We start from the raw sequence: 57,671 nt of genomic DNA, 5'->3' as shown, positions 1-57,671 counted from the left end.
AAGATGAAGAAAAGTGGTCTCTTAATGGAGGTCACTTTTTTCTTCTTACAAGCCCCATCCTACTTCTAAACACGTCCACATCCCCATATACATGAAAAAAGAAGCAAGGGGGAAGGGGGGATGTCGTAGTGCAAATTTTGTTTCAAAACGATTCAGAGGCATTGAAATTACTGAATTTCGTTTCTGTCCATCCACTGGGGGCAGAATTTCAAGCATATATTCGATTTATTCCTCAACAAGGCATGCATGTGGATATGACGGAATCTTCAGGTGATGAATGGCTAATTCTGCTTCGTGATGCATTCCATTCTTTTTTATTGGAAGAAAAGACGCTTCCTGTTCTGGAGCAAATAATAGTCGGTAAATTTTTTTATAGGGAACGGGAAGAAATTGAAGCCATCATTGAAATTGCATCATCCATCATCGAGGCGGAAAGAGCCAGGAATCAAGATGAAGCATTCAGTGCGGAGAAACGATTGATTGAGGAAGGACTTCAAAGCATTTTGGCTGGAAAGGTATCTTTTTCATTCGATTCTTTTACGACCTTCCGTTTAAAATCGTTTCAGCACACTTTGGAAAAGTATGTCGTCAAGGCGATTGATGAATATAAGCTGGAACAGGACTATCAAAATTTCATTGCTACGCTCCGGGATTGCCTTCAAGGGCAGGAGTCGAAATTAAGAAAGCTTCACCTGGTCAACCGGGATGGTTTTCACTTCTATGATCAGAAATTCAGCAAACTCGACCGTCCAAAAATCAATAGTATGATCGACAGGAGGCTTCTTGCCAAAAGCTCTCTTTTTCTCGATACGGTGATACTTGCCCCGCTTTTATCGATTGCTCCTGAAAACTTGTGCATCTATACCGATGACAAGGAAGAGGGGCTCATCCAGACCATTTCAAGGATTTTCGAAGAACGGGCGACTATCTTGCCACTTTCGTCATTTTCTATGCAGTTGAATGAACTTTCGTGGAAAAAAGAAAATTAACCTTGATTTTCACCGTATAACAAATTATAATTTCCTACATACTATTAAAAAACTAAAAGTTATGATGAGGATAAGGGTATTCTAGTCGCCGATTATCAGAGAGGGAAGCCAACAGGCTGTAAGCTTCCTATTCGCATGGAACACTTACCACCTTTAAACTTCGGCTCGGAAAGCAGTCATTCTGCGAATATGAGCTGACGGGAAGCTGCCGTTACCAAGTTACAAGTGCCATTTTGCCGTGAAAAGCAAGCTGGAACGAGGGTGGAACCGCGGGTTAATGATATTTATTACTAAGCTCGTCCCTGTTTTATACAGGGGCGGGCTTTTTTGTGTTGTAATGGAATCAAAAACCTGTAATTTGTTCGAACAAATAAGAAGGAGTGAAACTGAATGTCAGAACTACTGAAAATATCTTTTCCTGACGGAGCGGTCAAGGAGTTTGCTAAAGGCACAACAACTGAAGACATCGCTGCATCCATCAGTCCTGGTTTAAGGAAAAAATCCATTGCCGGAAAATTCAATGGTGAATTATATGATTTAAAACGTCCGATTGAACAAGATGGTACAATCGAAATCGTCACACAGGACGCAGCGGATGCTCTTGAAGTATTGCGGCACAGTACAGCGCACTTGATGGCACAAGCGATCAAACGTTTGTACAAAAACGCTAAATTCGGCGTAGGGCCAGTCATTGAGGGCGGCTTTTACTATGATATGGATCTGGAGGAATCATTGACTCCCGAAGACCTTCCATTGATTGAAAAAGAAATGAAGAAAATCGTCAACGAAAACTTGGCAATCTCCCGCATCGAAGTGAGTCGTGATGAAGCGATTTCCCGTTTTAAAGAAATCGGCGACGAGTATAAATTGGAGTTGATCGATGCGATTCCTGCCGATCAGCAGGTAACACTTTATGAGCAAGGGGAATTCTTTGACCTTTGTCGTGGAATTCATGTTCCATCAACTGGGAAAATCAAAGAATTCAAGCTATTGAGCATCGCTGGAGCATACTGGAGAGGCGATAGCAAAAACAAAATGCTTCAACGCATTTACGGTACGGCTTTCTATAAAAAAGAAGATTTGGCCGAACACCTGCGTCTCCTTGAGGAAGCCAAGGAACGTGACCATCGTAAAATCGGCAAAGAATTGAACTTGTTCATGAGCTCACAGAAAGTGGGGCAAGGGCTGCCGATGTGGTTGCCAAAAGGCGCGACAATTCGCCGTACAATCGAAAGATATATCGTCGATAAGGAAGAACGTTTAGGCTATGACCATGTCTACACACCTGTAATGGGAAGCGTGGACCTTTATAAAACATCCGGACACTGGGATCATTACCAGGACGGCATGTTCCCGGTCATGGAGATGGAAAACGAACAGCTTGTACTGCGTCCGATGAACTGTCCGCATCACATGATGGTCTATAAAAACAGCATCCACAGCTACCGCGAACTGCCAATCCGGATAGCCGAGCTGGGCTTGATGCACCGCTATGAAATGTCAGGTGCCCTTTCAGGCCTTCAGCGTGTACGTGGGATGACATTGAATGATGCGCACATATTCGTCCGCCCCGACCAAATCAAAGAAGAGTTCAAGCGCGTTGTGAACCTTGTTCTGGAAGTATATAAAGATTTCGATATCAAGGATTATTCATTCCGTCTGTCTTATCGCGATCCTCAGGATACAGAAAAATACTTCGATGATGATGACATGTGGGAAAAAGCGCAAAGCATGTTAAAAGGCGCCATGGATGAGCTTGGTCTTGATTACTTTGAAGCGGAAGGTGAAGCGGCATTCTACGGTCCTAAGCTTGATGTTCAGGTGCGTACTGCCTTAGGGAAGGATGAAACGCTTTCCACTGTTCAGCTTGATTTCTTGCTTCCTGAACGTTTTGACCTTAATTATGTCGGTGAGGACGGCAAGCAGCACCGTCCGGTTGTTATCCACCGCGGCGTCGTTTCCACAATGGAACGTTTTGTCGCTTACTTGATTGAAGAATACAAGGGGGCATTCCCGACTTGGCTTGCACCTATCCAAGCACAAGTGATCCCGGTCTCACCTGAAGTGCACTTGGATTATGCGAAAGAAGTACAGGAAAAACTTAAAGCGCAAGGCATTCGTGTCGACCTGGATACACGTGACGAGAAAATCGGTTACAAAATCCGTGAAGCGCAAATGCAAAAAATCCCGTATATGCTGGTCGTTGGAGATAATGAAGCCAAAGAAGGCAGCGTGAATGTACGTAAATACGGTGAACAAAAATCCGAAACGATCGCTTTTGAAGATTTCGTTTCAGCGATTAAGGCAGAAGTGAGCCGTTAACAGCAAAAAGAGGGGCACATATAGTTGTGTCCCTCTTTTTAATTATGGCATGATGAAAACATCATGTGAAAATATGTACAGCAATGAAAAGGAGGGGCAGCATGAAAAAGAAATTTACTTATCTATTCGGACCGACATTCCTTGTCATCATCATCTTATTGTTATTGGATGGTTATCGACAATATGCCATCGTCCCGGTCCTGTTTTTTTGGATAGCGCTATTTTCTTGGGACGCCATTGAGAAAAAGAAAAAGGCGAAAGAAGACTCTTAACTTTGGATGGCTTTGGCCAGTATGGACTGTAACTAAAGGGGGAATGGGGATAAATGGAGATTAGAAAGGCTTCAAGGAAAGACGCGGGTAACTTGGCTGCTCTGATCAATCATGTAGAAGATTCCGGGTATATGCTGTTTAACCCTGGGGAAAGAAAAGCTACGGCGAAACAAATGGAAAAGCAATTGGAGCAAATAGAAAAAAATCCCCCTTCCATTGTCCTCGTTTCTGCTAGCGGCAATGAGTTGAATGGTTACCTAATCTTATTGGGCAATCAAATGGGCCGAACGAGGCATTCCGCCAAAATCGTCATCGGCATCCATGAACAGGATAGAGGAAAAGGCATCGGTCCGAAGCTATTTCAGAAAATGGAGGAGCATGCACGGACAAACGAAATACGGCGCCTGGAATTGTCCGTGATTGCAAACAACGCCCCTGCGCTTTCCTTATATCGAAAGATGGGGTTCGAAAAGGAAGGAATAAAGCGGGAATCACTGTTTTTTGATGGAAAGTATCATGATGAATATTTTTTGTCCAAATTACTTTAAAAAAACGTATTGTCAAATAACTGAATGTCTGCTAATATTAATTTTGTTGTGAAAAACGAATAAATTAGCATTTGACAAGTCATCAGTGTTTATGATATATTTCTAAAGTGAATTGAATACGTGTTTGAGGAAAAGAAGAAGCACCCGCTTCTCACCTGGTTGACGCAAACAATGCAGTTAACAGGTCATGATTTGATTATTTGGATCTTTCTGAATGAGTCTATCAGTGTGGGTGCAACATGCATCCACACTTTTTTATTATGATTATATCCTGTAAGCGAGTTGTGAGCGTGACCGAATTTATTCAAATATTCGTATTCGCCAATATCTTTGGAGGTGGCTAACTATTAGTAAAGACGCGATGGTAAACGAGGGCATCCGAGCCCGTGAAGTTCGTCTTATTGACCAAAACGGAGAACAACTTGGAATTAAAACGAAATTCGAAGCATTGGAAATTGCCGCTCGTGTAAATCTTGATCTAGTTTTAGTTGCTGCAAATGCAAAGCCTCCGGTAGCCCGGATCATGGACTACGGAAAACACCGCTTCGAGCAGCAAAAGAAAGACAAGGAAGCACGTAAAAATCAAAAAGTCATCAGTCTGAAAGAGGTTCGTTTGAGCCCGACGATTGAAGAGCATGATTTCAATACGAAGCTTCGCAACGGTATTAAATTCCTTGAAAAAGGCGATAAAGTAAAAGCTTCTATCCGATTCAAAGGACGTGCCATTACGCATAAGGAAATTGGTCAACGTGTACTCGTTCGTTTTTCTGAAGCATGTAAAGAAGTGGCTACAATCGAGCAACACCCAAAAATGGACGGGCGCAGCATGTTCATTATCTTAGCACCGAAAAACGAAAAGTAATTGTAAAGTAATTTGTAATGAGGAGGAATACCTTATGCCTAAAATGAAAACTCACCGCGGATCTGCTAAACGTTTCAAAAAGACTGGATCCGGCAAACTTAAGCGTTCTAACGCTTACACAAGCCATTTATTTGCTAACAAATCTACTAAGCAAAAGCGTAAGCTTCGCAAAGCTAGCCTTGTAAGCAAAGGTGACTTCAAACGTATTCGTCATATGCTAGACAACATTAAATAAGTTCGATTTATCGAGTTAAATAGGAGGGAAATAACATGCCACGTGTAAAAGGCGGTACTGTTACTCGCAAACGTCGTAAAAAGGTAATAAAATTAGCTAAAGGTTACTATGGCGCGAAACATATTCTTTTCAAAGTAGCTAACCAACAAGTAATGAAGTCAGGAAACTATGCTTTCCGTGACCGTCGTCAAAAGAAACGTGATTTCCGCAAACTTTGGATCACTCGTATCAACGCTGCAGCACGCATCAACGGTCTTTCTTACAGCCGTTTAATGCATGGCCTAAAGCTTGCTGGTATCGAAGTGAACCGCAAAATGCTTGCTGATCTTGCTGTTGCTGACGAACAAGCTTTTGCTCAATTAGCAACTGCTGCTAAACAACAATTAGACAAATAAGTCTGACTGATACAGCCACTCTCTTTTCAAGAGGGTGGCTTTTTACATATTTAAAGGAGGGAATGGGAATGCAAGGAGTATGGTTCATTGCTGCTTATATGATCATCACGAACATCATCGGCTTTGCCTTAATGGGAATCGATAAAAGGAAAGCGCGTAATGGGGAGTACAGGATCAGTGAAAAGACACTTTGGTTTTGGGCAGTCATAGGAGGAGGGACTGGATCCTTTTTGGGGATGAAGCAATTCCGCCATAAGACGAAGCATGCCGCTTTTAAGTGGGGCCTGCCTATATTGATGATTCTTCAGATAGGCTTATTGATTAAGTTATTCATTCAATTGTAATATGTAGCCCGTGTAGTGTATATGCTTGTAGAAGCAGCAAAGAGTAGCTGGAGGGAGAGCATGAATGATAAACTGACACTTGTGATGAGCTACGTTCAATCTGGAAGCGTGTTTGCACCGTTGATTTTTATCACTTTTCATTTATTAAGGCAATTTTTATTCATTCCCGTCATTGTGGTTTGCATGTCTGGAGGAGTTTTATTCGGGGCAGCTTTTGGAACCATCTATTCGGTAATCGGTTTGACGCTGTCCAGCCTGGCCTTTTATTTCGTGATAGGCAAATTTCCGAAAACAAAGGATAGGCTGCTGAGGCTTAAGAATAAGCTGTTTGGAAACCGAAAGCTCAACAGCCGGCAAATTGCAGTACTCAGGCTAATACCATTCATACACTTTTATTTACTGTCGCTTTGTTTATTGGAATCCAATAAAGGACTGAAAAATTATTTTTACCTATCCTTCATGACCAATCTTCCTGTAGCATTCGTATACACGGTTTTTGGCCACTATATTGCAGATTTCAGTCCCACGCTGATCGTCATCATTTTATTATCCTTAACCTTATTGATCTATTTATTGAGAGAGAAGCAGACGGTCGTCCCCTGGAAGGAATTTTTTCGTTCAGATGATTAATATAGAGCCTTGAGTCCATTTTCCTCAAGGCTCTTCATTATGTGTGATTTTTTTCAATTTTGTAAGAACTCCTTGACTGGGCTCTTCCAATCAATAACGGCATCAGGATATTGTTTTTTTATGGCTGCCTCGATTTTTAAGAAGTCATTTCGCTTCAAGCCTTTCAGGCCTGCCACTTTTTTAGGCCATATGAAGATGGAGATGACCTCGAAGGAGCGTTCCGTCGTCCCTAAATACTTTTCCCCTTCAAACATCACCCCGTTGTACGTCAATAAAAAATTCTTTCGTATATTGGCTGTATCGTCGAGCAGAAAGAATTTTTTCTGTTCATGTGCCAGCTCTAATTTTCTTTTCGGATTAAATAGGTATTTAATGACTGTATAAATTAAGAAAATGATGAGAGCCAAAAGAATGAACCGCATGATCAATACCATGGAGCTACCTCCTTAAACAGAGTGATTCCCTTTCATTTACGTATGGGTTTTTAATAAGTTTCATTTATTTGATATAATTTAGGGGAAGACGAAGGAAAGAAGTGATGAAAATGAATATAAGTAAATTAATGGAAATGCAGGCAGCTTTGGATGAGCATATACAATCCAAGCATGATTTGGGTGCGGAAGACTTGGTGGAACGGAAGATACTTGCTCTTTTAGTGGAGCTTGGAGAGCTTGCCAATGAAACAAGATGTTTTAAATTCTGGAGTCTTAAAGGACCCTCTGATAAAGAAACGATTTTGGCTGAATACGTGGATGGCATTCATTTCATTTTGTCACTCGGGATCGAACGGGGATTCGTACCGGAAGCTCCATCTGCCCTAAAGATGAATCAGGAGGATTTGACGGTTCAATTTACTGCCATTTACGGCTACATCAGTGAATTTCGCACACAGTTGACAGAGTCATCTTACCAAAAGGTTTTTACTGCTTATTTACATTTGGGGGAGTTGCTCGGATTCTCGGCAGCGGATGTGGAAAAAGCATATGTAAGCAAAAATGAAGTGAACTACGAAAGGCAAAAGCAAGGCTACTGATTGTTTATGAAATCGTTTGTCTGTATAATTATTCTTGTAATGTAAGTTATAAGGAGGTAAGGGAATGGCTCAATTGGATGAAACGTTAAAGATGCTTGCTGCCTTAACGGATGCTAAAGGCATTGCAGGAAATGAAAGTGAAGTAAGAAAAGTGATGACCGAATACATAACACCATTTGCGGATGAAATATCGACAGATGGCCTGGGAAGTTTGATTGCCAAGAAAACGGGGGATGAAAACGGACCGAAAATCGTCGTTACCGGGCATATGGACGAAGTCGGTTTCATGATCACCCAAATTGATGATAAAGGATTTTTGCGTTTTCAGCCGGTAGGGGGCTGGTGGTCACAGGTAATGCTGGCCCAGCGCGTGACGATCGTTACAGGTAAAGGTGATATAACGGGCATTATCGGTTCCAAGCCGCCACATATCCTGTCAGCGGAGGCGCGGAAGAAGCCGATTGATATTAAGGATATGTTTATTGATATTGGTGCATCCAGTAAAGAAGAGGTTAAGGAATGGGGCGTCAAGCCAGGGGATATGGTTGTGCCATATTTTGAATTCACGGTTATGAATAATGAAAAGATGCTGCTCGCCAAAGCCTGGGACAATCGAATTGGCTGTGCAATCGCCATTGATGTGCTTAAACAGCTGAAAGACAGCGACCATCCTAACGTAGTTTATGGAATTGGCGCAGTGCAAGAAGAGGTCGGCCTGCGTGGCTCCAAGACATCCACATTCAAAATTCAGCCGGATATCGGTTTTGCCGTCGATGTCGGCATTGCTGGTGATACACCGGGGATTTCCGAAAAAGAAGCGATGAGCAAGATGGGGGAAGGCCCGCAAATCGTCATCTATGATTCATCGATGGTGGCACATAAGGGATTACGCGATTTCGTCACCGACACAGCTGATGAAATGAATATTCCTTATCAATACGAATCGATTCCGGGCGGCGGGACGGATGCCGGCTCCATCCATTTAACGGCAAATGGTGTTCCCGCCCTGGCGATCACGATTGCCACACGCTACATTCATTCACACGCAGCAATGCTTCACAGGGATGATTATGAGAATGCAGTTAAGCTCATTGTCGAAGTGATTAAACGACTCGATCGCGAAGCGGTTGATCGGATCATTTACGAGTAATATAGTAAGTTAAAAATGGAGAGGCCTAATTTAGGTCCTCTCCATTTTCTTTTTCTTATTTCTACTTGTCTTCGACGATAATATAGACGGCTTTGATGGGTCCATGGACGCCGACGACAAGGTCCATTTCGATATCAGCCGAATTGCTCGGCCCTGTTATGAAATTGATGCAGGAAGGAACGACTTCGCCCCGGGTAACCTTTGAACGGATGGCCGCAGCAGCCTGGGTCATTCGCGGAACGATGGTGCTTTTTGGAATGATGGAAACATGGCAGGAAGGAAGGAAGCTGATGGAACGGCCGTGGTCCTTGTCGCTGAACAAGACGACGGTCGCTGATTCTGCTAGTGTCATCTCACTGAAAGTGATTCCGATGTTAGCTCTTTCTGCTTTTTCGATATTTTCATTCCCGGCTTGGTGATCCCATATATGGACATCATTTTCCTTTAAGATATCCTCTAACCCATACTCGGTAAATCGATCGTCCTTAGGGATGATCACGGGTCCGTTTCCAAGTTCCTCGATCACTTGTGTTAAGCAATTCACCACTTGCTTGGAGTCGGTAACGTGAAATGGAGTATGCACCCGTTTACATTGCTCCTTCAATTCCGCGACAAGATCATTTTGTTTCGCATGTTTCAAAACTTCTTTTTGGGGGGCATGCTTCCATTCCGGAACGGAGATGCCTTTCGTAATAGGAGCCCTTCCCAGGTTTTTGGCTATATTGTTTAAAAAGGTCCCTTCATTATGGATGGTTCCATTCATGATGGTTTCCCTCCTTTTTCCCGATTTTTGAACCAGTCCCGAAAGCTCTCTTTCGTTGGAGCAGGGAACTCGCGGCTTTCTGTCCAAGTTTTGAGCGGTCCCGGTCCTTTCGAGATGATATCCCCGGTTTTAAAAGGTGACATCGCTGATGGGGCCATTTTGGAGCCGAACTTATAAAGCATAGGCGATGCCGCACCAATTCCGAAGGCCTTCATGGCCATCTTTTCTGAAAACGGCGCCATTTTTTCCTTTTCAACGATGACTTCCCGATGCTTCCTCAGTAAATCATGGAGAGGAATCTTAACCGGACAGGCATCCGTACAGGCTGCACAAAGAGTGGAGGCATATGGCAGTTCCTTGAAATCATCATATCCTCCGAGTAAAGGTGAAAGCACAGCACCGATTGGTCCGGGGTATATTGAACCATATGAATGACCGCCAACCTGGCGATAGACCGGACAGACATTTATACAGGCAGCACAGCGAATGCATTGAAGAACGGATTGAAACTCAGTCCCTAAGATGGAGGAGCGGCCATTATCTACGATAACAAGGTGAAACTCCTCGGGTCCGTCTGCATCGCCTTCATCACGCGGACCGGTAAGTGCGGTGATGTAACTGGTCAATCTTTGGCCGACAGCGCTTCTTGTCAATAAGCTGACAAGGATTTCGAATTCATCGAATGTAGGTACAAGCCGTTCCATTCCCATCACGGTGATTTGCGTTTTTGGGAGGGCAGTGACCAAATCGGCATTTCCTTCATTCGTCACCAGTCCGATCGAGCCCGTTTCCGCAATCGCAAAATTACAGCCGGTAATGCCCACATCGGCGCTTAAGAAATCTTTCCGCAGAATGCCCCGCACATGGGCGGTAAGCTCCTCCGGTTTTTCGGTTTGCGTATAGGCAAGCTTTTCTTTAAAAACATCCCTGATCTGCTCTTTATTTTTATGGAGCGCAGGTGCGACGATATGGGAAGGGGGATCATGATCATCCACTTGTAAAATGTATTCTCCAAGGTCCGTTTCAACGACATCGAGGCCAACTGCCTCAAGAGTTGCATTCAAATTGATCTCTTCCGTGACCATCGATTTGGATTTCACGACCTTTTTGGCATTCTTTTTTACAATGACATCCTTAATGTAGCCGCTTGCTTGTTCAGCGGTTTCAGCGAAAAAGACATGACCGCCCCTTTTCGAAACGTTTTCGGCAAGCTGGTGCAAATAGAAATCAAGGTTACTGAGCACATGCTGCCGGATTTCTTCCCCAAGGGATCGCCAATCCTCCCAGCTTCCCAATTCATCAACGGCAGTCAGCCGCCGTCCGTGTAATCGTTCTTGGGCACTGGATACGGCCAATCGCATAAAGTCATTATGTATTCCTTCATCCACCCGGTCTTTAAATTTGGCAGAGCTGGTTTTCATAGCCATTAGTTTTTCCCTCCTCGCTTTCTTTAAATGCTATTCAGGACTTCCGCAATGTGAAGGACTTTCACCGGTTGCCCCTTCCTTTGGATCCGTCCGCCGATATTCATCAAACATCCTGCATCCCCGCCGATTAAAAAGTCGGCACCGGTAGCTTCAATATTGCATACCTTCTCCTCGACCATTTGCCCGGAAATGTCACCCATCTTAACCGAAAAGGTCCCCCCGAACCCGCAGCAGTTTTGGGCATCCGGAAGTGGTGTCATTTCCAGTCCCCTGACATGGCTTAATAAAATGGCAGGGGCTTCCTTCACCTTAAGCAGCCGTGTCATATGGCATGAAGTATGATAAGTGGCCTTTCCCTTGAGGGTCGCCCCGACGTCGGTCACTTTTAAGACATCCACGATGAATTGGGACAATTCATATGTTTTAGCAGCTAATGATGCCGCTTTCCTTTCCCATACGGGATCGCCTTTGAAAAGAACCGGATATTCCTTGAACATTGCTGCACAGGAACCGGAAGGGGTTACGATGTATTCAGCATCCGCGAACGTTTTAATCATCTTTTTCATGGCTTCCTTCGATTCCTTCGTATATCCGCTATTATATGCCGGCTGTCCGCAGCATATCTGGGACTCCGGGAAATCGATCTCACAGCCTAATCTCTCGAGTAGCTCCACTGTCGCTTTGCCGACATTGGATTGAAACAAATCCACTAAACATGTTGCAAAGAGAGTAACTTTCAATCTGAACTCCTCCTTTTTCAAAATAGGTTAACAGGTCATCTGATGACTAGAAAATGGAAAAAGGAAATGGCTAAGTGAAGATACCAATTTCCAAGATTTTTTAAATGAAGTAATCGTTTTCAAAATAATATATCAATTTAATCCTTTTTTGTATAGGGTATTTTTGAAATTTAAAGGAATGTCAATGATTCTTATGCTGATTTTTTTGGATGACCCGGTCCAGCGATTCCTCGACGCTTTGAAGATGAAACAGCATGGCACTGCGGGCTCCGTCTTCATCCTGTGCCACGATTGCGTCATATATCCTGACATGCTGCTGGTAAAGCTGCTTGAGTGTCATCTCTTCGGAATAAAGCGCAACCCGGCGGATATCACGCATCTTTTCCGTCATTAATTCTGAAACATGGTTCATCAATGTAATCAGCAGCTCATTTTGTGATGCGTTTGCCACGGCAACATGGAAGGAGATATCCGCTTTATCACTTAGCTCTTCATCATCCGAGACCTTGTCCATATTAAAAAGCATGTCCTTGAGTTCGATAAGGTTTTCTTCCGTCCTCTTCTTCGCTGCCACTTCTGCCGTACCGGACTCAAGGATTTTCCGAACTTCCAGTAAATGCTTGATATTGTCTTGATCCATCAAAAGGGCGGCAGACAATGGGTGGTTCATGATGGCAGGGTCGAAGGTTTTGACGAATGTTCCTTCACCTTGTTTTATTTCAATAAGACCCATTGAACTCAATGCACTTAATGCTTCGCGGATGGCCGGGCGCCCGACTTGGAAATTTTCCGCAAGCTGCTGAATGGAATCCAATTGTTCACCTGGTTTCAGGCTGCCTGACCGAATCATTTCATAAAGTTCATCGCTGACTTCTTCATAAATTTTTTTCGGCTTTATTTTTTTATATACCAAGTAGTAGCACCTCTATTTTCTATGAGTTTCTCTAGTTAATATTATATAACACAAATGATCTTTGACACTTCCAGAAGCGTTAAAAAATCAACAAAAAATAAAAAAAATCTTGATTTTATATTTTCAATCATTTAATTTAAATGAGTACTCATCAAGTCATCTGATGACTTTGAATATTTAAATATGTAAGGGGTTTCAATTAGCGTTTAATTTCTGAATTTTTTAAAAAATTTATTGAAAAAGGAGTCGAAATGAATGACATGGACACAAAACTTTACGCCGATCACCGATAATTTAGTTTTATCATCTCTTGCCGCACTCATTCCAATTCTTTACTTTTTCTGGGCGCTTACCATCAAACGCATGAAAGGTTACATGGCAGGTATAACCACGTTGCTTGTAGCTCTTGCAGTGGCTGTATTGATATATGGGATGCCTGCAGGAAAAGCAGTGATGTCCGCTTCACAAGGAGGCGTATATGGGCTGCTCCCAATCGGATGGATAATCATCACTTCCGTATTTTTGTACAAGATGACTGTTAAAAGCGGACAATTCAATATCATTCGTTCTTCTGTGCTTTCGCTTACGGAAGATCGGCGCCTCCAGGCATTATTGGTGGCATTTTCTTTCGGGGCCTTTTTAGAAGGTGCTGCGGGATTTGGAGCACCGGTCGCCATTTCAGCCGCGCTTTTAGTCGGTCTCGGCTTTAACCCGCTATATGCAGCCGGGATTTGTTTGATCGCGAATACCGCTCCGGTAGCATTCGGGGCGGTTGGAATACCGATCATCGCCATGGAAGGCCCCACTGGCATAGCCGCCATGGAGATTTCCAAAATGGTCGGCCGCCAATTGCCATTCCTTTCGGCTTTCATTCCGCTTTATCTCATTTTAATCATGACTGGGTGGAAGAGGTCGCTTGAGGTCTTGCCGGCAATTTTGGTTTCCGGAATTTCCTTTGCCATCACACAATACTTAAGTTCGAATTTTCTTGGGCCCGAATTACCCGACATCCTATCCGCGTTAGTGTCACTGTTTGCTTTGGCGATTTTCCTTAAATTCTGGAAACCTAAAACGATCTTTCGCTTTGCATCAGAGGAAACGGCAGCTGCTGTCGAACCATTATATACAGCCGAAACGGAAACAAAATACACGAAATGGCAGATATTCCATGCTTGGTCACCATTCCTTCTGTTAACGCTTTTCATCACAATATGGGGGATGAACCCAATAAAGCCGGCACTATCCGGACATTATGAAGGCAACAATGTGCTGCTTGGCGGAATCAATGAAATCGGGAAACTATTAACCTTCCAAATCGAAGTGCCAGGTCTGCATAATGAGATAATCGGAAGCAATGGATTGCCGATTGCGGCTTTCTATAAAATAGAATTGCTCGGAGCGGCCGGGACGGCCATTTTACTGGCTGCCATCGTAACGAAGTTCATCGCACACATGTCTGCAAAAGACTTTTATGGCACCTTTGTTGAAGCGATGAAAGAGTTGGCCAAACCAATCTTGATGATTTCTACCGTGGTCGCTTTTGCTTATGTGACGAATGCTTCAGGCATGTCGACAACATTAGGGATGACCCTGGCAAAATCGGGTGATTTATTTCCTTTCTTCGCACCTGTTCTCGGCTGGCTGGGTGTGTTCATTACCGGATCGGATACATCAGCCAACCTCTTATTTGGCAGTCTGCAGAAAGTGACTGCGCTTAAAGTGGGGATGGAACCGGTCCTGGCACTGGCGGCGAACTCTTCCGGAGGGGTCACCGGAAAGATGATTTCCCCCCAATCGATAGCGATAGCTTGTGCTGCCGTAGGATTGGCGGGCAGGGAATCGGAATTATTGAGATTCACGCTTAAACATAGCTTATTTTTATTGCTGCTTGTTTGTGTGATTACCTTCTTGCAAAATGGCGTCCTTTCCTGGATGATTCCATAAGTAGAATGAGGCTCCCTTTTTCATCGGGGAGCCTCGAAATATTTTCAAGTCCATTCAAAAAAGGAGGACATATCATGCAATTGGCAGCTGTTGCAGGAAAATTGGTGCATGAGGTTCGAAAACTGATTGATGAGGAGATCATCATTATTGATCATGCTGGCATGATTATCGCCAGCACCGATGGCAGCCGTATTGGATCTTTTCATGAAGGAGCCATCCACGCTTTCAACAATCGTGAGAAATTGATCATCAATAAACAGGATGAACGAAGTTGGAAAGGAGTGAAGGCAGGGATAAACCTGCCTATTTTCTTTAATCAGGAAGCCGTTTGTGTCATTGGAATTACAGGTGACCCCAAACATGTTTCCCCTTATGCGGAACTATTAAAAAAGATGACGGAGATGTTCATTCAGGAAAGCTATCATATTGAACAATCAGAATCCCAATCACGTCTGATGGAATTCTTTGTGTTTGAATGGCATCAGCTGCAGACGTTCAATGAGCACTTCCTTCAGAAGGCCAAGTTACTTGGGGTCGATGTTCATGCGGACCGGATCATCACCCTTGGTGAATTCAAGACGGAGGAAATCATTGAACCTCATGTATGGAGAACGCTTCAGATATTCATAAGACAGCAGCATCCCAATGACATCGCAGTACGTTGGGGGAGGAACCGGTTCGTCATTCTTTCAATGGCCGATTTCATCGGTTCAAAAAACCAGCAATATATGAAACTAAGTAAACTGCAAAAAAAGCTGGAAGAGAGTTCGGGTTATAAAGTGTGTGCAGGAGTTAGTTCACGTGCATCAGGATCCGCTTTCAGGCCAGCGTTTTTTAAAGCGGAACGTTCCTTGAAAATCGCGTCTTCTTCATCAGGTATCATATTTGACGAGGACTTGAAACTTGAGGTCCTGCTTGATGAAGTTACCGCTGAAACAAGACAGGAATATTTATCCCGGACGATTCAGGAGTTGCTTCCTAATGAGGAGCTGCTTAAAACCCTTACCATGTATTTTGCATGTGATCTATCTTTAAAAGAGACGGCTAGAGCCCTGCATATCCATATTAATACCCTCCATTACAGGCTCAAGCGCATAGAGGATTTGACCCGGCTGAATCCTAGGAAGCTAGCCGATTTAGTCACGATGTATTTAGCAGTAAGTGTATTGGATAAACATACAAATTAATTCTATGTAAAGCTCAAAACTTTATATGTTCATACATAGAAGGCCGAGTGTTTTTTTCTTATACTTACATCATATTAAAAATCTAGAATTTCCTATGTTTATATGAGGAGGATGTACATGTTAACAAAGCAGGTTAAGCAGCTGCTTCTTACCATCGTCGGTCAGGAGAATTACGATGACTCGAAAGTGGAATGTCTAGTCTATTCATATGATGCAACGCCTGGGTTTCAAGCGATGCCGGATGCTGTCATCAAACCGGGCAGCACAGCTGAAGTCGCAGCCATCGTCAAAGTTTGCAACGAATACAATGTTCCGATCGTTCCACGCGGGTCTGGGACGAATTTAAGCGGAGGCACATGCCCGACAGAGGGGGGGCTTGTCCTTTTATTCAATCGAATGAATTCATTACTTGAAATAGATGAGGAGAACTTAACGGCGACCGTACAGCCTGGGCTCATCACTTTGGACTTGATTTCAGCAGTTGAAGAGAAGGGATTGTTTTATCCGCCGGATCCAAGTTCGATGAAAATCTCCACGATTGGCGGCAATATTAATGAGAATTCTGGTGGACTGCGAGGCTTAAAGTATGGAGTCACCCGTGATTATGTCATCGGGCTTGAAGTGGTCCTTCCAAATGGGGACATCATTCGAACAGGGGGCAAGCTTGCCAAAGATGTAGCCGGTTATGATTTAACGAAACTTTTTGTCGGATCGGAAGGGACCTTGGGCATCGTTACGGAAGCGACCTTAAAGCTGATTCCAATGCCGGAAACGACTAAGACGATGCTTGCCTTATATCAAGACCTGGATGCTGCAGCCCAGTCAGTGGCTAAGATCATTTCAAATAAGATCATTCCTGTGACATTGGAATTTCTGGATCGGCCGACGTTGATCGTGGTTGAGGACTTTGCGAAAATCGGTTTACCTACCAATGTGGAAGCCGTCCTGCTGATTGAACAGGATGGACCGCCTGAAGTGGTGGAACGTGATATGAAAAGAATGGCCGATATCTGTCTGGAGGAAAAGGCGGTTTCCGTGGAAATTGCCGAAACTGAATCTGACGCTGTCGCCTTGAAAACGGCAAGACGGACAGCACTTTCCGCATTGGCACGCCTCAAGCCGACGACCATTTTGGAAGATGCCACCGTTCCTCGCTCGGAAATTGCCAAAATGGTTAGAGCGATTAATGAGATCGCTGACAAGCATAACGTGGACATTTGCACGTTCGGTCATGCTGGGGATGGGAACCTCCATCCGACATGCATTACCGACGCTCGTGATCATGAGGAAATGGATAGGGTTGAGCTCGCTTTTGCCGACATTTTTGCCGCGGCTATCGACCTTGGCGGGACGATAACCGGTGAACATGGTGTAGGAGCGATGAAGGCCCCGTATCTTGAATGGAAGCTGAAGAAAGAAGGGATTGATGCCATGAAGGCGATTAAACAGGCTTTCGATCCCAATAACATCATGAATCCCGGCAAAGTATTTGCCAAGGAAACCAGGAAAAGGGTGGTGGTTTCTACATGACGACAGTTCAGGAAAGGGAAACCATTGCCATTCAATTCGCGGAAAAAATGAATGAAGATGAATTGTTGAATTGTATGCGCTGCGGCTTTTGCTTACCCCATTGCCCGACATACATAGAATCGGGGCTGAAGGAATCCCATTCACCAAGGGGCCGGATTGCACTTATGAAAGCGGTGGCCGATGGCGTAATTGAGCCAGATAGGGATGTAGAACGGTCGTTGAGTCTTTGCCTCGGCTGCAGGGCTTGTGAACCTGTGTGCCCTTCAGGTGTGAAATACGGACATCTTCTTGAAGAAGCAAGGGATATCATCCATCAGAATAAAAAACACAGCTTCCCTGTAAAAACGATCCGCAAGGCCGTTTTTAATGGACTATTCCCGCACCAGGAGCGAATGCAGACCATGACAAGTTTGCTTGGCTTCTATCAGAAATCAGGCCTTCAATACATGGCCCGTAAAACGGGAGTCCTCAACATGCTACCGGATAATTTGGCAGCCATGGAAAAAGTGCTGCCGAAAGTCCCGAAAAAATCAGAAATGAAAAATCGGCCAACCGAACTGCCTGCTATCGGAACCCCCCTCAAAAAGGTGGCTTTCTTTTCCGGCTGCTTGATGGATACGATGTTTTTGGAAACGAACAAGGCTACACTTAAGCTTCTTCAGCTGGCCGGCTGCGAAATCGTGATTCCGAAATCCCAGGCCTGTTGCGGGGCGCTGCATGGTCACAGTGGTGAAAAAGCAGGTGCAAAGCAACTGGCCAAGCGTAATATTGAAGCCTTTGAAACGGAGGAAGTTGATTATATCATTACGAATGCCGGCGGCTGCGGCGCTTTTCTCATAGATTATGATCATCTGCTCCAAGATGAACCGGAATGGCACGACCGTGCAATCTCATTTAAAAATAAGTTGAAAGATATCAGCCAGATCCTTGTTGATTTGCGTTTTCAGGAAAAAGTTCGCCTGAAACTGCCAGCTCAATCCGTAACTTTCCAGGATTCCTGTCACTTACGGAATGTGATGAACACCTCCTCGGCTCCGCGAATTCTCCTTCAATCAATAGAAGGAATCGATTTCAGGGAAATGAAGGATGCCGATCGCTGCTGCGGCTCAGCTGGGATATATAATATTGTTGAATCAGAGATGTCCATGAACATTCTCGACTCTAAAATGGAGCACACTAAATCGACACAGGCAGATATTGTTGTCACGGCAAACCCTGGCTGCCTGATGCAAATGCAATTGGGGATCGAAAGGGAAAACTTGGGGGAATGCACAAAAGCGGTGCATATTGCGGACCTGCTAATAAAGGCTGTGGCTTTATAATAGAAGAAAAAAGATCACAAGCAGTTTATGAAAAAATGAAATGGCAGGATTTGGTTAAACATTACATTTTTATAAATTTGGGGGAAACCCTTGTAAAGCTTGGATTTCAATTAAAAATGCGTTCTGTGCTGAGAACGAATTGTAAATGATATAACAAAAATGAAATATGGATTCCTCGTTTACTTAGGAAAATGGCGGGTATTGTTTATATATAGCATCCACTAAACGAAACAACAAAACCTAAGGAGGAATGTAAAATGAATAAAACAGTATATGGAGTATATGAATCAAATGCAGAAGTGATCCAAGCAATTAATGCACTTAAGGCAAAGGGCTTTGAAGGGGACGATATTACGGTCGTCGCAGATAAGGAAGAAACACTGGATTTCACGAACCATCAACGTGAAACGGATGTTCACACAATGACGAATGTTCCTAACGACGAATCGTTTATGGACAAGGTGGCACGTTTCTTCATGCCGGAAGATACGGCAGACCTTTCAACAAGATTGGCGAATGCAGGCCTTTCGAATAGTGATGCGGCTGAACATGTCTTTGATGTAGAAAATGGAAAAGTCCTGGTTCTGGTTGAAGAAGGTGAAGGCCATCTTGGAACGGCAAGAGATAAATTCACGACCGGAACAATGGACACTGCCGGTACAAGGCTTGATACCAACTCCACCAACCCACTATATAATGGCACGGAAAAAACCGATGCTTTAAATAAAGAAGGTGTTTATGGAGTCAACGGACAAGGCCGTGAATTGCCAGAAGATGAAAGGACACTTACACTTCGGGAAGAACAGCTGAACATTGACAAAGAAAGAGTTCAGACAGGAGAAGTCGTCATTAATAAAGAAGTCAATGAACAGCATAAAACGATCAATGTCCCTGTTGAACACGAAGAAGTGACAGTTGAGCATAGATCGGTTTCAGGACGTGAAGCGAATCGGGAAACCGGAACCATTGAAGATGGGGAAACATTACGAATCCCGGTTGTTGAAGAAAAACTGGAAGTTTCAAAAAAACCGGTTGTCACCGATGAAATTGTCATCAAGAAACATGCTGTACAAGAAACGGAACAAGTTCAGGATACACTTAAAAAGGAAGATATCCAGCTTGATAGTACAGATGAATCGATCGTGAATGAGAAAAAGGCAACTGAACGTAGAACCGACCGCTTCTAAGAGTGAAGGAAATGACCTGCAGTTTTAAAACTGCAGGTTTCCTTTTGGTTTTTAAAGGCTGATTAAAGGTTCGAGCTTAGGGAAGGCCAACCTTTTTGTTTAATTGGCACCCATCAGGGTATAAATACACATAAGAAGAAATATCTGAAAAAGGAGGAGGAAGATGCATGGGAAAAACATTATATGGTGTTTTTAATACGGAAAGAGAAATGATCCAGGCTATACAATCCCTCAAGGAAAAGGGGGTTCATGAAGGGGATATAACGGTAATGGCTGATAAGAAAGAAGATTTGGATTTCGTTAATGAAAAGCATGATCCGGATGTCGACGTCGTTACTAACTCTACCGAGGAATCCTTCATTGATAAAATGAAACACTTTTTCCTGAACGAGGGTCCTGAAGATATAAGGAACCGTCTAGGTGAGTTAGGGCTTGCCGATAGTGAAGCAACCGCTTATATAAATGAAGTGGAGGCCGGAAAATTCCTCATTCTTTTAGATGAATCGGAAACCATAACAGCACGAGAGAACATAACTTCCAATCGCATCGAGGATACGGACGCACCTGCAGAGAATCCGCTTAAAACAGGGGTGGTGAACAATCCGGACCCGAACCTTTTTCCGGAAACAACCGCGAATGCCTATCAAACAAGGGAAATGGAAGCACAGCCAGGAAGAAGCGAAGAGCTTCACGGAAATTCCGCCAATATCTATGAAAATGAAGAGCTGGATATGAAGCGAGCTCAAGAAAGGGAAATCTGGGGGAATTCCACAGAAAAATTCAAGAAGCAAAAACCAGGGATTCATGAAGGAACACTGGCAAGCGACCCGTTTGCAGACGATGCTGACAAAAACCTGGACGCTCAAGGATCACTGGATCGGACCGCGGGCCCGACAGCCAGCGGACAGCAAGAGGAAGGCTTACAAGATGAATACATTAAAAATCGAATCAATACCGACAATCTGTGATACGCAACAAGAACAGCCTGCATAAGGCTGTTTTTGTTTGTTTTCTTACTGTAGTCGTTATTGGATTGAAGAAATGTGCGGCACTCCTGCCGGATTACTGGCTAGCCGAGCCACCGCAGCCGCTTTTTGAAGTGGCTTGGCAGACAGTTGGCGGAAAGGGAGCGGATTTCTGAAATCAACTGCAACGTTTTTTAATAAAACTGCAGAGTTTGCTACAGCGTGTTTATTTTAAAAAAACCCTTTAGGCAGAGGGTTCCCTTGTTCGTCTCCATAGACTATTTGCTTGTTTATTGATAAAGCTGCAAGGTATAATGACAAAGGAATTTTATTTTAAGTAGAGTAACAAGGAGGGGGAGAAACATGGAAAAAAACGTATATGGTGTTTTTGACTCTAATCCGGAACTACTTGCTGCAATTTCAGACTTAAAAGCAAAAGGCGTAACTGGCACCCAAATGACAGTGGCAGCTGATATAAAAAATTATGTGCAGCTTGGAAATGAACATACGGATATACTGATCATCGCCAATCAGGATAAGGAGGACACTCTTTTTTTAAAAATCTTCCATTACTTCACGGATGAAGGATCTGGAGATTTACGCAGCTTTTTCACGAAATACGGCTACTCTTTTGCTGAGACAAAAGCGATGCTTGAAGAAGTGAAAGCAAGGAAATTCATCTTGCTGCTTGATGAAGAAGTCTCCATCGAAGAACTGAAGGCTGGCGAGGCGAGATTAAAAAAATAACAGCCTTTGAAGGCTGTTATTTTTTTAATCCTGATTCGAGGGCAGTGATCATTTCCTGTTTTTCCTGCTCAGATGAATTTTGCCAGATGACCTCGAATAATACTCCCAATCCAGGAAGCATTTTTTCCTCGCCATTTTGTATGGCATCGACAATCGTGTCTTCCAGCTGCTCTTGCGTATTTCCAGATACATTTTGGATGATCGCATTACGTAAGTTTAAATTCATAATTATTCCTCCTCTAACACATAATGACTGACATTAATAGCATTTCACAAACTTGCATGCAATATGTATGTGAATTGCGTTATAATAGGAAAATCAGTGTGAAGTTAAAGGAGCGTTTACCCTTGAAATATATCGAATCCGTAAAAAACCCGCAAGTTAAGCAATGGAAAAAACTTTTGACGAAAAAAGAACGAGATAAAACAGGTAAATATTTAGTCGAGGGTTTTCACCTAGTTGAAGAAGCTATAAAGGAAGAAATCGTCTTGGAAGTGATCATCAATGAAGAAACTGAAATGCCTGCCCATTTTAAGGTGGAAGGCACAGAACTCATTTATGTGAAAAATGATATTATGAAGGCGATTTGCGATACCGAAGCCCCGCAGGGAATTGCTGCGGTTTGTGAACAGAAATCAACGAGCATGGCTTCCATCAATCCGGAGAAATTATTGTTGATCGATGCCGTCCAAGATCCTGGGAATATTGGAACGATGATCAGGACAGCGGATGCAGCGGGAATCGATGCGGTCATCCTTGGGGAAGGGTGTGCTGACTTGTATAATCCCAAAGTGGTCCGTTCGACGCAAGGGAGCCTCTTCCATATGCCTGTCATTAAAGGGAACCTATCCGAAATCATCGATGGGCTGAAGCAAAGCGGCACACCGGTTTATGGCACGGCATTAGAAGGGGCATCGCCATTTGAAGAAGTGGAAAAGTCTTCCCGATTTGCCCTGCTGGTCGGTAATGAAGGCCAAGGAGTATCGAAGGAATTACTGGAGAAAACGACTAAAAACCTCTATATTCCCATCTACGGAAAAAGTGAATCTTTGAATGTGGGGATCGCTGCCGGGATTTTAATGTACCATTTACGAAAATCGATTTGAAACGGCCGAAGAATTATAATATAATAAAACAGAATTTTATAATGAAAACAACGATGACAAAGAGTAGTAGCTTTAAGTTAACCATATCCAGGGAGAAAATGCCTTGACTGAAAGCATTTTTATGGCACTGCTTAAGTGAATTCACCTTTCGAGTTGGCATTGGGAAGACAGAATGTCCGAAAAATGTTCCGGTGAAGAGCCGTTATTTTTAATGAAGTGAGTGCAGAAGTTTTTTTGTTTGTGCACTAATAAGGGTGGTACCGCGATACATAAACCTCGTCCCTTTAGGGATCGAGGTTTTTTTGTGTTCATTTTTACAAAAGGAAAATAAAGGAGGAAGACATGATGCAGGAACGTTTACTAGAACTGCAGGAAGAAGCGTTGCAAAAAGTTGCCGCCGCTTCCGAATTAAAAGAACTGAATGAAGTCCGTGTTGCTTATTTAGGGAAAAAAGGGCCAATCACTGAGGTATTGCGCGGCATGGGTAAATTATCTGCCGAAGAACGCCCGAAAATCGGGGCACTAGCCAATGAAGTACGTGAAGCGATCGCAACAAAGATCGAGGAGAAACAAAAAGCGCTTGAAACCGCGGCAGTCAATGCAAAGCTAGCAACTGAAACGATTGACGTCACACTTCCAGGACGTCCGGTAAACAAGGGGAATCTTCACCCATTAACACGAATCGTGGAGGAAATCGAAGACTTATTCATCGGGATGGGTTATACGGTTGCGGAAGGTCCTGAAGTCGAGAGCGACTACTACAACTTCGAGGCACTTAACTTGCCAAAAAGCCATCCGGCACGTGATATGCAGGACTCCTTCTACATCACGGATGAAATCCTGATGCGCACGCACACTTCACCTGTTCAAGCCAGAACGATGGAAAAACATAAAGGTCAAGGCCCTGTTAAAATCATTTGCCCAGGAAAAGTATATCGCCGGGATAACGATGATGCGACACACTCCCATCAATTCCAGCAAATTGAAGGCTTGGTCATCGATGAGAACATCAGCATGAGCGACCTGAAAGGAACGCTAGACGTATTTGCGAAAAAAGTATTCGGTCAAGACCGTGAAATCCGTCTTCGTCCGAGTTTCTTCCCATTTACTGAGCCTTCCGTCGAAGTGGATATTTCTTGTAAAATCTGCAGCGGTAAAGGCTGCAGCGTATGTAAAAAAACAGGCTGGATCGAAGTGCTTGGCGCTGGGATCGTTCATCCGAACGTCCTTGAGATGGCTGGCTTCGATTCCAAGAAATACTCTGGATTCGCATTTGGAATGGGCGTGGAACGGATTGCCATGTTGAAGTACGGTGTGGACGATATCCGTCATTTCTATACGAATGATGTTCGATTCTTAAAACAATTCAACCATCACGAAGCATAAATTTTTATTTTAAAAAGGAGGACCTACCATGTTTGTGTCATATAAATGGTTACAAGATTATGTTGACCTTTCAGGCATCAATGCGACGGAGCTAGCTGACAAAATCACGAAAAGCGGCATTGAGGTTGAAGGGGTGGAAAAGAAAAGTGAAGGGCTAAAAGGGGTCGTCATCGGGCATGTCTTAGAACGTGAACAGCATCCAAATGCGGATAAATTGAATAAATGCCAAGTTGATATCGGGGCAGAAAATCCCGTTCAGATCATCTGCGGGGCACCGAATGTCGATAAGGGCCAAAAAGTCGCAGTCGCTACTGTTGGCGCAGTCCTTCCAGGTAATTTCAAAATCAAGAAAGCGAAACTTCGCGGAGAAGAATCGCACGGAATGATTTGCTCGCTTCAAGAATTGGGCTTCGAATCGAAGCTTGTTTCCAAGGATTATGCTACAGGAATCTTCGTCTTCCCTAATGATGTGGAAGTAGGGAAAGATGCATTGGAGGAACTTGGTTTAAGTGATGAAGTGCTGGAACTTGGGCTGACTCCAAACCGCTCCGACGCTTTGAGTATGCTTGGTGTTGCATACGAAGTGGGAGCCATTCTAGGCCGGGAAGTGAAATGGCCGGTAGTCGAGAAAGAAGAGGCAGCTGAAAAAGCAACTGATTATATCAGTGTCAAAGTGGAAGCGAAAGAAGATAACCCGATATACATGGCTAAAATCATCAAGGATGTTAAGATCGGACCCTCACCGCTTTGGATGCAGACTAGGTTGATGTCTGCAGGTATCCGACCTCATAATAATGTGGTGGATATCACGAACTACATTTTACTTGAATACGGCCAACCGCTCCATGCCTTTGATTATGACCGCTTTGGTTCAAAGGAAATCGTCATCCGCAGAGCGAAGGATGCTGAAAAAATCGTAACATTGGATGAAGCGGAACGCACTTTGACACCTGACCATTTAGTGATCACGAATGGCAGCGAGCCTGTTGCGATTGCTGGTGTGATGGGCGGAGCGGATTCCGAAGTCAAAAATGATACGACGAACATCATTATTGAAAGTGCATATTTTGCAGGTACAGTGGTCCGCAAAGCTTCAAAGGACCATGGATTACGCAGTGAAGCCAGTGCCCGCTTTGAAAAAGGCGTCGACCCGGCACGTGTTCGTGAAGCAGGGGAACGTGCTGCACAATTGATTGCACAATATGCAGGCGGAACAGTCTTACAAGGAGCAGCAGAAGTTGACGAATTGTCAATGGAACCTGCGGTCATTAGCATCACGCTTGAAAAAATCAACACACTCCTTGGAACAAGCATGACCGTATCAGTTGTCGAGTCAATCTTCAAACGTCTGCAATTCGGCGTGGAACTTGACAATGAAACATTCACGATCACTGTCCCGACGCGCCGTGGTGATATTACGATTGAAGCCGATTTAGTCGAAGAGGCTGCACGTTTATATGGATATGATAACATCCCCGTTACACTGCCGATCGGTTCTGCTAACCCAGGACAATTGACAGACTATCAAATTAAACGGCGGAAGGCACGCCGTACACTTGAAGGCGCAGGCCTTTATCAAGCAGTGACCTATTCACTGACAAGCCAGGAAAAAGCATCCCAATTCGCATTGGAAGCAAGAGAATCCATTCGATTGGCAATGCCAATAAGTGAAGAAAGAAGCCAGCTGCGTTTAAGCATCGTGCCTCAATTGCTGGAAGTCGTGAAATATAACAATGCCCGCCAAATTGATTCACTGGCACTGTATGAAATCGGTTCGGTATTCTTTAAGCGTGCCGAACAAGAACTGCCTGAAGAAAAAGAACATGTTGCTGGAGCAATCACCGGCCTATGGGAGTCACATCTATGGCAGGGTGAAAAGAAACCAGTGGATTTCTTTGTAGCCAAAGGCGTGATCGAAGCATTATTCGACACACTTGGATTAGCTGATCAAATCAGTTACCGCCAAGCGGAAATCAACGACATGCATCCAGGACGGACAGCGGAAGTACTATTGAATGGTGAAGTAATTGGCTTTATCGGCCAAGTGCACCCAACTGTCCAAAAAGACTTGGATATTAAAGAAACATACATTTTCGAACTTTCCTTAAAAGCATTAGCCGAAGCAGAAGTCGCGCCGATAGCGTACCAAACGATTCCGCGCTATCCATCAACCACACGCGATATCGCGCTCGTTGTGGATCAAGCTACGAAAGCCGGGGACATTCAGGATATTATTGAAGAAGCCGGCGGCAAACTTCTGAAAGAAGTAAGCATCTTCGACTTATACGAAGGTGAAAGAATGGAGGAAGGCAAGAAATCCATTGCCTACTCACTGAAATACTACGACCCGGAACGTACACTGACGGACGAGGACATTACAAAAGCACATGATAAAGTGCTTGAGGCCGTTAAAGAAAATGCCGGCGCAGAGCTAAGAGGATAAAACCAAAAAGACAGCTCCCTGAATCATGGGGAGCTGTCTTTTTTTATTTTACGAGTAAAAGGTGCAAACTCACGAGTAAACCGAGCAAATTCACGAGTAAAAGTCGCAAACTCACGAGTAAACCGCACAAACTCACGAGTAAATGGAGCAAATTCACGAGTAAAAGGCGTGAATTCACGAGTAAACCGAGCGAACTCACGAGTAAATGGAGTAAATTCACGAGTAAATAGTGAATTCACGAGTAAATGGCGTAAATTCACGAGAAAATGGCGCAAACTCACGAGTAAACCGCACAAACTCACGAGTAAAACGCAAATTCACGAGTAAAAGGCGTGAATTCACGAGTAAACCGAGCGAACTCACGAGTAAATGGCGCGAACTCACGAGTAAAACGCAAATTCACGAGTAAAAGGCGTGAATTCACGAGTAAACCGAGCGAACTCACGAGTAAATGGAGCAAACTCACGAGTAAAACGCAAATTCACGAGTAAAAGGCGTGAATTCACGAGTAAATAGTGGAAATTCACGAGAAAATGGCGCAAACTCACGAGTAAACCGCACAAACTCACGAATAACCGCACAAACTCACGATAAAAAGGCGGCTGTTCAGGAAGATCAGCCGCTTTCTTCTATTTATGATATTTCTGTTGATAGAGTCGCTTCGCTTTTTCTGTGTTGGCAAAATGGGTTTTCGTGAATTCGTGTAATGAATCGATTCCTTTTTCGTGAATCAATCTTGCGGCCGCTTCATCGACTGCAAATCCGGCACCTTTAGGGATTTTGAATCCGGCTTTTTCACTCAGCAAGTCAAAGCGTTTGACGAATGCATATCGGGCCAGGATGGATGCGGCTGCCACTCCAAGGTGAATGCCTTCCGCTTTTGTGCATAGATAGGTGGCATTAGCTTGGAATAGTTCTTGGCCTTTTAGGTAATTGAAAAATACCTCTGGCTGAGCGAATTGATCAATAAGGACGGCTTCCGCTTGTTCTGGCTGGATTTTTTGCATGAGGTGCTTGATTGCTTGGTTATGGAGGAGTGCCTTCATTTTTCCTTGTGACATTCCCTTTGCCTGCAGCGCATTATATTTCGGGTTGTCGCATGTGAGCAGGCTGAAGGGCACTACATCCTTAATCTGTTTGGCAATGTCGATGATCTGTGGGTCTTTCAGATTTTTGGAATCCTGGACACCAAGCTCCTTTAATAGAGCGAGTTGCTCCTTCTTGGCATATACGGCTACGACGGTCATCGGGCCGAAATAGTCTCCTGTTCCGACCTCGTCTGAACCAATCACTGACATGGTTCCGATATTTGCAGGCGGCGAATATCGATGGACGTTGACCGATGCAGAGGATGCCGTTTTTTTCTTTGGAGCCGCAGCAGTGGTACCTTTTTGCCATTTTACCGCTTCTATTTCGGCATTCTTACCTTGAAAAAGGACCTTCCCGGATTTATAGGCCGTCACCGTACATAGCGGCGGTTTGGCGGAAAAGATGCTCCCCGGCGGCTGCTTGGCGGCCAAGGATGAAGAATAATGGGACTTCATCGCCTTTATTTGTTCAGGACTGATAAGTAAAACAACATGGGACATAATGGGTTAGCTCCTAACTTCATTTTGTTTAATAGGTAATCTTCTTCCTAAATTCGATATCGTTTGACAAATTATTGAAATTTTTATGCAAGAAATGACGATGTACTCTCTTTCATGACGAAAAACTTCATGATATGATAGAATTAGGATTGTTTAGATTGGGGGCATCATTTTGTCAGACGATAAACGAAATAAAACAACAGTTGATATATACGGACAGCCATATACAATCGTCGGCACAGAAAGCGCAAGTCATATGCGCCTGGTCGCTTCGATGGTTGACGAAAAAATGAGAGAGATCAGGATGAAAAATCCATACTTGGATACAAGCAAGCTAGCGGTGCTAACGGCCGTGAATACCATCCATGAATATATTAAATTAAAAGATGAACTAGACCAGCTTCAACTGGAATTAAAGAGAGAGAAGGACTGAGTACATGCTTGATTTAGCAATTCTGGCCATTCTTTTAATCGGTTTATTAATCGGTTTAAAGCGTGGCTTCATTTTACAAACGGTTCATATGACTGGGTTCATTGTAGCCTTCATCGTCGCCTATGTATTTTACGGAGATCTTGCTCCCAATCTGAAATTATGGATTCCGTTCCCAACGATGGGTGATTCCTCGACCCTTAATATGTTTTTCGATACAGTCGGGCTTGATACGGCGTATTACAATGCAATTGCCTTTGCAATCATTTTCTTTGCTGCCAAGATTCTTTGGCAAATGATAGGATCCATGCTTAATTTCATTACCCATCTACCGATATTAAAGCAGCTGAATCGCTGGGGCGGAGGGATATTGGGTTTTCTCGAAGTCTATCTTATCATGTTTATTATATTATATATAGCTGCCATGCTGCCAATGGATTCCATCCAGAAACCATTAACTGGCTCATTTCTGGCAGAATCGATCGTGAAACATACGCCGTTCCTTTCCGAGCAAGTGAAGGAACTTTGGTTTCATGATGTAAAACAATCTTAATGTCAGTATAAGAGGGCCTGCCTCCCTTTCTCAAAGTCCTGGATTCCTATACTTTGAACACGGGGGAGGCCCCTTTTTATGTAGCGGCATGTAGCTTCCTTCTATTTGATTCGAAGGTTAAGAATCTGACTGCTTGTACTTTACCTCCAAGAAAGGTATCTTTAAGAAAGTGAACATGGGACACCCTACTAATTTTTTCGGCGGTGAATTAAGTGACAATTAATAAAAAAGATATCATTAAACTATTAGAAAAAATTGCAATATATATGGAACTAAAAGGAGAGAACCCGTTTAAGGTTTCAGCTTTCCGAAAGGCAGCGGGCGCCTTGGAAACGGATGACCGGAGCCTGACGGAGATCGAAGATTTTACCGCTTTGAATGGAATCGGGAAAGGAACGGCATCCGTCATCGATGAGTATATAAATGAAGGGAAATCGACTGTACTTGAAGACCTTCAGGAGCAGGTGCCAAAAGGATTGATTCCGCTTCTGCAGCTTCAAGGTTTGGGCGGTAAGAAAATTGCCAAGCTTCATAAAGAGCTGCATGTCAAAGATGTGAATGATCTTAAAATCGCCTGTGAGGAAGGCAGGGTCGCGGCGCTTGCCGGTTTCGGCAAAAAAACGGAAGAGAAGATCCTGTCTGCAATTGCCGAGGCTGGTTCAAGGCCCGATCGGCTGCCCCTAGCCTTCATGAGGCCGATTGCGGCTGATATTGAAACGGCCCTTGCTAACATGGATTACATCATCCGTTCTTCCAGGGCGGGCAGCATCCGGCGTATGAGGGAAACGATCAAGGACCTCGATTTCATCATTTCGACAGATCTTCCCGAAGAGGTCAAGAATCAACTGCTTGCAATAAAAGGGATAAAACAGGTGATTGCGGCCGGTGATACAAAAGTATCGGTCGTCCTTGATTATGAATATGACATTTCTGTCGATTTCCGAATCGTCAAGGATAAGGAATTCATCACGACACTCCATCATTTTACAGGTTCGAAGGATCACAATGTGCGGATGCGCCAGCTTGCTAAAGATCGCGGAGAGAAAATCAGCGAATATGGGGTGGAAGTGACTGAAACCGGTGATGTATTGACGTTTGAAACGGAAGAACAATTTTATAATCATTTTGGCCTTCCTTTCATTCCGCCAGAAATACGTGAAGACGGAACGGAAGTGGAGCATTATGATGCTAAACAACCTCTCATATCTTTAGAGGCCATTAAAGGTGATCTCCATATGCATACCACATGGAGTGATGGTGCCCATACGATCGAAGAAATGATTGAAGCATGCCGTGCAAAAGGGTATCGATATATGGCCATCACCGATCATTCGCAATATCTGAAAGTGGCGAACGGCTTGACCGCTGAACGTTTACGTGAACAAAAACGGATCATCCATGAACTTAATGAAAAATACACTGACTTTACCGTTCTTTCCGGGATAGAGATGGATATACTTCCTGATGGGACACTTGATTATGACGATGAGCTGCTTGCAGAGATGGATTTGGTGATCGCATCGATTCACTCAAGTTTTTCGCAGCCTCGGGAAACGATCATGGAGCGCTTAAAAACGGCTCTGAATAATCCGCATGTCGATATCATCGCCCATCCAACGGGAAGGATCATCGGCAGACGCACCGGATATGATGTGGATATAGAAATGCTGATCGAACTGGCCCGTGAAACGAATACGGCCTTGGAATTGAATGCGAATCCGAACCGGTTGGATTTGGCACCTCCGCATCTGCGCAAGGCTCAGGAAGCAGGCGTTCCAATCGTGATCAATACGGATGCCCACAGCATCGACATGCTTGAACATATGCCTGTGGGGGTCTCGTCAGCCAAAAAGGGCTGGATTAAAGAATCCACGGTTCTTAATGCTAGCGATACGGATGGCTTATTGGCGTTTTTAAAGAGAAATGATTAACTATTTGCCCATAAATAAGGAGGAGCTTTAACTCCATGCATAATAAAGCTTTAAAGACATTGGAATTTCATAAGATAAAAGAACAACTAATCTCACACGCATCCTCATCCATAGGAAAAGAAAAGGCAGAGCAATTGATGCCTTCCACGGATTTTGAAGAAGTGTCGAGATGGCAGGAAGAAACAGATGAGGCTGCCAAAATCGTAAGGTTGAAAGGTAACTTGCCATTGGGCGGAATTTTCGATATCCGTCCACATGCAAAAAGGGCACAGATTGGCGGTATGCTCTCACCGATGGAACTGATGGAACTTGCGAGTACGATTCGTGCCGGCAGGATCTTAAGCCGTTTCTTCGAAGAACTAGCAGAGCAGGAAATTGATGTTCCGCTTTTAGCCGAATATATCGATTCCCTTCATCCATTGATTGATTTGCAGCAGGAAATTACGTATGCAGTAAGCGAACATGGCGAAGTGATGGATTCTGCCAGCGACAAGCTTCGTACCCTAAGAAACCAAATTCGGACGAACGAAAGTCGTGTAAGGGAAAAACTGGAAAGTATGATCCGTTCTTCCAATGCATCAACAATGTTATCCGATGCCATCATCACCATCCGGAATGACCGATTCGTCATCCCGGTAAAACAGGAATACCGCAGTGTGTATGGGGGGATCATTCATGATCAATCATCATCAGGGCAGACGTTGTTCATTGAACCGCAAGCAATCGTTCAGCTGAATAATGTCCTGCAGGAAACCCGAGTGAAAGAAACGCAGGAAATAGAACGGATATTGGTCGAACTATCGGAAAAAGTCGGTGCGTTCACCCCTGAATTGCTTCATAATGTCAAAGTGCTGGCACAAATCGATTTCCTTGTTGCCAAGGCAAAATATGCAAAAGCGATAAAAGGATCCAAGCCGATTCTGAATAATGAGGGGCGCGTAAAATTATTCAAAGCGAAACACCCGCTCATTCCGAATGATGTCGTCGTGGCCAATGATATTTTTCTTGGTGATGAATTTACGACAATCGTCATCACCGGTCCGAATACAGGTGGTAAGACGGTAACCCTGAAAACGATTGGCCTCTGTACGTTAATGGCCCAGTCCGGTCTGCAGATCCCTGCGCTGGATGGTTCCGAAACGGCTGTGTTTTCCTCTGTTTATGCCGATATTGGCGATGAACAGTCGATTGAACAAAGCTTAAGTACATTCTCTTCGCATATGGTCAATATTGTCGATATCCTTAAGCATGTCGATTATGACAGTCTTGTTTTATTCGATGAGCTTGGAGCGGGAACTGACCCACAGGAAGGTGCAGCTTTGGCCATTTCCATTTTGGATGAAGTGTATAAGCGCGGAGCACGTGTGATTGCAACGACACATTACCCGGAATTAAAAGCGTATGGATATGATCGGGAAGGCGTCATTAATGCAAGCGTCGAATTTAATGTGGAAACCTTGAGTCCCACCTATAAACTTTTAATCGGTGTACCAGGGCGGAGTAATGCGTTTGAAATTTCCAAGCGCCTTGGTTTGGAAGAAACCGTGATCAGCAACGCCCGCAGCCATATCGGTGAGGATACGAATAAAGTTGAAAATATGATAGCGTCCCTTGAGGACAGCCGCAAGAAGGCTGAAGAAGAGGAACTGGAAGCCAAGAATCACCTGAAACAGGCGGAAATTCTTCATAAAGACCTTCAAAAGCAAATTGATGAGTACCATCAAGAACGGGATGCGATGGTTGAAAAGGCAGCAAAAGAGGCAGCGGCAATCGTTGAAAATGCACAAAGGGAAGCGGAAGCGATCATTGCCGACTTACGTAAACTGCGACTTGAAAAGCATGCCGATGTTAAAGAGCATGAACTGATCGATGCCAAAAAACGGCTTGAAGAAGCAGCGCCTAAAGTGAAAAAAACAACAAATAAAGCGGCGAAGCCGCTGGATAAAAGCTTGAAACCTGGAGATGAAGTAAAGGTCATAAGCTTTGGTCAAAAAGGTCACTTGATTGAGAAGGTTTCAAATAATGAATGGCAGGTTCAGATCGGCATCATGAAAATGAAGGTGAAGGAGTCTGACCTGGAATTCATCAAGAGCACAAAAGTAAAAGAAACAAAGCCGCTTACCACGATCAAAGGCCGCGATTATCACGTTAGCGTCGAACTTGACCTTCGTGGAGAGCGCTTTGAAAATGCCATATCAAGAGTGGAAAAGTACGTTGATGATGCTCTTTTGGCCGGCTATTCGAGTGTCTCCATCATTCATGGTAAAGGGACGGGTGCTCTTCGGTCCGGGGTCCAGGAATACTTGAAAAATCACCGCTCTGTCAAAAGGATTCGCTTCGGCGAAGCCGGTGAAGGCGGAACAGGTGTTACGGTGGTGGAATTTAAATAAAGGAAAGCGGTCATTCCGGCAATTCAGCCAAGCCGGGTGGCTAGTTACCATTCGGGAGTTGGACCATGGAGAACATGTGGGAAAATGAATATGTATATATAGCTGCTCGTTACAGTGTCGTTATTCTGTGCATGATTGTTTTTTTAGCCATTTTTGAACTTGTCACAAAGTACAAGAACTGGGAGGAAATCAAACAGGGAAACCTTTCTGTCGCGTTGGCAACAGGTGGTAAAATTTTTGGGATCGCCTATGTATTCCAACAGTCCATTCTCCATCAGAATTCGCTTCTTACCATGATTGGCTGGGGCGTCTACGGTTTTGTCCTGCTGTTGATCGGTTATTTCATTTTTGAATTTATGACTCCTGGATTTAAAATAGATGAAGAAATACAAAAAGATAATCGGGCAGTTGGATTCCTATCGATGATCATATCAATCGCATTATCTTTTGTCATCGGAGCCGGAATTTCTTAATGCCCTTCATGAGAGGGAGTAAGCTGTGGAGAAACTTGCAAAAGTCTTAATAGTTTGTTGCGGAATCTTTTTTCTGTTTGGAATCATTTATATGACATTGTTCAACTGAAGCGGCCATTGTGCCGCTTCTTTTATTTGGTTCTATTAAAAAAAATGGGGCGGCATGTATAATAATAATGGTCAAATAGACTTTTGGAGAGGAGGAGGAATATGGAACAGTCCAAATGGATACAGAAGATTGAAGAATTATCGCTGAATGCTTTACCCGCCATGCAAACGCAAATCTATGATGGATGGGTTATCCGATTTGCGGATGGATATACGAAACGGGCGAATTCCATCAGCCCCATCTATACATCGAATGAAAATGTGAAAAAGAAAATTTCGAATTGTGAACAATTATATTTTGCAAGGAATGATAAGGCCGTGTACAAAGTGACTCCACAGGCAAACCCTATCAACTTGGATCGTGTACTGGAAGAGTCTGGGTATGCCCTTGAAGGAACAACAAGTGTCCAGGTATTGAATTTGGCAGATACAGAGTCACCGAATGAAACCAATGTCATAAAGTATGATCATTTACATGATGAATGGTTTCACGATTTCTGCCTGCTAAGTAATATTGATGATCATGATCAAACCATCCTGAAAAAGATGTTAGGGAATATCATTCCAAAAACATGCTTTATGTTGTTGACTGATGAAGGAGGAACCGTGACAGCAAGTGGACTGGGTGTTTTGGAAGACGAATACATAGGCCTGTACAATATCATTACCCATGAAAACTTTCGAAACCAAGGCAATGGTGCAATTCTCATTCGTAATCTATTGCATTGGGGTAAAGAAAATGGAGCAAAAAATGCTTATCTTCAGGTGATAGAAACGAACGCACCTGCTTTAAGCTTGTACGGAAAATTGGGATTTGAAGAAAAATATAAGTATTGGTATAGAATTAAAACCAAGAAGTAGAACGCCTCTTTTCAGTAGACGACAAAAGAGGATCGGAATGCTCTCACCCCGATCTGTGACTTAAAGAAAATTTGAATATCCTTTATGTTTTTTACTTGAGGGGTTGTGAAATTTGAGCGTTGATTTCCACTCCAGGCACTCGCTTTCCGCGGGCGGTCGGGGAGCCTCCTCGGCTTGCGCCTGCGGGGTCTCCCCTAGACACGCTTTTCCCGCAGGAGTCTCGTACCTTACGTTCCAATCACTGGAACTTTTCTTAAAGAAATATTGTAGGGAAACTGGCTCTTCTTCTCTAATTCGTCTTCAGTCCGGCGGTTCCATCAAAAGGAGTTCCGAATTGCTCTCGCCCCGAACCAAAATTTTAAAAGTAAACTAGATTATCCTTCATGGTTTTTTACAGTATTCCTTAAAGGATGGAAGAAATGTGCGACACCCCTGCCGAATAAATGGCAAGCCGAGACCCCAAAGGCGCTTGTGCCGAGGAGGCTTGGCAGGCAGTCGGCGGAAAGGGAGCGGATTTCTGAAAGGGGGTATGTGTAATGATTTCCACTCCAGGCACTCGCTTTCCGCGGGCGGTCGGGGAGCCTCCTCGGCTTGCGCCTGCGGGGTCTCCCCTAGACACGCTTTTCCCGCAGGAGTCTCGTACCTTACGTTCCAATCACTGGAACTTTTTTAAAGAAATATTGTAGGGAAACTGGCTCTTCTTCTCTAATTCGTCTTCAGTCTGCCATCCAATATTCCCTGTGGTTGGTATAGGATATATTTACTATCCTGCTTCTCATCGTAAGGTCTTTATACTCTGAAATTCGGCAATTGTAAGAAAATCCCGATTGTATTATAATGATTAAGAGTATTGAGAATATTCAGAAGGAGGGGGCAAATGAGCAATAAGCCATGGCAAGCTATTTATCCGGAACAGATACCCGCTGTTTTGTCGTATGAAGATAAACCTCTTTATTCTTTTTTGAAGGAATCAGCCGAAGAATTCCCTGATAAAGTATCGATTCATTTCCAGGGAAAAGAATTAACTTTCCGGGAAGTGCATGAATCTGCTTTAAAGTTTGCAGCCTATTTAAAAAGTATCGGACTTCAAAAAGGTGAACGCGTTGCCGTCATGCTTCCTAACTGCCCTCAAGGTGTCATAAGCTTTTTTGGGATATTGATGGCCGGAGGAGTCGTGGTTCAAACGAACCCAACCTATACTGAACGTGAATTAGAATATCAAATGAAAGATTCCGGAGCGAAAATGATTTTGGCGATGGATATTTTATTTCCCCGTGTTTCTGCAGTGGCATCAAGAACGGATATTGAACATATAATTGTAACCGCTATCAAGGAATATTTGCCATTCCCGAAAAATCTTATCTATCCTTTTATTCAAAAAAAGCAATACGGCATTGTCATCAATGTGGAGCATGAAGGGAATCATCATTTATTTTCCGAAATCATGAAAAGAAAGATCACTGAAGAAGTCACTGTGCCGATCGATGTGGATAATGACCTTGCCCTTTTACAATATACAGGTGGGACTACAGGCTTTCCCAAAGGGGTCATGCTTACCCATAAGAACTTGCTGGCAAATACGAAAATGTGTAATGCATGGCTTTATAAAAATAAGCGCGGTGAGGAAAGGATCCTTGCGATTCTGCCTTTCTTCCATGTGTACGGTATGACTACGGTCTTGGTTCTTTCCGTCATGGAAGGGAACACCATGATCATCATGCCAAAGTTTGATGTCGAAGCGACGCTTAAAACCATCCAAAAACAGAAACCGACCATGTTTCCAGGAGCGCCAACGATGTATATCGGCCTCTTGAACCATCCGGATATCGCTAAATATGATCTTTCTTCCATCAATGCCTGTATTAGCGGTTCTGCATCATTGCCCTTAGAGGTTCAAGAGCAGTTTGAGAAAATTACCGGCGGGAAGCTTGTTGAAGGCTATGGACTTTCAGAAACCTCACCTGTGACACATGCTAATTTCATTTGGGATCAGCCGCGTGTAAAAGGTAGCGTTGGACTGCCGTGGCCGGACACTGACTCGGCGATCCTGTCCCTGGAATCCTATGAAGAGCTCCCTCCGAATGAAATAGGCGAGATTGCCATAAAAGGACCACAGGTAATGAAAGGTTATTGGAACCGTCCGGATGAAACTGAAAAAACCTTTAAAAATGGCTGGCTGCTTACTGGCGATCTGGGTTATATGGATGAGCAGGGGTTCTTTTATGTCGTCGAGAGGAAAAAGGATACAATCATTGCAGGCGGTTTCAATATATACCCACGTGAGGTGGAAGAGGTGCTATACGAGCATGAGGCCATACAGGAAGTAGTTGTAGCTGGCATCCCTGACCCTTATCGAGGAGAGACCGTCAAGGCCTATGTCGTCCTGAAAAAAAATGCCAGGGTCACTGAAGAGGAATTGAATGAATTTGCCAGAAAGAACCTGGCTTCGTATAAGGTGCCGCGAAGCTATGAATTCAGGGATGAACTTCCTAAAACGACGATAGGGAAGATCCTGAGAAGAGTTCTTATCGAGGAAGAAAAGAAAAAAATATCCGAGGAAAGAAAAGAAGCTTAAACAAGCACCCCCTTTTAACGGAGCAGCGGAAGAGGGCTCCGTTTTGCAGAACAGCTGGACAAGCTATGGATGGTGACTGTACAATGAACAGAAGTGGAATGTAGGGATCCTTAAATAAGTTTTTGCTTGACAGTAAAGGGTCATCATTTTATGATAGAAATATGAATGATGGTTCATTCATTTTTCTGAAAGGGGACATCCAGTGAAAAGCAACAGACCAAAGTATAATCAAATTATTGATGCGGCCGTTATTGTCATTGCCCAAAACGGTTACTATCAAGCCCAAGTATCCAAAATCGCCAAGCAGGCAGGCGTAGCGGATGGCACCATATATCTTTATTTTAAAAATAAAGAAGATATCTTAATATCATTATTCCATGAAAAGATGGGCTATTTTGTGGAACAGATCGAAGAAGAGATAAAAGGAAAGAGCACTGCTTCGGAAAAACTGCATGTGCTCATCCAAAAACATTTTAAAAACCTTTCAGAAGACGTGAATTTAGCAATTGTCACTCAGTTGGAATTAAGACAGTCGAATAAAGAATTGCGCCTTAGGATTAATGATGTGTTAAGAGGGTATTTAAATTTAATCGATCAGATCATTATAGAAGGAAAAGAGAACGGCGAATTCCTGCCTGATTTAAATAATTTACTTGCCAGGCAGATGATTTTTGGAACGATTGATGAAACTGTGACGACTTGGGTCATGAATGAGCAAAAGTATTCGCTTCCTGACCTTGCACCAGACGTTCACCGCCTGCTGATTGGCGGCTGTGGCCTGAAAAGTTAACGATTTAAATAGAGGATGGCTAGCCATCCTCGAAAGAATCGGTTAATTCTGCTTCTGGCTTTAACTGGAAGTGATACATATAGAATTTTCAAAAAAGTTTGACTAGCATGCCTGGAGGGATTGATATGGAATATCTTAAGCTTTCTGTCGAAAATCATGTGGCTTTTATAACGATTGATCATGCACCAGCAAATGCACTTTCTTCGGCTATCATCGGAGAGCTTTCACAGGCATTCGATCAAATTGAGAAAGACGAAGCCGTACGGGTTGTCCTTCTTCATGGTGAAGGAAGATTCTTCTCTGCAGGAGCGGACATTAAAGAGTTTACGGAAGTGAAAAACGGGAAAGCCTTCGAGAAGCTGACCAAGAATGGTCAATCTGTATTTGAGAAAATCGAATCTTTTCCAAAACCGGTCATTGCAGCCATCCATGGAGCGGCGCTTGGCGGAGGATTGGAGCTGGCTATGGCCTGCCACATCCGCCTAGTCACCGAAAAAGCTAAACTTGGTTTGCCTGAGCTGCAGTTGGGCTTAATCCCCGGGTTTGCTGGGACCCAACGTCTTCCCCGTTACGTAGGCATGGCAAAGGCAGCTGAAATGCTGTTTACAAGTGAACCGATTTCAGGCACCCAAGCTGTGCAATGCGGATTGGCGAATCATGCCTACACGGATGAAGAACTGATTCCAAAAGCTAAGGATCTAGCCAATAAAATTGCCAAGAAGAGCCCACTGGCATTAAAGTCGGCCATTGAGTTATTGAATTATTCCAAGCATGATTCCTACCATAAAGGTGTGGAAAGGGAAGCTGCCCTCTTCGGCCAGGCTTTCGATACTGCTGATGCACAAGAAGGAATCGCCGCTTTCATTGAAAAAAGGGAAGCTGTATTCAAAGGGAAATGATGTTTCGGTTTAAATAACTATTTTTATATATCATGCAGGATTTTGGTGAAATCTGTAGAACATTACTATATATCAATAAAATTCATAATCTTCAAAACTCAAATTATTCGGGAGGTATTATCGTGAACATTTATGTACTGCTGAAAAGAACATTTGATACAGAAGAAAAAATTACACTATCCAACGGGAAAATCAATGAGGATGGAGCAGAATTCATCATTAATCCATACGATGAGTATGCAGTTGAAGAAGCAATCCAGGTGCGTGATGCACAAGGCGGCGAAGTAACGGTTATTTCTGTCGGAACGGAAGAGGCTGAAAAGCAATTACGTACAGCGCTGGCAATGGGTGCTGACAAAGCTGTATTGATAAATATAGAAGACGACATAGAAAATGGCGACCAATTCACGACTGCCAAAATTATTGGCGAATACTTAAAAGATAAAAACGCCGATCTAATCATTGCAGGGAACGTTGCAATCGATGGCGGCTCCGGTCAAGTGGGACCACGCGTTGCCGAAATTTTGGAGATTCCTTATATTACAACCATTACTAAATTGGACATAGAAAATGGAAATGTAAGCGTTATCCGTGATGTCGAAGGGGACTCTGAAACGATCGAAGCCTCTCTTCCATTATTGGTGACAGCGCAACAAGGGCTAAATGAGCCACGTTATCCTTCATTGCCAGGAATCATGAAGGCAAAGAAAAAACCGCTTGAAGAATTGGAATTGGATGACCTGGATTTGGAAGAAGACGATGTTGAGGCCAAAACAAAAACGATTGAAATTTACCTTCCTGCTAAAAAAGAAGCTGGAAAAGTTTTGGACGGGGAAATCAGTGCTCAAGTTACCGAGCTTGTTCAATTATTACGCAGTGAAGCAAAAGTGATTTAATCGAAACGGTACTTTTCAAAACAACAACACACGACAAAAAGAAAAATAGAGCACAGGAGGTTTTTATAAATGGCTAGAAAGTTTCTTGTATTGGGCGAAGTTCGTGATGGTTCACTAAGAAATGTATCATTTGAAGCTATCGGTGCGGCTAAGCTTGCTGCGGATGGCGGGGAAATCGTTGGTGTTTTAGTTGGTGACAGCGTTCAGAATTTCGGTAATGAATTGATCCAGTATGGCGCAGACCGGGTTATTGCAGTCGAAAATGATCAATTGAAACAATATACTTCAGATGGATATGCACAAAGCTTGCTTGCCGTCATCGAGCAGGAAAAGCCGGAAGGGATTTTCTTTGGACATACGGCCTTAGGAAAAGACCTTGCACCTAAATTGGCTGGAAAACTTGAATCAGGATTGATTTCCGACGTTACATCCATTGAAGAAGAAGGTGGAAATATCGTTTTCACCCGCCCGATATATTCTGGTAAAGCGTTTGAAAAGAAAATTGTTACAGCTGGCGTGATTTTCGCGACAATCCGTCCGAACAATATCGAACCATTAGCGAAAGATGAGTCCCGTTCTGGTGATGTTTCTACATTAAGTGTGGATATTAAGGACTTACGGACAATCATTAAGGATGTTGTTAGAAAAGCCAGTGAAGGGGTCGACCTTTCAGAAGCGAAAGTAATCATCGCGGGTGGCCGTGGCGTGAAAAGTGAAGATGGTTTTGAACCATTAAAGGAACTGGCACAGGTTCTTGGCGGAGCGGTAGGAGCTTCCCGCGGAGCATGTGATGCAGACTATTGCGATTACTCATTACAAATCGGGCAAACGGGTAAAGTCGTAACACCTGACCTTTATATCGCCTGCGGAATTTCCGGTGCGATCCAGCATTTAGCGGGAATGTCCAACTCCAAGGTTATCGTTGCCATCAATAAAGACCCGGAAGCTAATATATTCAATGTGGCTGATTATGGAATTGTCGGAGATCTTTTCGAAGTCGTCCCATTGCTTACGGAAGAATTCAAAAAACTTAAAGTTAACGCGTAAAAGAAATAATACAGATGAGGGGCAAGACATTTCGGCATAAGCCGATACATGTCTTGCCCCTTTATTTGCGCTACTGGGGAGGGTTTTTGGCCTGCATAATTACTCTTTTTTTGGACATCCTACCACTGAAGCAAAATATTAGCATCGATTTGAGCAACAGTGGTATACTGTTTTTAGTTATTTGAGTAAATTTGAGGAGGAAATATATATGGCTATTGTAAATGCAACTGACCAAACTTTCACAACAGATACTAGCGAAGGTGTCGTTCTTGTAGACTTTTGGGCTCCATGGTGTGGACCTTGTAAAATGATCGCTCCTGTTCTTCAAGAGCTTGATACTGAAATTGGCGATACAGCAAAAATCGTAAAAGTGGATGTAGATGAAAACCAAGAAACAGCTGGAAAATTCGGTGTGATGAGCATCCCGACATTAATCGTCCTTAAAGACGGTGAAGTGGTCGATAAGGTTGTTGGTTTCCAACCTAAAGAAGCACTTGCTGAACTTATTGCAAAACACGCGTAATAGTAAGTTAGCTAAAAAAAGCTTCAAGTCTGCGGACTTGAAGCTTTTTTCGCTATCTTGATATATAATGATTGTAAAAATGGGAGAACAGGAGGCTGAATGCATGAATCAACAAATAAAGAATAAACTTGCCCTTCTTCCCGATCAACCTGGTTGTTATTTAATGAAAGATCGTCAGGGAACGATCATATATGTAGGCAAAGCGAAAGTGTTGAAAAATCGTGTCCGTTCTTATTTTACGGGATCTCATGATGGGAAAACATTTCGACTCGTGAACGAGATTGAGGATTTCGAATACATCGTCACCTCTTCCAATATCGAGGCTCTTATTTTAGAGTTGAACTTAATCAAAAAACATGACCCAAAATATAATGTCATGCTAAAGGATGATAAGACGTATCCTTTCATCAAGCTGACTGCGGAACGACACCCGCGTCTAATCATTACGCGAAAAGTCAAAAAAGACAAAGGGAAATATTTCGGTCCTTATCCGAATGCATTTGCAGCTAACGAAACGAAAAAATTGCTCGACCGCATCTATCCCCTAAGAAAATGCAATACGTTACCGGATCGCGTTTGTCTCTACTATCACCTTGGCCAGTGCCTTGCCCCATGTGTATATGATGTAGAGGAACAGGAATATAAAAAAATGGTCGATGATATCAACCGGTTCTTGAACGGCGGGCATACTGAAATAAAAAAAGAACTGACTGAAAAAATGCTGGAGGCATCGGAAGAGCTCGATTTCGAGAGGGCCAAGGAGTTCCGTGACAAGATTGCCCACATCGATATTACGATGGAAAAGCAGAAAATGATGACGACCGATTTCATCGACAGGGATGTATTTGGCTTTGCCTATGATAAAGGCTGGATGTGCGTTCAGGTATTTTTTGTCCGGCAGGGTAAATTGATAGAAAGGGATGTTTCGCTTTTTCCGGTCTACGATGAACCGGAACAGGAACTTCTTACATTCCTCGGTCAGTTTTACGAGATTACGAACCACTTTAAACCAAAGGAAATCTTGCTGCCTGAATCAGTGGATGCCGAAATGGCCGAAGGGCTGCTTGGTGTCAAAACGATTCACCCGAAACGGGGAGCGAAAAAAGACATGCTTAAATTGGCGAATAAAAATGCCTCCATTGCCCTTCAGGAAAAATTCTCTTTGATTGAAAGGGATGAAGAAAGAACGATCAATGCGGTGGAAAACCTCGGGAAACAACTGGGCATCTACACCCCGCATCGAATTGAAGCTTTCGATAACTCCAATATCCAGGGAAGTGACCCCGTTTCCGCTTTAGTCGTGTTCATTGATGGGAAGCCGGAAAAAAGAGAATACCGAAAATATAAGATCAAGACGGTCCGGGGACCTGATGATTATGAATCGATGCGTGAAGTGGTCAGAAGAAGGTATTCACGAGTATTGAAAGAAGGGCTGCCGCTTCCGGATTTGATCATCATCGATGGCGGAAAGGGACATGTCGAAGCGGTTCGGGATATTCTGGAAAATGAATTGGGCTTGGATATTCCACTTTCAGGCCTCATTAAGGATGAAAAGCATAGGACCTCGCAATTGATGATCGGAAATCCGCTTGAACTCGTACCTCTTGATTCACGGAGCCAGGAATTTTACCTATTGCAAAGAATTCAGGATGAAGTGCACCGGTTCGCGATTACGTTTCATCGCCAGCTACGCGGGAAAAATGCGGTTCATTCCCAGCTTGATGATATTCCAGGAGTCGGGGAAAAGCGAAGGAAGCAATTATTAAGGCATTTTGGATCATTGAAGAAAATCAAAGAGGCGACGGCCGAGGAAATCATGGAAGCTGGCATGCCAAAAGGTGTAGCCGAGGGAATCGTTAGAAAATTACAAGAATAATCTTGCTACCGATAAATCTCTATGCTATGATTAAAAGGAATTTTTAACTAGACAACTTAAAAGTGCTGATAGAGGTGCGGAATTCAAGAGTAAAAACCTGGAGAAGTATGAGCTTCCATGAAAGGTTTTGAAAGGGGATGACGCCGAAGGAAGACAAGACTCATACCTTGTCCTCCTGGTCCGACATTTAAGAAATGGCGGATTGTCAGGGTTTATACCCTGGAGAGCTATCTCACTGTGTTTACAGTATTAGATATGTGACCACAGCAATGAGATATTTCTCATTGCTTTTTTTATTGCCTAAAAAGTAGAGAGGGTGCATGAGGATGGCATTAATCGTTCAAAAATTCGGCGGAACCTCCGTCGGTAGCGTAGAAAAAATCAAAAATGTTGCCAATCGGGTAATCGAGGAAGCGGAGAATGGAAATGAGGTGGTCGTCGTTGTTTCAGCTATGGGGAAAACAACGGACCAATTGGTTTCCATGGCGCGTGATATTTCCGGATCCCCGAGCAAGAGGGAAATGGATATGCTTTTGACGACTGGGGAACAGGTAACGATTTCCCTGTTAACGATGGCACTGATTGAAGAAGGACATGAAGCCATTTCGTATACTGGCTGGCAGGCTGGCATGCAAACGGAATCCGTTCATGGGAATGCCCGGATTTTAAACATCGATGCCACGAGGATCCAAGCTCAGCTTCAGGAGAAGAAAATAGTGGTCGTAGCCGGTTTCCAGGGTAACGATGCAAATGGGGAAATCACTACCTTAGGGCGAGGCGGTTCCGATACGACGGCGGTTGCCATCGCTGCAGCGCTGAATGCGGATAGATGCGATATATATACGGATGTAACGGGTGTTTTCACAACGGACCCACGCTACATAAAAGGCGCGAGAAAACTCCAATCCATTTCTTACGATGAAATGCTGGAACTTGCCAACCTGGGGGCGGGCGTCCTTCACCCAAGGGCTGTCGAATATGCAAAAAATTATCAAATTCCGCTTGAAGTCCGTTCAAGCATGGAGAGAGAATCAGGTACGATCATAGAGGAGGAAGCAACTATGGAAGAAAACTTAATTGTACGAGGCATTGCTTTTGAAGACAGTATTACGAGGGTCACCATATATGGTTTGCCCCAATCACTAGGTGCATTATCCACTATCTTCACGACGCTTGCGAAAAACCGGATCAATGTGGACATCATCATACAAAGCATGACTGCCGAGGATACGACCAATCTATCTTTTTCCACAAAAAGTGAAGATACGGAAGCGGCCTTGATCGTGCTGGAAAATAATAAAGAACAATTGGGATTCGACCGAGTCGAAACGGAGAGCGGGTTGGCCAAAGTGTCCATCGTCGGTTCCGGTATGGTATCCAATCCGGGAGTGGCTGCCGAAATGTTTGAAGTGATGGCCAATACAGGCATCCAGGTGAAAATGGTCAGCACATCGGAAATTAAAGTTTCGACCGTCGTCAATGAAAAGGAAATGGTGAAGGCGGTTGAATCCCTTCATGAGGCATTTAAACTTGGTCAGCATGCAAATGTGCTAGCTTAAGTGTCAGGAGTCCAATAAAAAACAGACTTCCGGTAAAAAGGGTAAGTCTGTTTTCAGGGCTCATTAGATTGGATCTCTTGGATCCCATTGGATGGTGAATATCACTTTTTTTGCGCGGCGTTTGATTTCTTCCGTTGATTCGCTGAGGAATTTTTTTTGCAGTGTAAACTGCTCGGCAAGGAAACCGGCTTCAAGTTGGAAGTGACAATCAGGATGTAAATCCAGGCGGCGGCTGATTATTTCACCCGTCAGGGATAATTCCATCTCGTGTTTCGTATACTTCAAGATTTCCAGATTGCCCCATCCAGCGCTTTGGAAAAATTCAATCACTTCCTGATCGCCATTCAATGGGAATTTTCTTGCTAATTGTTTACCTGCCCAATAGAGGATTTGATTAGAGTCTTTTCCGAGAATATCGTTCAATAGAACTTCTCTGATTAATTCGTATCCGAAAGCTGGAACTTGGAATTCTTCAGTTTGAATTTCTTCAGGTTGAATCTCTTCTTCTATCGCAGCAGCAATATTTTTTTTCATGATTTATCGCCTCTTTCTGTAAATCTATTATAAACGTATTTCTTTTGCAAATTATACTGTTTTTTATTTATTTAAATAACAATTGGAAAAAAATGAGAAATTATTCCGGGATATTAATAGTTTAATTAGAAATTTCTTCAAAATATCATCTTGACAATCAAAAAATACCCAATTTAATCCAATAAAATCTATTCTGAAAAAGAGATTTCTTGTATCCGTTTTCTTGACGCACATAGAAGTCAGGAGTAAAATGGACATGTCACATAATTGTAAAGGAAGTATAGAGGATTTTTTTTGACTCTATACTGTATTTTCACGCGGAGATAAAAGGTAGCCACCAGTTTATCTTTGCATGATTTTTCACAAATTAAGGGGGGGCACTTAGTGGCAAAAAATCGTGAGTTTGGGAATCGCAGGCTTCATTCACTTCTAGGAGTAATTCCAATTGGTCTATTCCTAATTTTTCATTTATCGGTAAACTTTATGGCAACAAAAGGAGAAGAAACTTTTAATGGGGCAGTTCATTTAATTGAGTATACGCCCGTGAAGATTCTGGTAGAATGGGTCGTCATCTATCTACCGCTCATTTTCCATGCTGTGTACGGAATTTATATTGCCTTTACAGCAAAAAACAATTTAGGCAGATTTAGTTTCTTCCGTAACTGGATGTTCATGCTACAACGCCTAACTGGAATCATAACGTTGATTTTCCTTGTTTGGCATATATGGGCAACTAGAATTCAAGCAGCTATGGGTGCTGAAGTTAACTTTGACATGATGGCAGAGATTTTCTCTAGTCCATTCATGCTTGTGTTCTATATTGTTGGTGTTACCTCGGCAATCTTCCACTTTGCTAATGGATTATGGTCATTTGCTGTGAGCTGGGGTCTTACAGTTTCACCAAGATCGCAAAGAATCATGACTTACTTTACATTGATCGTTTTCGTTCTTCTTACTTATATCGGAATCAGCGCAATTTTCGCATTCGTATAAGAAGATAGAGTTCATTTATAAGAATTAGGAAAAACATAGCTTGGCTAATGGAAATAAGGGAGTGACAGAATTGGGTAAAGGTAAAATAGTTATCGTTGGTGGAGGTCTAGCTGGATTAATGGCTACGATCAAAGCAGCAGAGCTGGGACAACAGGTTGATTTATTTTCTTTAGTGCCTGTTAAACGCTCTCACTCAGTTTGTGCCCAAGGCGGAATCAACGGGGCAGTAAATACAAAAGGTGAAGGGGATTCTCCATATATCCACTTCGACGATACAGTTTATGGCGGAGATTTCTTGGCTAACCAACCGCCGGTTAAAGCGATGTGCGAAGCAGCACCATCGATCATCCATATGTTTGACCGTATGGGTGTTATGTTCAACCGTACTCCGGAAGGTCTTCTTGATTTCCGTCGTTTCGGTGGTACTCAACATAGCCGTACAGCATTCGCTGGTGCAACAACTGGTCAGCAATTACTTTACGCATTGGACGAGCAGGTTCGCCGTTATGAAGTTGAAGGCCTTGTAACGAAATATGAAGGCTGGGAATTCCTTGGAGCTGTTATCGATGATGAGCAAACAGCACGCGGTATCGTAGCACAAAACCTGACTTCAATGGAAATCAAATCATTCCCTGGAGACGCAGTCATCATGGCGAGCGGCGGCCCTGGAATCATTTTCGGTAAATCAACGAACTCAATGATCAATACAGGCTCAGCAGCTTCCATCGTTTATCAGCAAGGTGTTAATTATGCTAATGGTGAGTTCATTCAAATTCACCCGACAGCAATCCCTGGCGATGACAAACTTCGTCTAATGAGTGAATCCGCTCGTGGTGAAGGTGGACGTATCTGGACATATAAAGACGGGAAACCTTGGTATTTCCTTGAAGAAAAATACCCTGCTTATGGTAATCTAGTACCTCGTGATATCGCGACTCGTGAAATCTTCGACGTATGTATGAACATGAAGCTTGGCATTAATGGTGAAAACATGGTTTACCTGGATCTATCACATAAAGATCCTAAATTACTTGATATTAAACTTGGCGGAATCATTGAAATCTACGAGAAATTCATGGGTGAAGATCCTCGTAAAGTTCCAATGAAAATTTTCCCTGCCGTTCACTATTCTATGGGCGGACTTTGGGTTGATTATGACCAAATGACTAACATCAAAGGTTTATTCGCTGCAGGTGAGTGCGATTATTCACAACATGGCGGTAACCGTCTTGGTGCCAACTCACTTCTTTCTGCAATCTATGGTGGTTCAGTCGCTGGACCGAACGCCGTTAAATATATTGAAGGCCTTGCTAAAACTTCAGAATCCATTCCTTCTTCATTGTATGAAGGGTACGAAAAACAAGAACAAGAGAAATGGAATGAAGTCATGTCTCTTGATGGTAACGAAAATGCGTACGTCCTTCACAAAGAACTTGGTGAGTGGATGACACAGCATGTTACTGTAGTTCGTTACAATGACAAGCTGAAAGAAACGGATAACAAGATTCTTGAGCTGATGGAACGTTACAAGAAAATTAACATCAATGACACGGCTAAATGGAGTAACCAAGGAGCTGCATTCACTAGACAGCTGCAAAACATGATGCAATTGGCTCGTGTAATCACAATTGGTGCATTAAACCGTGACGAAAGCCGCGGAGCGCATTACAAACCTGATTTCCCAGAACGTAATGATGAGGAATTCATGAAAACTACTATGGCAACATTCAAAGGCTTGGATCAAGCACCTGAATTCCATTATGAAGACATAGATGTATCACTGATCGCACCGCGTAAACGTGACTACACTACGAAACACTAAAGAGGGGGAGCAAAAAAATGGTTGAAACTAAATCTGAGACTAAAACAGTCCGTTTTATAATCACTCGTCAAGATACACCGGATTCAGCTCCTTATGATGAGGAATTCGAATTAGCGTACCGTCCGAATATGAACGTAATTTCCGCCCTAATGGAAATTCGTCGTAATCCAGTAACGGTACAAGGCAAGCACACTACAGCAATCGCATGGGACATGAACTGTCTTGAAGAGGTATGTGGTGCTTGTTCAATGGTTATCAATGGTAAACCAAGACAATCATGTACAGCTCTTATCGATCAATTGGAGCAGCCGGTTCGTCTAGCACCAATGCGTACATTCCCTGTTGTTCGTGATCTGCAAGTCGATCGCAGCCGTATGTTCGACTCATTGAAAAAGGTAAAAGCATGGATTCCAATCGATGGAACGTACAACCTTGGACCAGGACCGCGTATGCCAGAAAAGAAACGTCAATGGGCTTACGAGTTATCTAAATGTATGACTTGCGGTGTATGTTTGGAAGCTTGTCCGAACGTAAACAGCAATTCAGACTTCATGGGGCCACAACCATTATCACAAGTTCGTTTATTCAACGCACATCCAACTGGTGCAATGAACAAAGCTGAACGTTTAAATACGATCATGGGTGATGGAGGACTTGCAAACTGCGGTAACTCACAAAACTGCGTGCAGTCTTGCCCTAAAGGCATTCCATTAACGACTTCGATTGCTGCGTTGAACCGTGATACTACGATCCAACAATTCCGTAACTTCTTCGGCAGTGATGAAGTTTAATCATGAACATGAAAGAACCTGTATCTTATGATATGGGTTCTTTTTTTCATTGTTTTACATACACAGAATTGGTTGGGAATCGAGAGAATCATAAACGATTGATAACTGGGGTTGAAGTATAAATCCGGCACCAGGCCAACTGTGAAGGATTTGTGAAGTGAGCTTGATAATTTACCCTGCTTTCAATAGAAAATCCTTTTCATTATCGTTGTTTTCTTATAAAATGAGTGAATAGTCATTCAATTCAGAAAGGGTGTGCACAAGTTGGGCAAAATATCATATATCGATAATATTACGGAGTGGATCAATGATTTTTCTTTTAAACATGAGATTAAGATCCGCTTTTCGGAAACTGATATGTTTGGGCACTTGAATAACACGATTCCTTTTACTTATTTTGAGGAAGCTCGGATTGAGTATTTCAACAGTATGGGGTTCATGAAGGATTGGACCTCGGCTGAATGCGGTGAGATGCCGGTTGTTGCCAATTTACAGTGTGATTACCTTAAGCAGATGTTTTTCAATGATCAATTGACAATCCATGTGAAAGCTGACCATATCGGAAATTCTTCAGTGGACCTACACTATATGGGGACTAAACAAGATGGTTCCATTTGTTTAACGGGCAGGGGGACGATTGTGCAAGTGTCCAAGGCCACAGGGAAGCCGGTACCTTGGACGGAAGGCGTGAAGCGTTCGATGCTGTATACTGTGCTGGAACATTCTTGAAAATATTTCCATTTAGACAAGTAAAAGAGTCACTCCATTGCCCCAGCCGACATACTATATCTTGACTAAATAGACACCCACTCCGGGTTTTATGCTGGTGAAGGCAAGGAGGGTAACATTACTTGAAGGAGAACGAATTCACTCATAAGCCATTACTCACCAAAAGAGAAAAAGAAGTATTTGAGTTACTAGTACAAGACAAAACAACAAAAGAAATCGCAGGTGAATTGTTTATTAGCGAAAAAACAGTTCGAAACCATATTTCGAATGCGATGCAGAAGCTTGGAGTTAAAGGACGTTCGCAGGCAGTCATAGAACTCCTTCGTATGGGAGAACTTAAGCTTTAATGTGTTAACTCTTAATACGTAAGCCTTATAAATAATTTCTCTCCCGTTCATTGGCAGCATATAAGGAAGGCCAAAACAATTTGGTTGTTTTGACTTCTTTGGATGCTGCTTATTTTTATGGTGCGGTTTCATTATGATTCCAGTCAATCAATCTTGAAAATCATTTCACTTTCATCCAAAATGGTAGTATGATAAGTTTCATGAAGTGGGGAGCTGTGTTTATGGATGAAGAGAAGCAGGCGGCATATGTAGCCGATATCGAGAAGGAATTGCGCTATGTATCGTCATGGCTTAAGCAAAGGGGAAGAGAAATTCTCCATGATTATAAAATTACCATTCCTCAATTCGTGGCTTTGCAATGGCTTTTTGAATCAGGTGACATGACGATTGGCGAATTGTCCACGAAGATGTTTCTCGCCTTCAGTACAACGACGGACCTGATTGACCGCATGGAGAAACATCAGCTTGTCCAGCGTGTCAGGGATGAAAAGGATCGGCGTGTGGTTCGAATTCACCTTCTTGAAGAAGGCGAACGGATAATCCAAGAAGTGATTAATAAACGGAAGCAGTACTTGAGTGGCGTGTTAGTCAATTTTAACGAATCTGACATCATATCCCTCAAAGGGATTCTAGTAAAACTACATCAAGAAATGAAAGAAAAATGAGGCGAGTTTTTTGAAACAACCGATAGGCATCATTGATTCGGGAGTAGGCGGCTTGACAGTAGCTAAAGAAGTCATGCGTCAGCTTCCAAATGAAAATATAATTTACTTAGGTGATACAGCAAGATGCCCATATGGGCCGAGGACAAAAAAAGATGTCCAAACCTTCACATGGCAAATGACGAGATTTTTGATGAAGAAGGATATAAAAATGCTGATCATCGCTTGCAATACAGCGACTGCAGCTGTATTGGATGAAATCAGGGCTATACTTCCGATTCCTGTGTTGGGTGTCATACACCCAGGGGCAAGGGCGGCATTGAAAGTTTCTGATTCCTTGCATATTGGAGTTATCGGTACGGAAGGCACGGTAAAAAGCAAAGCTTATGACGATGCACTTGCTTCCATCAATTCCGATGTGAAAGTAGATAGTTTAGCATGCCCGAAATTTGTCCCGATCGTAGAAAGCGGGGAGTTTCAAGGGGGGATCGTCAATCGGGTCGTGGCACAAACCTTGAACCCGTTGAAGAAAACGAAGATCGATACACTGATCCTTGGCTGTACCCATTATCCACTGCTGGGGCCTGTAATCTCTTCCTATATGGGGGATGAAGTACAAGTCATTTCCTCTGGCGAAGAGACGGCCCGGGAGGCAAGTGTCATTTTGGATTACTATAAATTAATCAATAAAAGCAAGCTCCGTCCAGTTCATCGCTTTTATACAACCGGTTCAAGAGATATGTTTGGTTCCATCGCATCGAGCTGGCTCGGTATTCATGCCAATACCATCGAAACAATTAAAATCGATCACTTATAAGACTTCCATTTGGAAGTTTCAGACTGTAGACATACTCGATGAAAATGGAGTTTGTCTGCAGTTTTTTTGCTTGTACATTTGGCCGTTGATTGGAGCATGAGGCACTCGTTTTCCCCGTAGGTGGATGAAATGACCCTATCCATCATTCCGATTATACTTGGGGATGGGAGTCGATTGTTCCAATGAGGAAGTCTCCCCAAATCCTAATGAAGCTAAAAAAGATGCATCAGTACAGGCAAATTGCCCAGCTCCATTATCGGAGGGAAAAATAATTGGTCTATTTTCCCCTAGGGCTCGTATAAATAGGAGTACAAACTGTCCTAGGAGTGATTTTATGTCCAATAAATCAAAAGTAACAATGGCTGTGACCATTCTGGCATCTTCTTTTTGGCTTTCAGGCTGCGGATTATTTGGCGGTGAAGAGAAAAAGGAAATTGATCCCCCGAAGGATGTTTCATTAGTCGAGGATGAATCTTCATTAAAAGAAACAGAAACGAATGGTGAGGAAAAGCCAGCGACTGAGGGAGAAGAAGGCGCTGTGGAATCGAAAACGGTGAAGACGGAGTTATATTTAATTGATAAAAGCGGGTATGTGGTTCCACAGACATTGGAACTTCCTAAATCGGAAGCTGTCGCTAAACAAGCCCTTGATTACCTTGTCAATAACGGACCAGTCACGGATAAACTTCCAAATGGGTTCAGGGCCGTCATTCCCGCCGATACCCAAATAAGCGTGAACATTAAAGACGGGGTGGCTGTGGCGGACTTTTCGCCGGAATTCAAAAACTATCAGAAAGAGGATGAACTTAAAATCCTTCAAGCCATCACATGGACCCTGACACAATTCGACTCGGTCGATAAAATCCAAATGAGAATCAATGGGGAAGATATTTCCGAAATGCCGGTCAATGGCACACCGATAGATGAAAATATCTCAAGGTCTTCAGGAATCAATATCGATACGAGTGACGTAGTCGACATTTCCAATACCAAAGCACTGACCGTTTATTATGTAGGCGGTGATGAGGAGTACACTTATTATGTTCCGGTGACGCGCAGGATCAGCGAAACGGTGTCTGATAATGTAACAGCAGTCATTCAGGAATTAACGAAGAGTCCTTCAGGTTCTAACCTGCAAACAGGGTTCATGAGTGATGTAGCTTTACTTGACGAGCCTAAAGTGGCAGAAGGTAAGGTCAGCCTGAATTTTAACGAAAATATCCTTGGAAGCTTTAAAGAGAAAAAGGTATCACAGGAGGTCCTTGATGCCTTGGTCCTTTCCTTGACGGAACAGAAAGGAATTGAAAGCGTTGAAGTGCAAGTGCAGGGCAGCGCAGATGTTCTTAATGAAGAAGGTAAGAAATTATCCGAACCAGTCGTCCGTCCAGAGAAAGTCAACACAGGCAGTTTTTAAATATATGTAGAAATAAAACAATGAGGCAGCTTGCAGCTGCCTCTTATTTTTTTGCCTCCGCCATTGAATGACCACGCTGTTAGAGAGTTGAAAGCTATACAGCCCCGAAGCAATTTCCCGTGTTGTGGGAAAGTTTTTACATAAATAAATTTTTAAAAGGGGAAATTACTTTTAAACATGTAATTAATGGGGGGGGTATTATGGATCAAAAGGTCATTCAGGCTTTACACATCTATGTTTTAATCATCATGAATACAGGGTTCATGGTACATGTCCTGCTCCTTCCCAATATCTTATCCGCATCTCAACGCGACGGATGGATAAGTGTCATAATAAGTGTTGTTCCATGTATCGTTTGGACACTATTTATTTTTTATATTTATAAAAAACTAGATAAAGAAGATATAATCTCTTTTCTGAAAAAATGGTCTACACCTTTTGTTACATATATTTTCACGATAGCATTTGGCTTGTACTTTATAATTAACGCATTCATTACCGTTAAATTCACATTGATTTGGGCAAAAGCTAATTATACTCATGACATACCAAACATCGTAGTCGTCAGCCTATTCACTTTTATTTGTATTTTTGCAAGTTATAAAGGAATACGCACCATAAGTACTTTGGCTCTCCTATTTCTTCCGGTCGTCACTATTTTGGGGATATTCGTGGGGCTGGGGAACACGAGTAATAAGAATTACGAATTATTGTTCCCGATATTTGAAAGCGGGTATCGCCATACACTAAATGGAATGCTGTATACGAGTGCAGGATATTTAGAAATCATCGTTTTTTTATTTTTAACTCCTTACTTGAAAAACAAGCTAAAAGCCAAGTGGCTTTTACTGGTTGGTATTATCCTCATGATGCTGACGTTAGGCCCCCTCATGGGAGCGATGGCAGAATTTGGTTCTGTGGAAGCTGTGAAAATGAGGAATCCGGCTTACGAACAGTGGAAGTTGCTAAGATTTGGCTATTATATTACTCGACTCGATTTCCTTTCCATTTTCCAATGGCTTTCGGGTGCCATGATCCGAATAAGTTTATGTTTATTTATAGGCTATAAGTTAATCTCGAATTCAAAACATCAGAAGTGGATCCCGCTTTCACTATATTTGTTAATTGTTATTGGAACGCTAATCCATTGGGATGCTACTTCATTTTTTAATTTTATATACAAATATTTCTTTCCAATAAGCAGTCTGTTTCTTTTTAGTGCTGCAATTATACTGTTATTTATTATTTTTAAAAAGGGAAAAGGAAAAGGTGAAACATTATGAAGAAGGGAAATTTGAATGGTCCTCCTTCTTGTATTGACCAAATCCGAAAATGGTTCGAACATTCTTCCGATGTTGTTTTAAGAACAAAAACTTTTGATAATGAAGGTCGTTATTTGTTGGGTTTTTTATATGCGCCAAACTTAGTGGATATGCCATTCATCAATGAAGTGATTCTGCCTACAATATCTAAAGCGGTTCAAGAAAATGGCGAATTAACAATTGATCAATTAAGCAATATCATGGAGATCAGTACGCTTAAAAAGGGCTCCGATTTAAAAGGCGGAGTAGAAAGCATTCTTTTTTCAGGAGACCTGATCATTATTAATGAATCTTCCAACGAAATTTACCATACCCCATTAGCTAATTCCCCTAAGCGCAGTCCGGAAGAATCCAATATAGAATCTTCCATTCGGGGACCTAGGGATGGATTCGTTGAGAATATAGCGGATAACATGTCTTTAATTCGCCAGAGGTTAAAAACGGCATCACTTAAATGTATAGAATATACAATCGGGAAACGAAGTAAAACTAAAATATTGCTGCTATATATTGATGACATTATCAATCCCTCGATTCTTTTGGATGTTAAAAAACGATTGGATTCATTAAAGGCTGATATCATAGTCAGCAGTTACCAAGTTGAAGAACTCTTATATGATACTCAATTTTCCATTTTCCCCTTAATGGAGTATATCGGTCGACCGGATTATGTTGTTGAATCCTTGAATCAAGGGCGCTTTGCCATCCTGGTAGACGGGAATCCCACAAGCTTGATCGGACCAACGAGTATTAATCAGTTACTTTATGCTGCCGATGACGCACATGCAAGCTTTTTTTACATTAGTTTTATGCGCATCATTCGTGTAGTCTCATTATTTGTAACGGTTACGTTACCGGGATTTTTTATAGCGTTGGTTACCTATCAATTCGATCAAATTCCCTTTTCGCTTCTTGCGACGATTTCAATCACGAGACAGGGCTTGCCCATACCTGCTTCTTTGGAGGCATTCGTAATGATCATATTATTTGAACTATTTAAGGAAGCCGGTCTTCGCCTGCCAAAAGCTGTTGGTCCGACGGTTTCTGTATTGGGTGGATTGATTATAGGTGATGCAGCGATTCGGGCAGGGCTGACTTCACCCTCCATGCTCGTAGTAATAGCTGTTACAGTTCTCTCAAGCTATACCCTAATCAATCAGAATATCGCTGGGAATATTGTTCTTATAAGGTTATTCATATTTGCATGTTCAGCATTTCTAGGCTTGTTTGGATTCTTCATGGGAATATTTCTTATCTTGATTGTTGTGGTTTCCTTGGAAAGTTTCGGACAGCCTTTTGTGAATCCATTTTCCAAACCAAATAAATCGGACATTTTAAAAGTCTTATTCAAGCTTCCGTATGGGATGTTAAGGCAGCGGAATCAAGCTCTGCAATCCAGTGATAATGAATCGCAAAAGGGGTCGGACAAATGAGAAAGCTAATTGCAGTCATGGTAATTGGCTGTCAACTTTTATTGACGACAGGCTGCTGGGGAATGAAGGAAATTCAAGCTCAAAACATATGGATCCGCTCTAGGGATCGATTATAAAGAGGGTGAATTCATCTTATACTTTCAAGCATTGAATTTTGCGGATATAGCAAAACAAGAGGGGGCCACAGCATTACAAGAAAAAACTGGTGTTGTCATTGGGAAAGGTAAAGGGGAAAGTATCGAAGAAGCATTTACTGAATTAGAACAAAATGCAGCATTGCCACTTTATATCGGGCATGTTAACTCCTTCATTTTAAGTGAGGATGTAATCAATAAGAAAATGAAGGATTTCATTGAATATGTAGGGAAAGAGCCCTTATTGCGATACAATTCATGGCTGTTTGTTACAAACGGGGATATTAAAAAAGTGTTTGACAGTGATAGTTTCTTTAATCTTCCTAACTTATTCACGATCATTCAAAGGCCAGAGACCGTTATTAATGAAAACTATTTCATTTCCCCGTTAAAATTCAGTGAACTGGTTTCGGAATTTTATCAACCGGTTGGTTCCATTTTAATTCCCTCTATAGTAATAAATGAGCGTCATTACACAGACAGGGGGAAAGAAAAAAAGATACCAACGTTGAATGGCGGCTATGTTATATCAAAACAACAGTATAAAGGGTTCGTAAGTAAACAAGATTTGATTGGTATGAAATGGGTTGAAAACAAGGCGACAGTCATGTTTTTTTCCCTGAATAAACAAAAGGTAAGTGTTGAAATCATGGACCCCAAAACAAACATCAAAGTATTGGAACAACAGAAGAAACCCTTATATGATTTAGAAGTTAAAGCAAATGGGATATTGAAACAAAATATAGATAACTTGGATATGGAAAAAATCGAAAAAAAGGTAGAAATAAAAATTAAGCAAGATATTTTGAAGACATTGGAGACGGGGGAAAAATTCAATACAGACCTTTTTAACATAAGTGAAAAGGCATACAGATACCATATCAATAAGTGGGATAATAAAATTATTAATTCCTTTGATAAGACTTCAATAAATAACATAAAAGTTAATATCCATATTGAACATAGTGAAAATTACAAACGTTAGTTTATAAGTTTCAGGTTATTGCAGATGAGGGAGTTGTGTTAGACTTAACTTATCTGGAAAATTCAGCGGCTGTTGTTGATCATGATAGGCAGAGTTGAATCCGTCCGTTGGCACTGGAGAAGAAGCGGCTTTTACATATGACGAATGACAGCAAATTCTTTCTCAGCCCCAAAAGAGCTCCCGTGCCGATAAAATGAAAAAGGGTGAAATGAAAAATGAAGACAGTAATCATTGCAACGAAAAATAAAGGGAAAGCCAAGGAGTTCGAAAGCTTATTTTCTGCTAAAGGTTATGAAGTCAAAACACTTCTCGATGTACCGGATGCCCCGGATGTGGAGGAAACAGGCACGACCTTTGAAGAAAATGCGATCCTGAAGGCAGAGGCCATTGCCCATCAGCTAGGCCACTTTGTCATTGCTGATGATTCCGGATTGATTGTAGATGCATTGGAGGGCCGTCCAGGCGTATATTCTGCCCGCTATGCTGGAGAGGCCAAGAGTGATGAAGCAAACACGGAAAAAGTCCTCCGCGAACTGGAAGGCGTGCCAAAAGAGGCTAGGACGGCGAGATTTTATTGCGCCTTGGCACTAGCGTCGCCCAACCAGGAAACGATTACGGTATCGGGAACGATGGAAGGCTTGATCACGGAACAGCCTTCAGGAACGAATGGATTTGGTTATGATCCCATCTTTTTTGTAGAGGAACAGGGCAAAACAAACGCTGAATTGACAAAAGAGGAAAAAAACC

59 protein-coding genes, 1 riboswitch and 2 other annotated features (2 of these 62 only partly in view) are annotated in these 57,671 nt (G+C 42.9%); of the genes, 49 read left to right on the top strand and 10 right to left on the bottom strand.

Going from position 1 to position 57,671, the window contains the following annotated elements:
• The 10 genes from dnaI to MHB45_RS16495 all read left to right on the top strand — a co-directional run.
• Nucleotides 1-7: the 3' end of a primosomal protein DnaI gene (dnaI, locus tag MHB45_RS16540; protein ID WP_048681168.1), read on the top strand. 932 nt of this gene lie to the left of the window's left edge; the window shows 7 of its 939 coding nt (coding positions 933-939); its start codon lies beyond the left edge, outside the window; its stop codon occupies nucleotides 5-7.
• A gap of 121 nt (nucleotides 8-128) precedes the next feature.
• The gene (gene ytxC, locus MHB45_RS16535) at nucleotides 129-989 is read left to right on the top strand and encodes a sporulation protein YtxC (protein WP_072273367.1); all 861 of its coding nucleotides are present in this window, start codon (nucleotides 129-131) and stop codon (nucleotides 987-989) included.
• A gap of 390 nt (nucleotides 990-1,379) precedes the next feature.
• Complete coding sequence (thrS, locus tag MHB45_RS16530; protein WP_048681177.1) at nucleotides 1,380-3,311, top strand: threonine--tRNA ligase; 1,932 nt, start codon at nucleotides 1,380-1,382, stop codon at nucleotides 3,309-3,311.
• Between the two features lie 101 nt (nucleotides 3,312-3,412).
• A complete protein-coding gene (locus tag MHB45_RS16525) occupies nucleotides 3,413-3,583 on the top strand; it encodes a hypothetical protein (RefSeq protein WP_153246102.1) in 171 nt (56 codons plus the stop codon).
• Between the two features lie 53 nt (nucleotides 3,584-3,636).
• Nucleotides 3,637-4,131, top strand: a complete 495-nt coding sequence (locus MHB45_RS16520; RefSeq protein ID WP_048681181.1) for a GNAT family N-acetyltransferase — start codon at nucleotides 3,637-3,639, stop codon at nucleotides 4,129-4,131.
• 126 nt (nucleotides 4,132-4,257) lie between these two features.
• Nucleotides 4,258-4,394 (top strand) — a sequence feature (ribosomal protein L20 leader region).
• 98 nt (nucleotides 4,395-4,492) lie between these two features.
• The gene (gene infC / locus MHB45_RS16515; RefSeq protein WP_034309072.1) at nucleotides 4,493-4,993 is read left to right on the top strand and encodes a translation initiation factor IF-3; all 501 of its coding nucleotides are present in this window, start codon (nucleotides 4,493-4,495) and stop codon (nucleotides 4,991-4,993) included.
• Nucleotides 4,994-5,027: 34 nt separating this feature from the next.
• Nucleotides 5,028-5,228: a 50S ribosomal protein L35 gene (gene rpmI, locus MHB45_RS16510; RefSeq protein WP_034309070.1), complete on the top strand. Its 201-nt coding sequence runs from the start codon at nucleotides 5,028-5,030 to the stop codon at nucleotides 5,226-5,228.
• Between the two features lie 35 nt (nucleotides 5,229-5,263).
• Nucleotides 5,264-5,623, top strand: a complete 360-nt coding sequence (gene rplT / locus MHB45_RS16505) for a 50S ribosomal protein L20 (RefSeq protein ID WP_034309067.1) — start codon at nucleotides 5,264-5,266, stop codon at nucleotides 5,621-5,623.
• Nucleotides 5,624-5,691: 68 nt separating this feature from the next.
• Entirely contained in the window at nucleotides 5,692-5,967 is a 276-nt protein-coding gene (locus MHB45_RS16500) for a DUF1294 domain-containing protein (protein ID WP_048681184.1), read from the top strand.
• A gap of 60 nt (nucleotides 5,968-6,027) precedes the next feature.
• Nucleotides 6,028-6,597 (top strand): TVP38/TMEM64 family protein, encoded by a 570-nt coding sequence (locus tag MHB45_RS16495; RefSeq protein ID WP_048681189.1) that lies wholly within the window; start codon nucleotides 6,028-6,030, stop codon nucleotides 6,595-6,597.
• A 53-nt stretch (nucleotides 6,598-6,650) separates the two neighbouring features.
• Here MHB45_RS16495 and MHB45_RS16490 read toward each other — a convergent pair whose 3' ends face one another.
• Nucleotides 6,651-7,031 (bottom strand): hypothetical protein, encoded by a 381-nt coding sequence (locus MHB45_RS16490; RefSeq protein WP_048681192.1) that lies wholly within the window; start codon nucleotides 7,029-7,031, stop codon nucleotides 6,651-6,653.
• Nucleotides 7,032-7,141: 110 nt separating this feature from the next.
• Here MHB45_RS16490 and MHB45_RS16485 point away from each other — a divergent pair, with 110 nt between their 5' ends.
• Entirely contained in the window at nucleotides 7,142-7,630 is a 489-nt protein-coding gene (locus tag MHB45_RS16485) for a dUTP diphosphatase (protein ID WP_048681241.1), read from the top strand.
• Between the two features lie 64 nt (nucleotides 7,631-7,694).
• A complete protein-coding gene (locus tag MHB45_RS16480; RefSeq protein ID WP_048681196.1) occupies nucleotides 7,695-8,780 on the top strand; it encodes a M42 family metallopeptidase in 1,086 nt (361 codons plus the stop codon).
• 61 nt (nucleotides 8,781-8,841) lie between these two features.
• Here MHB45_RS16480 and MHB45_RS16475 read toward each other — a convergent pair whose 3' ends face one another.
• From MHB45_RS16475 to MHB45_RS16460, 4 genes are all read right to left on the bottom strand, one after another.
• Complete coding sequence (locus MHB45_RS16475) at nucleotides 8,842-9,546, bottom strand: LutC/YkgG family protein (protein ID WP_253350219.1); 705 nt, start codon at nucleotides 9,544-9,546, stop codon at nucleotides 8,842-8,844.
• Nucleotides 9,540-10,970, bottom strand: coding sequence for a LutB/LldF family L-lactate oxidation iron-sulfur protein (locus tag MHB45_RS16470; RefSeq protein ID WP_202186146.1), 1,431 nt, complete (start codon nucleotides 10,968-10,970; stop codon nucleotides 9,540-9,542). Before MHB45_RS16470 ends, MHB45_RS16475 begins: the two co-directional genes overlap by 7 nt.
• A 23-nt stretch (nucleotides 10,971-10,993) precedes the next feature.
• Nucleotides 10,994-11,710, bottom strand: coding sequence for a (Fe-S)-binding protein (locus tag MHB45_RS16465; protein ID WP_048681204.1), 717 nt, complete (start codon nucleotides 11,708-11,710; stop codon nucleotides 10,994-10,996).
• A gap of 181 nt (nucleotides 11,711-11,891) precedes the next feature.
• Nucleotides 11,892-12,623 carry a FadR/GntR family transcriptional regulator gene (locus MHB45_RS16460; RefSeq protein WP_048681207.1) on the bottom strand — a complete coding sequence of 244 codons (732 nt, stop codon included), beginning with the start codon at nucleotides 12,621-12,623 and terminating at the stop codon, nucleotides 11,892-11,894.
• 255 nt (nucleotides 12,624-12,878) lie between these two features.
• On the opposite strand from MHB45_RS16460, the gene MHB45_RS16455 reads away from it, so the two are divergent.
• The 8 genes from MHB45_RS16455 to MHB45_RS16420 all read left to right on the top strand — a co-directional run bounded on the left by MHB45_RS16455 (nucleotide 12,879) and on the right by MHB45_RS16420 (nucleotide 21,505).
• Nucleotides 12,879-14,567 (top strand): L-lactate permease, encoded by a 1,689-nt coding sequence (locus tag MHB45_RS16455; RefSeq protein WP_072273361.1) that lies wholly within the window; start codon nucleotides 12,879-12,881, stop codon nucleotides 14,565-14,567.
• A 74-nt stretch (nucleotides 14,568-14,641) separates the two neighbouring features.
• Nucleotides 14,642-15,754, top strand: coding sequence for a PucR family transcriptional regulator (locus tag MHB45_RS16450; RefSeq protein ID WP_048681214.1), 1,113 nt, complete (start codon nucleotides 14,642-14,644; stop codon nucleotides 15,752-15,754).
• Nucleotides 15,755-15,871: 117 nt separating this feature from the next.
• Entirely contained in the window at nucleotides 15,872-17,284 is a 1,413-nt protein-coding gene (gene glcD / locus MHB45_RS16445) for a glycolate oxidase subunit GlcD (RefSeq protein WP_072273360.1), read from the top strand.
• On the top strand, nucleotides 17,281-18,606 hold the full coding sequence (locus tag MHB45_RS16440) for a (Fe-S)-binding protein (RefSeq protein ID WP_072273359.1): 1,326 nt from the start codon (nucleotides 17,281-17,283) through the stop codon (nucleotides 18,604-18,606). The genes glcD and MHB45_RS16440 overlap by 4 nt, the downstream gene beginning before the upstream one ends.
• A 257-nt stretch (nucleotides 18,607-18,863) precedes the next feature.
• Nucleotides 18,864-19,793: a YsnF/AvaK domain-containing protein gene (locus MHB45_RS16435; protein ID WP_072273358.1), complete on the top strand. Its 930-nt coding sequence runs from the start codon at nucleotides 18,864-18,866 to the stop codon at nucleotides 19,791-19,793.
• A 167-nt stretch (nucleotides 19,794-19,960) separates the two neighbouring features.
• On the top strand, nucleotides 19,961-20,761 hold the full coding sequence (locus MHB45_RS16430; RefSeq protein WP_340908013.1) for a general stress protein: 801 nt from the start codon (nucleotides 19,961-19,963) through the stop codon (nucleotides 20,759-20,761).
• Entirely contained in the window at nucleotides 20,758-20,934 is a 177-nt protein-coding gene (locus MHB45_RS16425) for a hypothetical protein (protein WP_153246103.1), read from the top strand. The genes MHB45_RS16430 and MHB45_RS16425 overlap by 4 nt, the downstream gene beginning before the upstream one ends.
• 187 nt (nucleotides 20,935-21,121) lie before the next feature.
• Complete coding sequence (locus tag MHB45_RS16420) at nucleotides 21,122-21,505, top strand: general stress protein (protein WP_048883514.1); 384 nt, start codon at nucleotides 21,122-21,124, stop codon at nucleotides 21,503-21,505.
• Nucleotides 21,506-21,521: 16 nt separating this feature from the next.
• Here MHB45_RS16420 and sspI read toward each other — a convergent pair whose 3' ends face one another.
• Nucleotides 21,522-21,731: a small acid-soluble spore protein SspI gene (sspI, locus tag MHB45_RS16415; protein WP_048678802.1), complete on the bottom strand. Its 210-nt coding sequence runs from the start codon at nucleotides 21,729-21,731 to the stop codon at nucleotides 21,522-21,524.
• A gap of 122 nt (nucleotides 21,732-21,853) precedes the next feature.
• Here sspI and MHB45_RS16410 point away from each other — a divergent pair, with 122 nt between their 5' ends.
• The 3 genes from MHB45_RS16410 to pheT all read left to right on the top strand — a co-directional run bounded on the left by MHB45_RS16410 (nucleotide 21,854) and on the right by pheT (nucleotide 26,441).
• Nucleotides 21,854-22,612: a TrmH family RNA methyltransferase gene (locus MHB45_RS16410; RefSeq protein ID WP_072273356.1), complete on the top strand. Its 759-nt coding sequence runs from the start codon at nucleotides 21,854-21,856 to the stop codon at nucleotides 22,610-22,612.
• Between the two features lie 44 nt (nucleotides 22,613-22,656).
• Nucleotides 22,657-22,899, top strand: a binding site (T-box leader).
• A 58-nt stretch (nucleotides 22,900-22,957) separates the two neighbouring features.
• A complete protein-coding gene (pheS, locus tag MHB45_RS16405) occupies nucleotides 22,958-23,998 on the top strand; it encodes a phenylalanine--tRNA ligase subunit alpha (protein WP_053535889.1) in 1,041 nt (346 codons plus the stop codon).
• 28 nt (nucleotides 23,999-24,026) lie between these two features.
• Complete coding sequence (pheT, locus tag MHB45_RS16400) at nucleotides 24,027-26,441, top strand: phenylalanine--tRNA ligase subunit beta (protein WP_340908012.1); 2,415 nt, start codon at nucleotides 24,027-24,029, stop codon at nucleotides 26,439-26,441.
• A gap of 23 nt (nucleotides 26,442-26,464) precedes the next feature.
• Here the strand turns inward: pheT and MHB45_RS16395 are convergent, their stop codons facing one another.
• From MHB45_RS16395 to rnhC, 3 genes are all read right to left on the bottom strand, one after another.
• On the bottom strand, nucleotides 26,465-26,722 hold the full coding sequence (locus tag MHB45_RS16395; RefSeq protein WP_340908011.1) for a hypothetical protein: 258 nt from the start codon (nucleotides 26,720-26,722) through the stop codon (nucleotides 26,465-26,467).
• 99 nt (nucleotides 26,723-26,821) lie between these two features.
• Nucleotides 26,822-26,989, bottom strand: a complete 168-nt coding sequence (locus MHB45_RS16390) for a hypothetical protein (RefSeq protein WP_253349753.1) — start codon at nucleotides 26,987-26,989, stop codon at nucleotides 26,822-26,824.
• An 81-nt stretch (nucleotides 26,990-27,070) separates the two neighbouring features.
• On the bottom strand, nucleotides 27,071-28,030 hold the full coding sequence (rnhC, locus tag MHB45_RS16385; protein ID WP_034309023.1) for a ribonuclease HIII: 960 nt from the start codon (nucleotides 28,028-28,030) through the stop codon (nucleotides 27,071-27,073).
• A 172-nt stretch (nucleotides 28,031-28,202) separates the two neighbouring features.
• On the opposite strand from rnhC, the gene zapA reads away from it, so the two are divergent.
• From zapA to MHB45_RS16315, 14 genes are all read left to right on the top strand, one after another.
• Nucleotides 28,203-28,463, top strand: coding sequence for a cell division protein ZapA (gene zapA / locus MHB45_RS16380; protein ID WP_048678967.1), 261 nt, complete (start codon nucleotides 28,203-28,205; stop codon nucleotides 28,461-28,463).
• Nucleotides 28,464-28,467: 4 nt separating this feature from the next.
• Nucleotides 28,468-29,013 carry a CvpA family protein gene (locus MHB45_RS16375; protein ID WP_048678970.1) on the top strand — a complete coding sequence of 182 codons (546 nt, stop codon included), beginning with the start codon at nucleotides 28,468-28,470 and terminating at the stop codon, nucleotides 29,011-29,013.
• 212 nt (nucleotides 29,014-29,225) lie between these two features.
• Complete coding sequence (polX, locus tag MHB45_RS16370) at nucleotides 29,226-30,944, top strand: DNA polymerase/3'-5' exonuclease PolX (RefSeq protein ID WP_202186151.1); 1,719 nt, start codon at nucleotides 29,226-29,228, stop codon at nucleotides 30,942-30,944.
• A gap of 35 nt (nucleotides 30,945-30,979) precedes the next feature.
• Nucleotides 30,980-33,334, top strand: a complete 2,355-nt coding sequence (locus MHB45_RS16365) for an endonuclease MutS2 (RefSeq protein WP_048678976.1) — start codon at nucleotides 30,980-30,982, stop codon at nucleotides 33,332-33,334.
• 65 nt (nucleotides 33,335-33,399) lie between these two features.
• Complete coding sequence (locus MHB45_RS16360) at nucleotides 33,400-33,807, top strand: DUF350 domain-containing protein (RefSeq protein ID WP_034309012.1); 408 nt, start codon at nucleotides 33,400-33,402, stop codon at nucleotides 33,805-33,807.
• Nucleotides 33,808-34,017: 210 nt separating this feature from the next.
• Entirely contained in the window at nucleotides 34,018-34,776 is a 759-nt protein-coding gene (locus tag MHB45_RS16355) for a GNAT family N-acetyltransferase (RefSeq protein WP_072273354.1), read from the top strand.
• An 877-nt stretch (nucleotides 34,777-35,653) separates the two neighbouring features.
• Complete coding sequence (locus tag MHB45_RS16350; protein WP_048688997.1) at nucleotides 35,654-37,351, top strand: long-chain-fatty-acid--CoA ligase; 1,698 nt, start codon at nucleotides 35,654-35,656, stop codon at nucleotides 37,349-37,351.
• A 202-nt stretch (nucleotides 37,352-37,553) separates the two neighbouring features.
• The gene (locus MHB45_RS16345) at nucleotides 37,554-38,141 is read left to right on the top strand and encodes a TetR/AcrR family transcriptional regulator (protein ID WP_048689000.1); all 588 of its coding nucleotides are present in this window, start codon (nucleotides 37,554-37,556) and stop codon (nucleotides 38,139-38,141) included.
• A 125-nt stretch (nucleotides 38,142-38,266) separates the two neighbouring features.
• Nucleotides 38,267-39,040, top strand: coding sequence for an enoyl-CoA hydratase (locus tag MHB45_RS16340; RefSeq protein WP_048689002.1), 774 nt, complete (start codon nucleotides 38,267-38,269; stop codon nucleotides 39,038-39,040).
• A 122-nt stretch (nucleotides 39,041-39,162) separates the two neighbouring features.
• A complete protein-coding gene (locus MHB45_RS16335; RefSeq protein ID WP_048689004.1) occupies nucleotides 39,163-39,936 on the top strand; it encodes an electron transfer flavoprotein subunit beta/FixA family protein in 774 nt (257 codons plus the stop codon).
• A gap of 69 nt (nucleotides 39,937-40,005) precedes the next feature.
• The gene (locus MHB45_RS16330; protein ID WP_048689007.1) at nucleotides 40,006-40,983 is read left to right on the top strand and encodes an electron transfer flavoprotein subunit alpha/FixB family protein; all 978 of its coding nucleotides are present in this window, start codon (nucleotides 40,006-40,008) and stop codon (nucleotides 40,981-40,983) included.
• A gap of 208 nt (nucleotides 40,984-41,191) precedes the next feature.
• Nucleotides 41,192-41,506, top strand: coding sequence for a thioredoxin (gene trxA, locus MHB45_RS16325; protein ID WP_034308995.1), 315 nt, complete (start codon nucleotides 41,192-41,194; stop codon nucleotides 41,504-41,506).
• Between the two features lie 103 nt (nucleotides 41,507-41,609).
• Nucleotides 41,610-43,382: an excinuclease ABC subunit UvrC gene (gene uvrC / locus MHB45_RS16320; protein ID WP_048689009.1), complete on the top strand. Its 1,773-nt coding sequence runs from the start codon at nucleotides 41,610-41,612 to the stop codon at nucleotides 43,380-43,382.
• Between the two features lie 61 nt (nucleotides 43,383-43,443).
• Nucleotides 43,444-43,620: riboswitch (Lysine riboswitch) on the top strand.
• 88 nt (nucleotides 43,621-43,708) lie between these two features.
• The gene (locus MHB45_RS16315) at nucleotides 43,709-44,941 is read left to right on the top strand and encodes an aspartate kinase (RefSeq protein WP_048689012.1); all 1,233 of its coding nucleotides are present in this window, start codon (nucleotides 43,709-43,711) and stop codon (nucleotides 44,939-44,941) included.
• Nucleotides 44,942-45,004: 63 nt separating this feature from the next.
• Here the strand turns inward: MHB45_RS16315 and MHB45_RS16310 are convergent, their stop codons facing one another.
• The gene (locus MHB45_RS16310) at nucleotides 45,005-45,475 is read right to left on the bottom strand and encodes a YslB family protein (protein ID WP_202186153.1); all 471 of its coding nucleotides are present in this window, start codon (nucleotides 45,473-45,475) and stop codon (nucleotides 45,005-45,007) included.
• 384 nt (nucleotides 45,476-45,859) lie between these two features.
• Here MHB45_RS16310 and MHB45_RS16305 point away from each other — a divergent pair, with 384 nt between their 5' ends.
• The 12 genes from MHB45_RS16305 to MHB45_RS16250 all read left to right on the top strand — a co-directional run.
• On the top strand, nucleotides 45,860-46,468 hold the full coding sequence (locus MHB45_RS16305; RefSeq protein WP_048689016.1) for a succinate dehydrogenase cytochrome b558 subunit: 609 nt from the start codon (nucleotides 45,860-45,862) through the stop codon (nucleotides 46,466-46,468).
• 70 nt (nucleotides 46,469-46,538) lie between these two features.
• Nucleotides 46,539-48,290, top strand: coding sequence for a succinate dehydrogenase flavoprotein subunit (gene sdhA, locus MHB45_RS16300; protein WP_048689080.1), 1,752 nt, complete (start codon nucleotides 46,539-46,541; stop codon nucleotides 48,288-48,290).
• A gap of 17 nt (nucleotides 48,291-48,307) precedes the next feature.
• Nucleotides 48,308-49,081: a succinate dehydrogenase iron-sulfur subunit gene (sdhB, locus tag MHB45_RS16295; RefSeq protein WP_048689018.1), complete on the top strand. Its 774-nt coding sequence runs from the start codon at nucleotides 48,308-48,310 to the stop codon at nucleotides 49,079-49,081.
• 264 nt (nucleotides 49,082-49,345) lie between these two features.
• Nucleotides 49,346-49,810, top strand: coding sequence for an acyl-CoA thioesterase (locus MHB45_RS16290; protein ID WP_340908010.1), 465 nt, complete (start codon nucleotides 49,346-49,348; stop codon nucleotides 49,808-49,810).
• A 122-nt stretch (nucleotides 49,811-49,932) separates the two neighbouring features.
• Nucleotides 49,933-50,157: a helix-turn-helix domain-containing protein gene (locus MHB45_RS16285; RefSeq protein ID WP_028392149.1), complete on the top strand. Its 225-nt coding sequence runs from the start codon at nucleotides 49,933-49,935 to the stop codon at nucleotides 50,155-50,157.
• Nucleotides 50,158-50,378: 221 nt separating this feature from the next.
• Nucleotides 50,379-50,822 carry a MarR family winged helix-turn-helix transcriptional regulator gene (locus MHB45_RS16280; protein ID WP_340908009.1) on the top strand — a complete coding sequence of 148 codons (444 nt, stop codon included), beginning with the start codon at nucleotides 50,379-50,381 and terminating at the stop codon, nucleotides 50,820-50,822.
• A gap of 10 nt (nucleotides 50,823-50,832) precedes the next feature.
• Nucleotides 50,833-51,636, top strand: a complete 804-nt coding sequence (gene racE, locus MHB45_RS16275; RefSeq protein WP_048689031.1) for a glutamate racemase — start codon at nucleotides 50,833-50,835, stop codon at nucleotides 51,634-51,636.
• Nucleotides 51,637-51,970: 334 nt separating this feature from the next.
• On the top strand, nucleotides 51,971-53,050 hold the full coding sequence (locus MHB45_RS16270) for a GerMN domain-containing protein (protein ID WP_063594348.1): 1,080 nt from the start codon (nucleotides 51,971-51,973) through the stop codon (nucleotides 53,048-53,050).
• Between the two features lie 200 nt (nucleotides 53,051-53,250).
• Entirely contained in the window at nucleotides 53,251-54,333 is a 1,083-nt protein-coding gene (locus MHB45_RS16265; protein WP_340908008.1) for a GerAB/ArcD/ProY family transporter, read from the top strand.
• A complete protein-coding gene (locus MHB45_RS16260; protein ID WP_048689040.1) occupies nucleotides 54,330-55,805 on the top strand; it encodes a spore germination protein in 1,476 nt (491 codons plus the stop codon). The genes MHB45_RS16265 and MHB45_RS16260 overlap by 4 nt, the downstream gene beginning before the upstream one ends.
• A gap of 147 nt (nucleotides 55,806-55,952) precedes the next feature.
• Nucleotides 55,953-56,924 (top strand): Ger(x)C family spore germination protein, encoded by a 972-nt coding sequence (locus MHB45_RS16255; RefSeq protein WP_340908007.1) that lies wholly within the window; start codon nucleotides 55,953-55,955, stop codon nucleotides 56,922-56,924.
• Between the two features lie 215 nt (nucleotides 56,925-57,139).
• A protein-coding gene (locus MHB45_RS16250; protein WP_048689045.1) for an XTP/dITP diphosphatase crosses the window boundary here: on the top strand, nucleotides 57,140-57,671 show its 5' portion. It continues 80 nt past the right edge of the window; 532 of the gene's 612 nt are visible here — the first part of the coding sequence; it begins with the start codon at nucleotides 57,140-57,142; the stop codon falls past the right edge of the window.

Origin of the sequence: Peribacillus sp. FSL K6-5616 (assembly GCF_038008245.1) — a bacterium.
GTDB classification, from domain to species: Bacteria; Bacillota; Bacilli; order Bacillales; family DSM-1321; genus Peribacillus; species Peribacillus frigoritolerans.
This window is presented reverse-complemented; position numbering and strand designations above follow the sequence as displayed.

What these genes read in the sequence shown, in the direction of transcription:
- thrS (WP_048681177.1), top strand. Translation starts at nt 1,380, where the DNA reads ATGTCAGAACTACTGAAAATATCTTTTCCTGACGGAGCGGTCAAGGAG.
- MHB45_RS16525 (WP_153246102.1), top strand. Translation starts at nt 3,413, where the DNA reads ATGAAAAAGAAATTTACTTATCTATTCGGACCGACATTCCTTGTCATC.
- MHB45_RS16520 (WP_048681181.1), top strand. Translation starts at nt 3,637, where the DNA reads ATGGAGATTAGAAAGGCTTCAAGGAAAGACGCGGGTAACTTGGCTGCT.
- infC (WP_034309072.1), top strand. Translation starts at nt 4,493, where the DNA reads ATGGTAAACGAGGGCATCCGAGCCCGTGAAGTTCGTCTTATTGACCAA.
- rpmI (WP_034309070.1), top strand. Translation starts at nt 5,028, where the DNA reads ATGCCTAAAATGAAAACTCACCGCGGATCTGCTAAACGTTTCAAAAAG.
- rplT (WP_034309067.1), top strand. Translation starts at nt 5,264, where the DNA reads ATGCCACGTGTAAAAGGCGGTACTGTTACTCGCAAACGTCGTAAAAAG.
- MHB45_RS16500 (WP_048681184.1), top strand. Translation starts at nt 5,692, where the DNA reads ATGCAAGGAGTATGGTTCATTGCTGCTTATATGATCATCACGAACATC.
- MHB45_RS16495 (WP_048681189.1), top strand. Translation starts at nt 6,028, where the DNA reads ATGAATGATAAACTGACACTTGTGATGAGCTACGTTCAATCTGGAAGC.
- MHB45_RS16490 (WP_048681192.1), bottom strand. Translation starts at nt 7,031, where the DNA reads ATGGTATTGATCATGCGGTTCATTCTTTTGGCTCTCATCATTTTCTTA.
- MHB45_RS16485 (WP_048681241.1), top strand. Translation starts at nt 7,142, where the DNA reads ATGAATATAAGTAAATTAATGGAAATGCAGGCAGCTTTGGATGAGCAT.
- MHB45_RS16480 (WP_048681196.1), top strand. Translation starts at nt 7,695, where the DNA reads ATGGCTCAATTGGATGAAACGTTAAAGATGCTTGCTGCCTTAACGGAT.
- MHB45_RS16470 (WP_202186146.1), bottom strand. Translation starts at nt 10,970, where the DNA reads ATGGCTATGAAAACCAGCTCTGCCAAATTTAAAGACCGGGTGGATGAA.
- MHB45_RS16455 (WP_072273361.1), top strand. Translation starts at nt 12,879, where the DNA reads ATGACATGGACACAAAACTTTACGCCGATCACCGATAATTTAGTTTTA.
- MHB45_RS16450 (WP_048681214.1), top strand. Translation starts at nt 14,642, where the DNA reads ATGCAATTGGCAGCTGTTGCAGGAAAATTGGTGCATGAGGTTCGAAAA.
- glcD (WP_072273360.1), top strand. Translation starts at nt 15,872, where the DNA reads ATGTTAACAAAGCAGGTTAAGCAGCTGCTTCTTACCATCGTCGGTCAG.
- MHB45_RS16440 (WP_072273359.1), top strand. Translation starts at nt 17,281, where the DNA reads ATGACGACAGTTCAGGAAAGGGAAACCATTGCCATTCAATTCGCGGAA.
- MHB45_RS16435 (WP_072273358.1), top strand. Translation starts at nt 18,864, where the DNA reads ATGAATAAAACAGTATATGGAGTATATGAATCAAATGCAGAAGTGATC.
- MHB45_RS16430 (WP_340908013.1), top strand. Translation starts at nt 19,961, where the DNA reads ATGGGAAAAACATTATATGGTGTTTTTAATACGGAAAGAGAAATGATC.
- MHB45_RS16420 (WP_048883514.1), top strand. Translation starts at nt 21,122, where the DNA reads ATGGAAAAAAACGTATATGGTGTTTTTGACTCTAATCCGGAACTACTT.
- sspI (WP_048678802.1), bottom strand. Translation starts at nt 21,731, where the DNA reads ATGAATTTAAACTTACGTAATGCGATCATCCAAAATGTATCTGGAAAT.
- pheS (WP_053535889.1), top strand. Translation starts at nt 22,958, where the DNA reads ATGCAGGAACGTTTACTAGAACTGCAGGAAGAAGCGTTGCAAAAAGTT.
- pheT (WP_340908012.1), top strand. Translation starts at nt 24,027, where the DNA reads ATGTTTGTGTCATATAAATGGTTACAAGATTATGTTGACCTTTCAGGC.
- rnhC (WP_034309023.1), bottom strand. Translation starts at nt 28,030, where the DNA reads ATGTCCCATGTTGTTTTACTTATCAGTCCTGAACAAATAAAGGCGATG.
- MHB45_RS16375 (WP_048678970.1), top strand. Translation starts at nt 28,468, where the DNA reads ATGCTTGATTTAGCAATTCTGGCCATTCTTTTAATCGGTTTATTAATC.
- MHB45_RS16365 (WP_048678976.1), top strand. Translation starts at nt 30,980, where the DNA reads ATGCATAATAAAGCTTTAAAGACATTGGAATTTCATAAGATAAAAGAA.
- MHB45_RS16360 (WP_034309012.1), top strand. Translation starts at nt 33,400, where the DNA reads ATGGAGAACATGTGGGAAAATGAATATGTATATATAGCTGCTCGTTAC.
- MHB45_RS16355 (WP_072273354.1), top strand. Translation starts at nt 34,018, where the DNA reads ATGGAACAGTCCAAATGGATACAGAAGATTGAAGAATTATCGCTGAAT.
- MHB45_RS16350 (WP_048688997.1), top strand. Translation starts at nt 35,654, where the DNA reads ATGAGCAATAAGCCATGGCAAGCTATTTATCCGGAACAGATACCCGCT.
- MHB45_RS16340 (WP_048689002.1), top strand. Translation starts at nt 38,267, where the DNA reads ATGGAATATCTTAAGCTTTCTGTCGAAAATCATGTGGCTTTTATAACG.
- MHB45_RS16330 (WP_048689007.1), top strand. Translation starts at nt 40,006, where the DNA reads ATGGCTAGAAAGTTTCTTGTATTGGGCGAAGTTCGTGATGGTTCACTA.
- trxA (WP_034308995.1), top strand. Translation starts at nt 41,192, where the DNA reads ATGGCTATTGTAAATGCAACTGACCAAACTTTCACAACAGATACTAGC.
- uvrC (WP_048689009.1), top strand. Translation starts at nt 41,610, where the DNA reads ATGAATCAACAAATAAAGAATAAACTTGCCCTTCTTCCCGATCAACCT.
- MHB45_RS16315 (WP_048689012.1), top strand. Translation starts at nt 43,709, where the DNA reads ATGGCATTAATCGTTCAAAAATTCGGCGGAACCTCCGTCGGTAGCGTA.
- MHB45_RS16310 (WP_202186153.1), bottom strand. Translation starts at nt 45,475, where the DNA reads ATGAAAAAAAATATTGCTGCTGCGATAGAAGAAGAGATTCAACCTGAA.
- sdhB (WP_048689018.1), top strand. Translation starts at nt 48,308, where the DNA reads ATGGTTGAAACTAAATCTGAGACTAAAACAGTCCGTTTTATAATCACT.
- MHB45_RS16280 (WP_340908009.1), top strand. Translation starts at nt 50,379, where the DNA reads ATGGATGAAGAGAAGCAGGCGGCATATGTAGCCGATATCGAGAAGGAA.
- MHB45_RS16270 (WP_063594348.1), top strand. Translation starts at nt 51,971, where the DNA reads ATGTCCAATAAATCAAAAGTAACAATGGCTGTGACCATTCTGGCATCT.
- MHB45_RS16265 (WP_340908008.1), top strand. Translation starts at nt 53,251, where the DNA reads ATGGATCAAAAGGTCATTCAGGCTTTACACATCTATGTTTTAATCATC.
- MHB45_RS16260 (WP_048689040.1), top strand. Translation starts at nt 54,330, where the DNA reads ATGAAGAAGGGAAATTTGAATGGTCCTCCTTCTTGTATTGACCAAATC.